Source organism: Prosthecobacter gellanilyticus, assembly GCF_007992435.1.
GTDB lineage: Bacteria > Verrucomicrobiota > Verrucomicrobiia > Verrucomicrobiales > Verrucomicrobiaceae > Prosthecobacter > Prosthecobacter gellanilyticus.
Genome location: NZ_BKAG01000001.1, coordinates 226,869 through 284,539 on the forward strand (window position 1 = coordinate 226,869; position 57,671 = coordinate 284,539).

Here is a 57,671-nt window from a genome sequence, read left to right on the forward strand (position 1 = left end):
AGAAAGAAGCCAGTGACAAGGCCGGAACCGCGAGCAGCCTTTATCTCCGCTTCGAACCGCCCGTGCGCGAACGAATTGACAGTGGCGAAGGAACCTGAACGATACGGCCTACCTCTCGCTGTGACCTTCGTTAGTGCAAGATGGGCCCCCTCATCTGAATATGTCATCCCCTCCGGATCGAACCCTGCCTGATTCCCGGGAAATGTTCCGACGCTACTACGAAACAGTGGCGTTGCCGCTGTCATGGCTGCACGGCTAATAAGAGCGTAATCACGTGGCGTTTTGGGAGAGGTCTGTGACTCTTGCCATCCGCCTTTGGGGATTAGCGCCCATGGTGAATCATCCATGGAAGAGGATCGCGCGCAGTCTGTTGATACGATCGGCTCAACCACTGAGCGGTCGTCGCGAAAAATTCGTAATTTACGCGGGGCACCTATGGGAAATGCATGAATCGGCGGCGCGAGGCCAAGGAGAGAACAAAGTGGTTGCCACAAAACTTCGCTTTCCTCGTCGTCTGGAAGAAATGCGGTTCTAGATAGCGGAATACAACTTAATTCCAGCCTGGGAGGTATAACAGCGTTTGTCTCCAGCACAAACTTTACACCCGGATGCTTAATGGCAGCATGAAATGCGTCCTTCGAAAGCGGAACGTCAACGAGAGCATCGAACGTCTGAAGAAGGACCATCAGCTCGCTTTCCTGGATCACGTCCTCGTCACCATCAAAAACTCGAACACGAAAACCAAGCATAGACAGAGCCATGGGCACACCTTCTTGATCACGACAAGCCGTCCAAGATATGATTGGCCCAGCGACCGCTCGCTCCGGCACCTCAAGAATATTTGCGTCGACTATCCCGGCACGCGCGAGGTATGGCAGAATAGAATAGGAATTATCAGAGCCTCCATCAAGTCGTTGTTTGATCGCGGGCAAAGAGAGTGCAAGGGCACCAAGTTCCTTGAAGCGACGGTTGATCCACATGTCAACGGGTCCGACGACTGGCATTGATCTCAATAGAGTCGAGGCACCTTCACGAGAAAGGACGTAGCCCGAAAGAAACCACAGTCCTCTAATCGGGCGGAACAAAGCTTGGCAAACGTCTGCACGTTCTACTGTTCCACCTGCGTCGGAATAAGAGAGATACAACAAATGCGGCCCTCCACGGTTTGCACAACGTTTGGATGCTGCGCGCCATCCTGCGTCGATCAGCGAGGCCGCTCCGCGTGTGAACCAAACATCATCTTCTAGCACCAAGACATGACCGTGACTTCCCTCAGCAATCATCTTCCATGATTCAATGTGCGACCTTGCAACGGCGACCTCTTGCCGAGTCATTCTAAGTGGCTCGTTGGCACCGAAACACTCCTCTAGTCTTGCGTCTGGCTGAACATAAAGCTGATCACCCAAGAGATATGTCGGATCTACGTCAGCTGTAGCCGCTATGGCTCGACCGTCGCGAGCGTCTATAGCTGCCATGCGCCTTGCAATCGATGTTAGTGGCAAATCTTCGCAGGTATTGAACCGGCTCAGTTCACGTAGCGTTCGCCGCAATCTCTGCGGCTGTCGGTTGAGATTCACTATTAAAATCATTCCGATCTTCCCCTTACGCCTACCGAAAGCCGAGATCCGCCCACCAGGGAATAACGCCCACAGCATTCGCGACGCCCGGAACACAAATCTGCGAAAAAGACTAGAAACGTCATGAAGGTTCATCGTGGTAGCTCCAATGACACCGGGCTTTAACAGCCGTATACGTTACGCCAATTGCGGTCATCACTCCGATATGAGAGATTCCATCGCATTTCTGCGATCGAGTCCCAGTTTCGCAATATCTCAAAATCTAGGGGAAGGCCTGACAGCTCCAACTGACGTGCGTGAGCTGCCAATGCAGCAGTCAAGTTGCCAGGGCCGGTCGTAGATTGTATCTCGAGCGTGCCGTTAGTATTGAGCAGCTTTTCGGTGGCTCGAACTAGCGCGGACCGAAGGATTGGGTGACCCGCCGGCCCAGCGATAGGATCGTTGTTGACATAGAAGATTCGTTTGCCGCTTGGTAGATCCGGTCGCCAGATATCCGCCGCCGCCATCATTCCGCCAATCGTCATGTCATAACACAGCGGCTGCAGCTTGAGCCTCTCATCACGGAACATATACTTCCAACCATCACCAATGAGGACATCATCCGCATCGATATACATGCCTCCTTTCTCGAGTATAAAGCACATACGCAAATAGTCGCAACGCATTGCAGGATGACGACAACGCTCGAATGCGCTGAGCTCACGTTCACCATAGAACTCCGCAATGTACTCTGCCGCGCTGGTATCGTCGAACATGTAAAACTCGAATCCCTCGTCTGCCAGAGAATCCCAACTTTCGAGGCAACCACGAACGTCGTCTGGCAGATTGAGTGGATCATGCCAGTATCTTAGCAGTCGCTTAGGTATAGACGTTTGGCTTGTGTTGAAATCCTCGATCACGTTCCTCGAGCCTTCACATTGTTTGAGAATGATATCTCTAATGAATGCAGATCGAAGGTCATCGCACTCCTCGAAACCGGGCGGGTATAGGTCCATGTGTTTTGAAATGGATATCAATCCAAGGACTTATGACGCGAAGAACTGGTGAGATAAGCCTGATATCGTGGGGACTTTTTTAACAGGTATGCTTGACCATCGACAATAAACCCGTCAAGACCATGCCCTATTGAATATGCCTCGAGATCAGTCATGTTGTTAATGAACCCCTTTCCTTTGAAGTTGAGAGATGTGTTGCAAAGCACCCCATAGCCTGTGCGTTTTTTGAACGCTGAGAGCAGCTCGTGGAGCTCCTTATTGCTTGTGGATGTGACCGTCTGGAGACGGGCTGTTTTATTGACATGGGTGACAGCCGCGAGATCACCAATTCTTGCATGATATGTATATAACATATGCGGGCTATCATGATCACATCCAAAGCATTTCTCAGCATCCTCGTCGAGGCACACAGGGGCGATAGGACGAAATTGCTCACGCTGCTTGATCTCGTTTAGCCGCACTCTAGTCTCGTCTCTAAATGGAGCAGCGAGTATGGACCTATTACCGAGCGCGCGAGGGCCAATTTCATATCTTCCGTGTGCCCACCCCAAGATTAAATCATTCGCCAGCATGTCAGCGACTCTGTCGTTATTCTTCGAATACACGTCATAACTGTTTAGATCGCTGGGAACCCCTGAGCGAAAGCTGAGGCCTGAGTAAACGTTCCAATTGATCTTTGGGTTACCGGTATAGCGAAATTGCGCGTCTATGGCAGTACCTATAGCTGCACCCGAATCGTTCGCCACAGGAGGGACAAATACCTCGGAAAACAATTCCGTCTCTCGCCACTTTGTATTCCAGTCGCAATTAAGACCACACCCACCCGCAATTATTAACGGTAGTCTTTTGTTCAGCTTGGCCCTGGCAACATGGTGAAACCTTTCAAATATTGCGTCACTGTAGATTCCTGCGAAATCGCGAAATTCGGGGTCTTCCAAGCCCGCATCAAGGTAAGGCATGTCCGAAAGCGCCTCGTAATCACTTAGTTTCCGGTATGGACCATCGAGCAGAAAACTGAGCAACTGCCTCTCCTTCTCAGTGGCTGTAGAACGTCGCGAGAAGGAGGCTAGCGCCATCAATTTTCCTGCATCTGACGAGCGGGGATATGGCCCATCTTTGGGGAACGTAGGATCAGCCAAGCCATATAGTAGCCCATATCGATTTCCTGTCTGATTCAGAACATCGGCGATCAGTGTGATGTTGAGTTCGTGGTCTATTTCATAAAATGCACCCATCTCTCCTTCCCATATCAATGCATAACACTCAGTGCCTTGCGGTAGCGCAGACATCCCAAAAGCACAGAGTATGTGTGACCTCTCATGGGAGGAGGAAAAATAGTCGGCACGTCCACGAAAAAGCTTACCTTTGTCTATTATCGCACCTTCGCGTGATAGACCTCGATATCCAGCATTCGTGTGTGAGCCGAATAAAAATTCATGGTGATCCCGCGGCCACCAGCCCCCCATACAGATGATGTCAGGAACAGCACTGAGCTCACCAACAGCATTTAAAACGTCGGTGACTGATACTGCCGAATATCGGTAGTTAGAATCCTTTTCAGCCTCGATCGAAAACTCCAAGCAGGAGTCTTGAAGAAAGGCAATAGCGCCATCGTGACCCGGGTTATAAGATAGTATTCTCACGGCTTTGTTACTTAATTAACGTTGTCGGGTGTAATCCAGGTGTCCCCTGCCGCCCTCACTCAACCCGCCTTGTGTGACTGAAAACGACACGAAATGCCCAAGTTCTACCCTTCGGAGGGTAATTGGGGGGCGCTTTGGGTGCATAAACGCGCTGGCTTTACCCGGGCACTAATTCCGAAAGTTCGTAACGACGCTTCAGGTTGTTACCCACCACACGCATCCAGATGCCGTCGAACTGAAGGCGACCGGCCACAATCCCGCCGGAGATGCCTAGCTTCGTGGCGAGTTCATGCGCTGCGCTGACTGGCATTTTGCCGCCATGATTCTCCCTGACCTTGCGAATTTCCTCTGAGGGGATCAAGAACTCCCGCGCAAACAGGTTGGCATCTGTCTCGAGCGCATCCTCCCGGCCTTCATATTCCACCAGCCATTCACGCTTCAGCTTACCTTGCAAGACGTGGCGGGCTTCGTGAAAGAAAGTGAACCAGAAATGACCGTCATCCCTGTAACGGCCTGTTTGCACAATGAGAGCGGTGCTGTTCATCAGTTGGCTAGCGGCCCCGCTTACGTGAGTTCCTGGAAGCTCCGGTAGAAGAACATAGGCAACCCCACAGGCGTTGCATTCTTTCTGAATGACTGCAACCCACTCCCTCACCGGCAGTGTTGTGGCTTTCTTGAGCCGCTCCAGCGCTTCGAGGAAAGCTGCTTCGTCATAGGGGGCACAGGCCTGCTTGCGGGCTTCCAGCTCCGCCTTACGCAGCCACACGGCCACAGCCTCGGGGTCACTTTGCAGCTTGGGTGATTTACGAAAGGCAGCTACCGGCCCGCCCCAGACTTCTTTCCAGCCCTTCACGTTGGCGCAGCCAAAGAAGTGCAGCACCTCCATCATGGTTTGTTTCATGTCTTTCGTCTTGGAAAGCCACCCCTTTTTCTGCATCACTGCGATTGGAAGACTCTTTAGCCACTCCTCGTCCACCTCCAGACGGTCAGCGGCACGCTGGCGGGCCAGAAGCTCACGATATTGTGTCTCCAGGTTCATCCAAAAGTAGGCTGGCACACCCAGCACGCGTTCGAGTTCCAGGGCCGTGTCCGCAGTGAGAGCGGCTTTGGCCTGGATAATTTCATTTATGGTTTTGATCGGCCTTCCCATGCGCCGGGCCAGTTCGGATTGCGTCAGACCCATCGCATCGAGGGTCTCTGCAAGCGTCTCTCCTGGCGGGGAGGCGTAGTCGGGTTGGAAGTTGGGGCTCATGTGTGTTGGGGGATTTTGTTGCTTGGTGTTTTTTCAGTGGTAGTCCACCACTTCAAAAATCGTTATTTCCGTCACTGCCTCCCAGTCCAGTCCGCCGTCCGCCTTGTGCGGCTCCGGCTCGTGGGCCACTAGGAGGATCAGGCGGTGGGGATGCCGCACGGTGATTGAAATCTGCCCTTGTCGGTCGCCCGTCAGCTCATGGGCGCGCAGTTGCGGCAGCAGACGCAGATGCGCCAGACATCGTGCCGCCCGTAGCTCGGTCACACGACGCATGAGTATCCGCCCTTGCTCCGCCCCGTAGGCCCGGGCCAGCTCCTTTTCAGAGGAGAATTCTTTTTCAATCTTGGTGTTTCGGAAATGAACCAGCATCGGCTGACGGGTGTGAACATCCTGTTAATATCAGGGTGAATGCTGGTGAACAATGCCTTTTTACCCAAAAGGTTAAAATATTTTTGACATAACCTTTTACCCACCACACCTTATCCATCGTGAAGCTCAACTTACAGCAACACGAAAAAGCCGCCTCTGCTGATACAGAGACGGCTCATTCCGGCCACTCCTCGGCACGGATCACTCCGCCCTTTTGGAACGGCTTTCAGTCTGGACGACTGCACGCATTTTCCTGGCAGACAGGCGGCGAGTCAAGCCCCGAGCTTGGAGTGGAGAACTCTCAAAAATAGAAAGGAAACTCCCCCATCATGGCAAAAGATGCACCTGGCATGAAAGGCATTCGGTCCCGCAATGAAAGCGGTCCGCTACGCGCCAAACGCGGCGACACGCTTGTCGGCACGATTGAGAAGCAATACGGCGTCGATCTCGGTGTGCGAAGCGACATGCGCCTCGACACGCTGAAAGAACGCACCGGCATGGACTCCCTCAATGACATCCTACGCGGAGGAAAGGGCAAATAGCCCTCCCTACGAGGCGGCGGCGCGGAAACGTGCCGCCGCTTTTTCATGCTTTCAAATTATTGCCCGTAGCTCCCGCAGCTCAAAACATCCGCCACCAGGTTTGGCATAAATGAGCGCGTGGCAAGTCGGGCAAAGGGGCGAAAAGTTCGCAGGGCGTCTTCCCAGCGCATGATTCGTCCTTCGACGGGAGTCGCATGCACGGGTTCGTGGTGATACGTGTGGACGATGTCGCGATGAAAGCCCTCGCGGGGCCGCGTCCAACGGCAGGCAGCATAAACGATCAGTCCTGCCTCCTCATCCCGAAAATGCTCCTTCAATTGTTCGATGGGCCTTTGGCATCGCTGCCGGGTTTGTTGATGGGTCTCCATCAGCCGCCCTTCGCGAAGTGCTTTGGAACTCATTCCATTCTGCCTCGGTCACTTCCGCCGGCAGGGCAGTGTCTCGGGAAGTTCGACTGGCACCACCCGGAACCGATTCTCTCCCCTTGGCTCAAGGTCAAACAACGGAGGCTCCCCAGCCCGCAAAAAGGAACCGGAATGGGATGCCAAACAAAATACTGCCGTGCATGGAGTGAGAAGTCGCAGAGCAGGCCGCGCTCATCCACGCAAGCCAAAATGAGGCTTTCAGACGACTGAAAGAGGAGCACCGGCGGCGTAGCTCCAATGAGGGCTGGCATAACAATCTTCTCCGCGTCCCGCAGAAGCCTTTGTGCAGCTATCACTCAGATCGCTGCGAGAGAGCATTGATTAAAAAATCGGCGAGGCGTTCTTCGTCATACGCTTTGCCGTGCGTGTGCATCGCTTGGGAGAGTGCGGCGGACCAAGGCGTCGAGACTGGGTTGCCTGTGAGGGGGCGGCTCTCTAGCGGCATGGCTGCTTGGTAGGATTCAAGGTCGAAGAGCCAGGGCTTTGCTCCAAACTCAGTGAAGACACGTTCGGCTATTGCTATTCCCGGCCAGTCGAAATCACCATGATACCAGAGTGCGCAGCCTGCATCACGAAGTCGGCGCATAAGATGGCGGGCGGCGTGGCACGGTTCGCCGTTGACGCATATGATCGGCGGACAACGGAGACCGAGATACGAGGCCGCGAGGGAGATGATGGTAGGGTTTTCACAAACATACACCTCAGGCGGGGAGGTGATTCGACTCCAGTCAGCTGCCCAAAGCATACGTGGGGTGAGATGCACCGGCTGTAGATCCGCGGAGGTCATGGCGATGAGTTGGCAAAGTGATGCTTCGCCTCGGAGGCCGAGATTAAAAGTCAGCACCGGAGCGCTGAGGTCGTCACCGATGACTCCGACGGCGGCCCAGAGATCTCGACGCTCGTCGGAGCGGACGGGCATTGGGCGCTCAAAGCGTAGCGCCAGTCCGCGAAGAACGAGCGTCGAGAGGGGTGTGGCTGCATCCAGGGCGTGGCTACTACCGCAAAACTCGGCAGCGACACTGGTTAGCGGACGCTCTTCAACCAGCGGCAGTGCCTGGAGCAAGCGGGCAGCGGTTAGGAGCATCTTCATGCCTATCTCGGTGTAGCCTTTGCAATGACGACGAAGGCTGCCATCACGCCGCAGTGATTCGAGCCATTCGTCGCAATGCGGAAAAGCGTGAGCACCGATAAGTGGTGTCATCTGCGGCCAGAAATGCTGCCAAGCCAGCCGCTTCTCCAAACTAGCGAGTTTTTCGTCCGGCACGGGGCCATGCAACGCAGTGAGGATTTCATTCCAGTCAGCGGGAAGCTGCGCTAACGAGAGAGCAGCGCCCAGCTTCGCCAAATCATAACGCAATGTGGATGAGTGATGATTCACCGGCTGACGCAGCAGGCGGGCATGGTGAAGCCGCTCCTCGTCAGTGGGACGCGGCAGCGTCACCGCGGTCGGGAAGGGCTTTCCAGCCCCTCGATATGTTTCCAGTTTAGCGATGAAGCGATTCCATCCCTTCGTGTCGAAAATGGCTCGGAGCCGTTGTTGTGGACTGCTCATGCGGAGGGAGACGCTGTGAGCCGAAACTCTGGCGTGTCGGGCACGGGAGCGATCTGGCGGGTTTTTCCATTCCAAACCCAGCGGGTGGCCGCGATAGCATCGGCGCTGGCGACAAGCTGGTAAATGGCAATGCCGGAGATGGTGGCGTGAGCACCCCATTCGCGCTCGCTCGTCATGACGAGATCGAGGTCGAATGCCTCCAGCAGCCCCATGCAACTGCCGCGTGTTGGCTTGTCCATGCCGGCGAATGCCTCGTCGAGCAGGATGAATCTCGGCGCGTGACTGGCGGCGGAGCGGTAGTGCGAGGCGGCGGCCGCCATCTGCGGAATCGTCAAGGTAAGGGCTTTCTCACCCTGAGAAAGCGTGCCGTAGCGCTTCTTGTTCAATCGCTCCCATTTGCCCTGGTGGCGCCGTTCGGCGGTGTAGGCGTGCCATTCACGGTAATCGAGTGCTTGAAGCAACTGCTCGGACGCAGACGCCGTGGGATGATTGATGCGTTCGCTCTGAATGAGCTGATGGAGACAGTCTCCCACGTCCTTGCGTTCTTTCTCTGTCCAGGTGCCGTGATCCACAAGGAGCAATCGTCGCACCGCAGGCAATCCGGGCGGCAATCCCTCGCTCTTCGGCTCCCACTGGAGTCGCAAGGTGACGCCGAGAGTGGTGGCGCAGCGGCCCATCTCCTCATTCATGAGCGCGGTCTGCTTTTGCGCCGCTTCAATGAGGTCTTGCAGCTTGGACGAGACTTCGGAGACGAGATGGCGGTCGATGATGTCACGCTCCTTTTCACCAAGCAGCCGGTCATGTGTGGCACGCTCCGCTTCCACGGCAGCGAGACAGGCAGCAGGTCTCAAGTGATGGCCTTGATAACGGCACACGACGAGGGTCAGCCCGCCACTGAGCACCTGGTGCTCAATCTCGCAGGTCGTGCCGGTGCGGTTGCTCAACTCGGTGATTTGCGTATTGAGCAGGTTGATGCGGTTCGTCCACGCCTCCTCGCTGATATTGGCATCAGGCAGTTCTTTGCCGATCCGGCGGGCGATGGTCGCCGCACGAGTGGGTGCCCAGGAGTCTTTTTCGATGTCGGTCAGATCGGGGTGTGCCTCGGGAAAAAGATCAAACAGCAAAGGTACACGCAATGCCTGGATGGCCTCGTCACGCTCACTACTGGTGCGGTTCACATTTTCTTGAGCGGGCTGGAGTGAAGACTGCACCACAATCAAATGGTGATCCGCTTCGGAAGCTTCTCGATTGGCTTGGTTGAGCCGTTTCTGAGCCGATTCCTTTTCAGACAGTGCCTCTGTCAGCTTTTCCTGATACTCGGTGACGGATGAGCCATGCGATGCGGCGAGCGCTTCGTATGCCTGATTGGCGGAAATGGCGGCGGTTCGGATCGAGGAGGCATCGCTGGTTTCTTTGGCATGTGTTTCGGCCGCCTGACGTTCGCGGCTCTGTGTGACGGCGAGTTGGTTGGAAGCGGTGATCCATGCTTGCACCGTTCCCCAGAGTGTCGCCATCGCCTTGTCATAGGGAGGCCAGGCGGGCCGCAGATCAGCTAGATGATCGAGGTGATCCCGATAGCCGAGGTGTGTCGCTTCCTGTCGGAGTGATTCGGTGGCTTCAGCCGTCTTTTGACGGGCACGATGCGTTCTTTGCACGGCCTCACTGTGAGCTTTGCTGGCCGCATCTTGTTTGATGTGGGCCTCGGTGCGCAGGGTCAGGTGATTGGCGATCAAGAGATCCTTCGGAGCGCTGTTCGACTCCGCCATGACTACCTCCTCACGCTCATTGAGCTGGTTTGATTCCTGCTGAAGGAGGCTTTCGTCTTCACCGAGCCGCAGCAGCGCTTCTGTGACTTCCGCGAGCCGCCTTTGACGTGCGATCTCACGACTGCTGGCTCCGAGGTGCTCCGCCTGTGGTTTGCAACCACGGCCAGCCACCGGCCCGAGCTGCCAACGCCCATCAAGGGCAACCCAATGCTCCGCAGAGCCTGCTCCAGCGCCGATATGCCGCAGGACGCGGCGCAGAGTTTCCTCGGATAAACCGCTTTCGGTGTTCAAATCGGGGATGAGCCAGCTTTCGAGCGTTTCGCCGCGCAGAGCTGATTCATCACGTCCCGTCAAAAATGTATCCTGTGGGAAATCACCCATCAGCGAGCCATCAGGCGTGATCCAGGCATCCAGCAGGCCTGCGGCCTCCAGCGCAGCTTCGAGTCCGGTGCGCTGGGTGTCCGTGAGAGTGGGCTGAAACTCACAAACCTGCCAAAGCGGTGCGCCAGCGCGACCTTGGCGTGCCGCTGTGTCACGTGTGCGTGGCGCGGGTGGTGGCGGTGACTGCTGAGCCAGTGACGCCTGTTCTTGACGAAGTTCTTCACGATCACGATGAAGTTGGTCACGCCTCGTTTTCAGGTCGGCTCTCGCCGTAGCGAGTGTGGTCGCCTCAGCGTTCCTGGCGCTGTATAAACTCGCCGCTAGAACGCGATGCTGTTCCTCCGCTGTCTCCAGCCAGTCTTCAAAAGCAGGCGCAAGCTCCGACCACGCTGGCATCGCCAGCCAGCGCAGGCCATCACGCCAAGCCGCATAGTTCGCCGCCAGTGTCTTCAACGCGGCATCAGCAGCTTCCTCATGTTTCCGCACATCTTCGCGATGAGCTTCGACGGCCGATGAACATTGATCTTCGTGGACTTGAGCCGCGGCTTGTTCAGTCTGTGCCTTTTTGATGACGGCGAGGCCACCTTCGATCTGCTGCAGACGATGCTCATGATCGTCGGCGAGCCTTTTGAAGTCGGCTTTGAGCTTTTCCAGCCGCATCGAGTCTGCGGGCCATGCGTTCGCATCTGGAATGAGTTTTGCATGGTCGCTGCTGAATCCGGCAGCGTGTGAAAGGTGCATTGCGCCTTTCCAATCGTGATCTCGCTGTTGCTGATGCTTTTGTTGCTCATCAAAAGATGCCGACAATAGCTGCTGCTCGTGTTTGTGTTGTTGTGCCGCGTTTTGAGCACGCACTTCAGCCAGGGATGCCTGCTTGGTTTTATCTAGAGCCAGTTCGCGAGCAATTTCGAGCCGCTTGGCATCGCCTGCCGCGGGGCTGGTGCTCAGCGCGGTGTATCTTGCCTCCGCCGCCGTGTAGTGATCGTGCGCCAACTGCATCTGGTCTGTGGTTTCGGATTTACGTGCCTCCGCAGCCTGGATGCTCTCCTCAATGGCGTTCACCTTTCGCTGCGCAGACTCATAAGCGGAATGCGTGGTGCGCACACGCTCTGCGCGGAGCTGAATCGCCATTTGAAGATACGTCTGATAGCCTGACTGAAAGCCCTCCAGCGAATCCCGAAGGCTTTGCAAAGAGGCGAACTGCTGACGTAGGTCATCCAGCTGCTTGAAGGCATCTGCCACCGGCCCCACCACATCTTCTGAGAGCGGCGGCAGCGCATTCGACAGCGCGGTGAAGATGGTTTTTTCATCCAGCTTCTTCGAGAGCTGCGGAGCACGCAGACGAATTAACAGCTCAATGAGCGCAGCATAGCGCCCGCGACCGAGGGAAAAAAGGCGGCGATCAATCTCCGCACGATAATCCTTGGCCGAGACAAAGAAACACGAGTCACCGAGCACCTCGATGAGTCGCTCCTTGCTGTGTGGATAAGCGCCTTCGAGCAACTGAAAGTCCCGCCCCACCCGCTGCTCGGTGATGAAGAACCAGCGTTTCGGCTGATCGTCACCTCCGCGCACACCTCTCATACCGCAGCCGAGCGTGAGATAGTGCTCCACGCCTTGCTCATCACGTCGGCCAAACTCGATCCAGGTGTAGCCCGTGCGCTGTTCGTGCTCATCCATGAGCAGATGCCACACGAGCTGCCGAGCCGGGTCCGCGTCCGGCTCCACGCGATGGGATGCGATCTCTCCATCAAACAAAAACGGAAGCTGCAAGGCGAGCACGCGAGATTTGCCGGTGCCGTTGTTGCCTCGGACGAGCAGGCGGCCTCGCTCATACCAAAACTCCTGGTTCTCGTATTTGAAAAGGTTGATCAACCCGCTGCGCAGCGGCTGGAAGCGTGTCATTTCAGGTGAGGGAAGCATGGGAGTCAAGATTCGGTGACACGCGGTTTTAATTCATGCCGGTAACGATGGATGGCAGCCATGACGATCACTCCGCCCTGCACGTGCCGCACGAGATCAAGGCTGGCAAGGCGGCGAAGCACCTCGCGGGCTAGAGCCTCCTCGGCGCCCTGAGCAGCGGTTTCTTTTCGCCAGAAGCCTTTGTTTTTCGCCGCCTGCTCAGCCAGGAATCGCTCCACCATGCTGATGGGCACTATTTCTCCTGGCTCGGTGAGACGCAGGTCACCGAGAAACTCCGCCGTGAGCAGCGTGGCATGGCCATCTGTGCCCTCCTCTGGCAATCCGAGGTCCGTGCAGTCACCTGTTCTGTCGGATAAGGCGATGCCGTCTTTTCTATCCTCCGGTTCCAGCCCCGTTGCATCGACGAGCGCTTTGATGAGATGCGGGCGTTGCTTCAGCAGGTAGTCGAGTGTGTCCGGCGGCAGATCTCCAGGTGTGTAAAGCACGGGATCATCCAGCAGGCGACGATTGAGGTGATGGCGGATACGTTGATTTCGCTGATCTGCCTCATCAATGACCGGCTCGGCCACCAATGGGGCGAGCCGGGCGCTCCAGTCTTTTTCCAGGATGGAGCTGGGAGACCTACGTGCGGCCAGCAGTCGATAAAGGATGAGGTGATGCACATCATAGAGCACCTCTTGCTCTCGCTGGCGGAGGAACCGTTCCTCATCCCCATCCACCTGCGTAAGAGCACGCAGCTCCATGAGCAGCCGCAGCGCCGCCACCAGATCACGCCGGGAATCCGCCGCATCCAGATCAAAGGTCAGCGTGGCAAAGGCAGGCTCATCTTTCCACAGCTCGATGATCCCGCGTGCCAGTTCGCCGAGCGTCGTCTGCCGCTCACCACGCACCAGCACGGCCAGCGCCAGACACAGCAGCACATAGCGTCGGCGTGAGAAAGGCGGCTCATCCTTTTTCGAGAGCCGGGCCGGATGCGTTGCATCCGCCCATCTGGCAGGAACCTTGTAGAGCCTGGCGCTCTCGGATGTCACATCCAGTGTCCAGCCCGTGTGCCGAGACAACCACTGCCGCAGCGGTTCGGCCTGACGTCGGACCTTGGCAAAGTCCTCGCGATGATCCACATGCTCTGCCACGAGCAGAGGACGCCGCAGCAAGGCACGCAGCGCCTCCTGCCGCTCCTGCTCTGAGGCGCGGTGAAAGTCGGATGCATCTTGGGAGGTCGTCTTCATCACGCTTCATACTCTGTGAGTCGTAGGGTGATGCGCAGATCCGGCCCGCGGAGCACGCCCTCCGCCGTGTGCAGCCTCGCCAACTCTGCACGAGGTGCGGGCAGGTGGATTTGCACGCTCATGCCACCATCGGCCGTCACTGCCTCTCCTTGCTGATCCTCCAGGCCGATCATGGCAAATGCCTCACCAATGGCATCCAGCAACACCTCAAAACCCACGTCGTCCAATTCAGGCAACTCCGAGAGCGCACAGGGCGTGCGAGCTGCCAACACGGACCGCGCGGCATGCAGCGCCCGACTTTCAGCATCCGCACGCTCACGCAGGGCAGCGCGGGCAGCAGCGCGGTCAATGATACCCGGCGGCCTGCCTCGCGGGGCCACACGACCACGTGTCCATTGTGCGATGGTGATGATGTAGGGAGGGCAATCCTCCCATGAAGGGCGCTCATCGTCATCCAGAGCCGCCCAAGCTTGCAGCGTCGTCTCATTCACCCGCAGATGACGGCAGGAGTTCAAGGCAAAGGCAGCCCGCCAAAGCCGGTGCATGTCTTCATCCTCCGGAGCCTCCGCGAACCAGCGTGCCAAAGCGAGGAAGTCCGTGGAGCGGTCCGCGCGATTCGCCCGCTGGTCATGCATGCGCCTCACCCGCTCCAGTAGCGCCGGGATCGCCGCCGTGGCCCGTGAGCGCAGGCTCTCCGCATGCGCCGTGTGATGACCACTGCTGATGAACCACCCTCGCAGGCCCGACCAGTGGTGCTGCCAGCGGCGCAACGTCTGCGCCCTCCGTGCTTCCGGCGGAGCCAGCTCGTCGGCCAGTTCAGCGTAAGCAGCCGCCTCCAGGGCTGGCTCCATGCCTCTCGCGTCGAGCTTTTCGAGAGAGTTGCGGATGCGATAACTCGCGCTCGTCAGCTCTTTCACAAAGCGGTCCAGATAGCTCAGGAGTTCCTCTTTTAGTGCGATGAAGGCCGACTCTTCCGCAACCGGCTTGTCCATCTCTCGCTGCAAACCACCGATGAACATCTGCGCCCGCGTCACCAGCGTATCGAAGCGCGAGGACAGGTCATTCAGCGCCCTCACCGCCTTGGCTTCATCCAACACCTCCGCTGCCATGAGCCTCAACAGTTCATCCAGCGTATCCGCAATATCCCTCAGCGCCGTGGTCGAAAGCTCGCCGGGACGCATCAGCTCTTTGTCAAAGAACGCCAATGCCCGCTCCCCCATGTCGCCAGCATGAGTGAGCTGAAACAACCGCTTGGGATGCAGATACTCCTCGATCGTGCGGGCTGAAACCATGTCCCGGGTCGCGTCCAAATTCCCCCACAAACAGAGCTGATCGAGACAGGCAATGATCTCATCTTCGCCACCGAGACCCGCGTGACGACGCTCCGCCTCCTCGATCCGGCTCAATATCTCCCCAGGTCGCAGAGCAATCTCAAAACCCTCTTTCGCTGCCACAAACACCCGCAAAATAGCCCGATACGCCTGCACCTTTTGGGCATTCAAATGGAAGAACACACTGCGCATCTCCTCACCTTCTCGCAACTCAGAAACGAGATCACTTGCCGCAGGGAGTTGTTGCTGTGCATCCACGTCACGGATCATGGAAAGTGAGTCCAAAGTTCGCAAGATCATTCGTTAGCGGCGAACTTCTACTTGGGCAGCAGAGCCTTGTGCGCGGCCTTAGGGACTTTGTTCTCTGCCTTTTCTACAGCCTCATCGCCAGATTCATGCGTTGGATGGGCGATCCAGCGGCCCTCAGGCTCCACGGACAACATGTCTTCTTCCCGGACTTCGTCTTTCGCCATGAAGGTGGGAAAACGGTCTTCGCCGAAACTGTTGGCTACTGGACCCCGCAATACCTCGCTGAGAAGCGTGTTACATTGGAGCGATTTAAAGACCGGAGCTTACTTCTCATTGTGCGTGCATCGGCGACCGAGCACTTTGCCGATATGTCGTTGGCGACTGCCACCTACAAAACGGCGGTAAAGACTGAACCCGTCATCGAAGCCTTGAACGGGATGTCGTTGTCTTGAGGAGAGTTGGCCTCGACCCTTGGGGGCTGATGGAGTGCCTCAACTGGCGACACGATGGCCACCGAACGTCAAGTGCTCATTGACGAGTATCATGATGAGTTTAGCGAGGACCTCACACGCTAAAATGATTGACCGACTCTTGAGTGCATTACCTCACTCTCGAGAAAGGCTATAACCAATTCATCTTATAGCATCTTCTAACAATGGAACGGGTGGCATACGGATTGGCAGGCACTTGGCAGCTAGTCTGCCAGGGTCGAACTGGCGCCCAGCTAGGCCCGAAAATGATACATCATGCCCCAGCGGCTGCGGCAAGTCTGCGCACCGTTGCGAGACCCACGCCAGATTCACGCGCTACTTGGCGTTTAGGCATGCCCGAGGCAAGTAGCTCGCTTGCTTTAACTTTACGAGAGTCCACAGGCTGCTGGGACTGTGGTTTCGCAGTGTTGGTCTGACCGATCTTCTTGGACGCCTTACGTTTGATGGAAGGCACAAGAGTCGTGAGCGACGAGTGCTGACCGCCCAGGCTGCTGTTGATCTGACGCATAAGGCTTTCGAACGAGAGAAACAGCAGCACAGGCGGGGTTGCCCCAATAAGGGCCGGCATAAAACCACCGGGAGCGTGAGCGATGTTGAAGAGAATCGAGGCCCCTGTCGAGACGATCACAAGCCACATCGACCACCGCGTATCCTCTCCCATGATGGAGCAGCGGAGAGCAGAGATTGAGAACACGATGATCGAGCCGTCCACCATGATCGGGAACAGCCAAGCATGACCAGGATTTAAGGCCCCGGACTCAGAAGCGAAGTGCTGTAGGGCTTCGAACGATAAAACAAAGGAGCAGACGCCCAAGATGGCTACCAGCGTCACTGTTAAGCCTGAGATAACCCGTATGAAGGTCGCGGGGTTTGAGGCGGTGGCTACAGGTGCAGCTTCGTTTGTGAGGATAGCAGGGGGAGGTTTAGTGGCGACCATCCAGAAAAAAAACACGCACGAAATTCGTGTCAATTTACCTGCTCCGCACTCCAGTCATACGAACTGATGCGGCGGAAGTAGCGGTAAAGCGTCCGGCGTCGAGTTCATGAACAGCGCTCACCTGCTCCAGCGCTCAAGACATGTCTCAAGCAGACTTTGACCCTGAGGATCACCGCTCTCACCGGGGTCTCTTCCAGCGGCTCTGAGGTGGCGTATTGCATCCGCGGGCTGTAGTCCTCGTAGCACCACCAGAAACGCAAGCAGCACGAAGCCGGTTCGCCCGACCCCGGCGGAACAATGGACCACGGTCTTTCTCCCGTCTGTAATCGATTGCTTCAGGAATGGGAGGACTTTGCCAACCAACAAATCAGCCGAGGGTAGGGTGTAGTCGGCCACAGGAGCGTGAAGGACGTTGTCTGCACCAAAACAGTCCCGGTAGCACTTCAGCAGACCATCGTAGTAGCGGATCTGCTCGCCCTCTAGAAGACAGACCACACGACCTATCCCCTGCCCCTCCATGAAGGCGATCCATCGGTCCACATCTTCAGTACCGACCCGACTGGAAGCATATCCAGGCCGACAAGCGCCATAGACGATCTGTTCATCGGAGGATGCTGGCGCAAAGTGATGGGTGTTCATAAAAGGCGCTTGGACTGCTAGCCGCCAAACAAAGCATCGCTACAGCCTTCCCGCAATACCCCCGCCCGCCAGCTCACTCGCCGTCCGTGCGAAAATTGCGTGAATTGGACGCCGTGCTTTTTTGCCGTCCTATGACAACCAACCACGGTATAAAGACACAAACCTGCTCTTGTGGATGCGGCGGCACTACAAGGGGCGGCCGATACCTCCCCGGTCATGACGCGAAGCATAAGTCCACCTTAACTAGGGCAGCATTGGCCGGCAGTAAGCGAGCAACCAAGAAACTCGGCGAGCTAGGCTGGACCAAGGTCTTGCCTGCCTCGTCGGCACCGTCTTCAAGAAGGCGGCCCAACGTTTTGAAGAAGGTGGCACATGAGCAGGCACAAAAAAGCAAAACCGGAGGCAAGCGATGAGCAAGGATATCATCTTCTATCAGTTCAGCCGATCAGCGGTTCGAGAGGGCGATTTCACAGACTTCCTTAGCCGCTTTGAGCTGAGCGCACTACCGCGAGGGAGACAGCTCGCTGACATGATGAACGGCCTGGCCACATTCGTGAACGGCTACGACGCTGACGTGAGGGAACTTTATGCCATCCCTGAAGTTCGAGCCTTCTACTCACGCCTTGTGGATGCATGGCCCTACTGGTTATACTTCGGCAACCTGGACACAGAGGCGCTTATGATGGTCGTTCTTTGTTGCCTGAAATCGCTCGATGCTAAGACCGTCGTGGGCCGATCACACTCCCAAGTCATTTGCGATCCGCAGGAGCTTCTGGGGTTTGTCTCACGTCACTTGGAGCCTATGAACGTGATGTGTGAACGGGCGGACTTGTCTGACCAGGCCATCCTTAACCGAACCTGCAAAGTCTTCGCATACTTTTCACTTCCTCTCTCTACGTCCTGATTGGCGCGAACCGGCAGTCCATGGAGTGTTAGTGAGAATGAAAACTTGGAAAGCGTGTAGTCGGCAACATGAGCGTGAAGAACGTTTTATCCTCCAAAATGAGCCCGGTAGCAATTCAGGAGACCATTGTAGAATCGCAGCTGCTCTCCCTCCAAAAGACACACGGCTCGGCCGATTCCTTGTTCGTTTCATGAAGGCAATCCACCTTATCACCTCGTCGTCCTCGACACGGCGGGAAGTATACTCGGGTCTGCATGCACCATAGACAACCTGTTCCTCGGGCGATGCTGGCGCGAAGTGATTGTTCATGGATGTGACTTGCCCCCGCCCAGCAAAGCACAGGCTCGCGAAGCACGCAATTCGGCCGCGGCACACTCTTTAGACCACCTGTCCGACAGCTTCAAAATTCCTTCTTTGGCAACACCGTCTTAAGTCTCAGGGGTGCGGGGTTGTCAAAAACACAAAACTACCGAATGTTCACGCTTTTATGGAACCAAAGAAGGATGAAATCATTAAGCTTTGCATGTGCGGCTGCAACAAGCGTGTCCCAAGGTGGAGGAGATACCGGAGACGGCACGAGGCAGCTTTTCAAGATCGCACCTATACGCAGTTAGGTGATCCAGGAAACCCTCCTGTGGTTAAGGCTATCGCAGAGCAAATTGTTGAGATAATGGGATGGAAGGATATTCCGCGCTTCAAACAGTTCTTTGAGTCCTAATTGGCTCGTTACTGGATGAATGGACGTTTGCCCAGTAACGAAGCTTGACTAACGCAGATCGGGGAATTTCGCTGTCTAATCAACGCCATTGCACGTCGTTGGTCAGATAAATGAACGCACGCCGTTTCTCGATTTGGAGACCCATTTTTTGCAGCACCGGCCCTGCAAGCGCTCATCAATTCAAAGATGAGCACGTCGTCAAACCGGCAATCAATCTGTGCAACTCCAGGCTCATGAAATCTACACAAACGCCATTGGATAGCAGGTGAAGCCATTGCGTTGGAAGCTTCGCGGATAATAGTCGGCGTTGCACACTATCCTATTGCGGCACTCATTTTGAGAACGGGAAACGATCACCGCGCTCGAGGGTTACCGCGTGATTAGCATCTATCTTATATTCAAGACGACCATCACGCGTGATCACTATGTGCTGATAAAATTCTAAGCTCTTGGGTGCTAGCTCATAATAGCGGTTTCCGGTGTTGTTATACTTGCCTGTCTTGATTGTCCAAGTTGTCTTGTCGCCTTCACCCCAGTTGTCGTGTTGCGGACGGGCCCTAAACATCTGCATCGTGCCATCCGCGTTGACGACCCATTTGAGCCACCCGTTTACCTTGGCCAGCCCCAAGGGCTCATTGACAAAAAACTGATAGTCGGTGGCAGTATAAGTCCAAGTGCCTACCACGTAGCTTTTCGCTTCGTTCATAGCTTCCTCCACCGGTAGGTCGTGCAGTTTTGACGCGAAGTCCATGGGCGACTCCACGAATGACACGAGAACAAGGAGGAAGCAGATACTGGCTGCAAGGGGCTTAGCCCATGACCGGCTTAGATAGCGACCTTTGAGATCACTATTGATGTGATGGATCTGGGGCCTAGCTCCAATGAAATACCAAGCTCCCAGGAAGAGCAAATTCAGCGGAATCGTCATCGCTGGAAAACTCTCCGAGAAAATGTTCCACCATGTCAGCGAGGACACGATGATGGCAGCGTCGAGCCAGCCCATAGCGGTTTTGGCCTTGGCTTTGTCACCCAACGATACCCAATTTGCGTAGTGAATCATGGTTCCAAACATGGGTCCAAACAATAGACTCCAATTCACCGCAGCGGTGGGATTCCAGAGGGATGGTGGTGGCTCCTGGGATGTTGGTGACATCAGTTGCTCTGGGTTCACGAAAGGGGCCGGCCGCGCTGGCATCGTAAACGGAGCTGAACAAAGCGGACAATTTACTCCCTGTCCCTCCCAACCAGGGTTGACCGTGAGTACGCGTGAACAAGTTGGGCAAATGATTGAGTATTGTGTCATCGTAAATCGCTGATAGACAACAATTTAAATTTGATCTGCACTACACGCAATCCCTTCACGTCGGAGAGTTGTTTTCAACGAGAACATCTGGTTCACAAGTTCCGAAATTCCCCCCACTGCCATGAACGTAGCGCGAGGAAGCATAACAGCGCTCCTCGAATGTCCTTTTACGCCAAGGCTATTGGCTCGGGTGTGTCTTGCTGGCCTGCATGCCGGAAGCGCCAAGGGCTCTCCGTTGTGGTTCCCAAACCACGAGTAGCGAACTCCTGTCAGATCACGGGCGCATGTCATGAGGACAACGCATCCGCTCGGCTTATTGCACAAGGTAGTGTTAACTCTCACATATGCTCCTTCTGTAATTGAGCTCTTTAATTGGATATGCCTTGTGAGACGTCTCCACTCGATCACTAGGTCATACCCATTGTCGTCAACTTCCGAATGACTGATCTCTGGGAGCGACTCCGTGGGACTGCTGCTCCAAATGTGAAGCAGGAACTGACTGATGAAGTGATGCTCGAGGATCATTTCCCTGTAGCTCGAGGCATGCGTGTGTCGATCAGGTAGCCCGACTGATTCTGGGGGCGGAAGTTCAGATGGCTGAGGAAGACCGGCATGAGGACTCATACGCATCTACGCTACCTGGACACATAAGATCACGTCAACAGATTTTACGCCCCATTGGGGCGTGTTCATTTTAACGGGTCTCGCCTCTGCTGATGCGTGCCCTTAAACTCGGAAGAGCAAGCTTCTCTCAGGAAATTCGGTGCTGCTGTCAGGCGGCTTCGAACACTGAAGTGCATGACTCAAGAGGAATTGGCTGACCTCACTGACTTGCATACCCGTTCACTACAGAAAATCGAAGCGGGGGATAAGAACATCCTGATCACCACCGTGAGGCGCATACAGAAAAGCTTAGATTGCTCGTGGGACGATCTGATGAGTTAGATTGGTGCAGTGATTTAACAGTGTCTATCAGCTGCTTACCACCCAGACGTCCGCACTTGGTTTACCATCAGGAGCACGATAACCCGAACGCAGGAGCGTTGCTTTAATATAGCAAGCGAGTGCAAACGTGCCAATTCTGGTTACGCAGGACGGACACTGGCGAAACTTACGCCCCTAGCCGTCTTGGCCGGAGGAAACATCCATGCTCGGTGGCAATTCCTTGAGAAATGACTCGTCATTGGTGACATGGTTACCAAAAGATTCATCTCGGCGCGGCCTCTTCTCGCGGCGAGTGCCGCAGATTCTATCATATTGCGCGTACGCCTCTTCACGCGAAACGGGTCGACGTCGTGCTTTGATTCTTTCTATAAACTCTGGGGAGGCGATATGGTGTGGGAGTATATTCATGCGGAGTTCAGTTGGCGAGTTGGAGTCGGTTGGTGGGGGATGGATGTAATCTCACGAGATGGTCAAGCATGTGCAGACGCTTAAGCGTCCGATAGGTGTTGGGAAGGTGCCATGAACCTCCTCCGGGTCCGGGAACGTGTTCCGCGTTAAGACCGTCCCGGAATCCGGCGGTAGTCCGCACACCTTGATGCGCCAGTCTTTGAAAGTAGGGCCGGAACCGCTCCGCCAAGTCAGCGGCCTGTTGCTTATGCTGCTGCGCGAGCACACTTCCCGTTGCGCCAATCACAACGCCCCTTCGCTTGGCAGCCGCAAGGGCCTCCCGTGTGCGCAGCGATATCCTACGTGCCTCCTCTTCCGCAAAAGCAGCTTGGACATGCATCATAAACCGGTCCTTGGTAGGCTGGTCAACGGCCACAAATGAAACGTTAGCTTCCAGCAAGCCCGAGATAAAGTGAACGTTGCGAGCGAGCCTATCCAACTTTGCAATAAGCAAAGTCGCACGTTGCTTGCGGCAGAGATCCAAAGCAGCCATCAAAGCAGGTCTGTTACTGGCCTTCTTTCCTGATTCAGCCTCTGTGAACTCACTGAGGACATTACCTGGGTGACCCGCCACATACCGAGCTACTGCCATGCGTTGGGCATCGAGGCCTAACCCGCTCTCGCCCTGCTTTTGAGTGCTGACACGGAAGTATAAGCAATACCGTGGCAGCGAATGTTCGATTGCTTGAGGTTGCATGAGCGCAAATAAAACATGCCAATTAAATTCTGTCAAATCGGGGTCAACTGCGACAAGACCAGCAACTATTCTCGCATACATTGTTAGGTGTGGGTTTACCACGGTTGATATGATTAAATCATTATAATAACTACCCGGGTGGCGGCTGACTGGCCAGGTGGTTGGCGATCTATATGCCAGGTGACCACAAGACAGAAACGAACGCGCTCTTGCCTGGACTCGTGTCGATTGAGATGAGCCCTGCCCTCTGCAAGGCCTTCAAGCCTGCGGCCTTTTGCTTCCGATCAATACTAAACTTCTCGGCCTGTATGTTGCTGACTGAGAATGACTTTTGTTTTGTTACCGAACTTAAAAACCAGACCAGCGGTGCTACTTTTGCGGCAGTGGGCTCGGCACAAGAGTTGGCAAGAGCAAACCACCTGACGGGGGCGCAAACAAAGGGCGCTGGTCGGCCCACCTCAACAGGTATGCCGGGATCGTAGTCGTCGTTGTTCATGAGTTACCTTCAATTGAGTCGTGAAATGATTCTTCTCAGCATGGGTGGGGTGTCGATTTGGCAAGGGTCTGACCCGCCTACTGTGACCGTGGCGCTTACCCTGCAACCCACGCCACCCAAGACGACCTCACTCGCCTCCACCATGATTTGAGAGGCACAAGCCTTGACGGCTTCCACTTCGTCGAGATCACATTCTACAATGGCGGCGTCATGTGCGGCGGCGACTATATTGTGGCCATTTTCAACGAGTGAGATCAACGCAATCCTGAGGATGTCTCCCGCCGCAGACTGGATAGGCCAATTCCCAACACTGCGAGGATTTAGATCGTCATCCGCCACTGGCCCCCGCGATATTGTCCAGCCAAAGGGCGTTGTCAGCGCCCCCCCCAAAAGCAGGCGGTCTAGCTGATCTGCATGCCATCGATGATATGAAGGATAAAGCGTCCTGTGGCTGGCGATGAGATCTCGGGCATGAGCTTTCCCGCCCACCTGAAAGGCCAGTCCGTGTTCGGTAATGTCGTACAACATCCCGATGGAAACAGTTTTATATAACTCACGGATCCTCGATCGTTCGTGAGGAGTGGTGCCCACGGAAATCGCCCGAGCCGACAGCGCCATTTGGAGATAGGGATCGCCGCTGCTGTAAGCTGACATCATGACCTCGTCTTTCGATAAGGCTGCAGCCACACAAAATTCCTGCTGATCGTAGTCGATAGTGATCAAGGCGCGTCCAGTCGGAGGACGAATGAGCGCGCGCATCCACCTTGGCCACGCATAAGGGTATTTGCTGGTGCTCGGCAGGTTGCGTCCCGTCCTTGCAGCAAATGGCATTAAAGCCGTCCGGACCCGTCCATCCACACCGATTGATGGCGACCAGCAGCGAAGCGCTGCAATGGTCTTCCGACACTCATGAAGAGGGGAGAGGATTGGATACGCCACAGCCATTGCTTTCCAGGTATCGTCTTTCATATCGAGTGTACCCCCGACAGACCGAGGCCATGAAATACCCTGCCTAGCCAAATAACTTGCCAGCCGAACCTCGATCAGCCTGCCATTGTCGTAGACGCCATATTGTTGATTGACGTCAATGGTCAGGTCTCGTATGACGCGGTCCTTCGCGACAACAAGCTGTTTTACCTGTAAGCTATCCACCGGAACGCCAGCACGCTCGATCGCTGACAAGGCACCCATCGTATAGCGGCCCATGAGCAGTGCATGATGTAGCGTTATGTCTTTCAGCAAGAGAGGTAACAGGCGTCGGAGAGCTTCGACATGGGCATGACAGGACGCTAGAAGCTGTTTTATCTCGCTACCTGTGAAAGGTGGCCCATGATGAACTAAAGCTTTAACTTCTTCCCTCTCAACGGCGGTCCAACCATCGAGCTGGAAAAACGATAAGGCATCAACAAGACGCCTTCCTGTCCTGGCGCCGAAGTGGTTTGAGGATCGCCTAAATAGAGACAATAAGTCCAAGCATTGTGCAGGCAGCGGCCATTCCAGTTCGAGTAGGCACTGTCCTACAGCTTCGCCTGCATAGACAACCACCAAATCATTGGTGCCATAGCCGTAAACTGCAGAGTCAGTCTCCGGTGACGTGTGCATCCATCGTGAGGTTACCCCAGTTAGGAGATTCTTGCTTACAGCACACAATGGTTCAGGAACTTCCCCGGGTATATGGCGAAACTCAAAATGGAGTAGCCAGATCTGATCAAACTGCGAAAGCATAGAACCAGGAGTGTTAAAACAAGTCGCGCACAGCGGGATGATCGAGGGTCAAAATCCATTTATCTGCTAGGGCCCTCTCTAAAAGTGCATCAAGCTCCTCTTGATACACCGGTTCCGGGTCGGGTTTAGGACGAGAAGGCCTAAGACTTTCGTAGCGGCCGCGCGTAAGGCTTGCCGTCATTCTTCTCCATTCAAGTCTAGCAGCGCCTGCAATCTCTCTTGCACTATCATTCCAACTATTGAATCTGCCGGACTCAGTGATGGGCCAGAATCGTATCAGCGACTGCAAAGTAATGTATGGCACCAATCGTTTCGTCCGAACAATGGATCCAAGTTGATCGACAATATCTGGACTAACAAAATAAATAGAATCGGACTCGCCCTGTGGCGTGAAGGTATGGAACAAATGCCAATGTTGCTCCTCACCCAGACATCGAAACCATACTTGGGCATTTGGCTTGCAAATATCAGCGGTTCGTACGGGGATTCCCGCATCTGTTGCGGCTTCTTGGATCCGCATATCTGCAAGCCGACAGGGCTGCAATGGCCTAGGAGGAATTCGCGGCGATTCATCGGCGCCCATTTTGGCCAAAAGTCCCTGGGCTTTATTGGCACGCTCCCAGTGGGAAGTGTCAAGTGGTCGACGGGTCTCCGGAGGTGAGATAGGGGTCGGTGCTTTGTTCGAAACGTCATCGATGTAGGTGTTGCTCGAGTCCATGTAGTAGTTAGTGTGGACGCATTCTGCGGCCTTGTTTGGACATAGATCTTTGAGGTGAGACGTCCTGAACGCCATCGGGCTAAGCGCTAAAACCGGGCTATTCCCGGCTGTCGCAAGACCCGTGTAGGGTTTCATAATCTTGACCTCTCGCTCGGAGCATAGGTCACGTATGTCGCATCATAATGTCAACGTCTGACAGTGGCCTTCAAGATCCCCGCATCCATGATATAGAGGGGCGAAAGTTAATTGCAAATTGAGGCGCCCCTACTTCCTGCCGGCGGTGAGCTATCTCTGCCTAACGCACGACAACCAAACCACAGGGGTAGCCGTCATAGGGCCGACCTGCCTAGAGTGGCAGGCTCCCCAACATAAAGCGGCCCCTGCCATAAAGTGGCAGGGCCTGCCATTTTATGGCCGGTCTTGCCACTTTATGGCAGGGCCCAGCACGGGTTACTTACACCTTACAGCAGCCTCAATTTTACGGCTATGCCGTTGGTTTTAAGGCTATTGGAAACGCAATTACAATTGAGGAGCACCAGCGGTTGCCGCGCGAGTGCACTAAGCTCCCCCCAGAGAGGCACAGGGCTTCACCTGTCATGATTTTGGAAAAGGTCCATGAAGGACCAAACCCCAAATCACCTCGCTACTGCTGCCTCTAAAATTAACCCAACGTTTATTTTACAGAGCAAATGCTGGGGCTTTCAACTGAACATCATTGAGAGACTCTACGAGGGAGTCCAGAACATCAAAGCGTTTAAGGCTAAAGTAGCCGAGGCTGCGCTGAGTGACACTCCTGCAGAAGAGGTGCTAGAAGGGTGGCGGAGGAAAATTGTTGCTGTATGCGATGAAGCTTCCAAGACGGATTATCTTAGTGTGGAACTAAAGGCGTCACTGGGATCAAGGGCCACTTCCACAAGGGTTGAGCTAGGGTTTTTGATCATGCAACTTTCGCTGATTTGCTTGCAGCGCTGTAAGGTAACGTGCGATCAAGCCCTTGATGAGCTGATCCAAACTTCCTGTCGTAGCTTTGGTGGGGCCGAACTTTTAGCGCGCATCGAGCACGACGGAGCAAAATCGATGGCTAGCGATTTCATGGAATGCGTTGCCGCTGCTAAATCTGGAAGACTCGGTCCCAGCCACCCAATTATACTCCAACTGTTCGGAGGTGCATTTTACTCCGTCTCGCAACATAAGGGTTCGGGAGTGAAAGAATGGCTGGGGGCTGCGATGCCCACTGCGGTACGAGAGTTAAATGATGTCAGGCACTCCAGCACTTACGAGGCCCGTCGTAACTTCGTGAAATTGATCGAGCGAGTTTTCACTGAATCGGATTAAGACGTCAAAGATTTGATCGCCCTACTGAAGATGCGGTGTGATCCGGCAAGGTGGCCTCATGCCGCTGGTCTCATCGCACTCCACTCTATCCCCACTCTTCACCGCTCTGACCGAGTCGGTAAAAGCCGAGGAAGAGGTGATTGAACAACTGATTACTCGCGTCCGCCAGAATGATCAAGGCGAGATCATCTCCGCCGCACGACGGCTAGCTGATATTCGCCAGGGAGTCCAGAGGCAAGATCTGAGCTCTTCCGATCCCTCATCATGACCTAACAATCTTTGACACCCATATTCTCACCAGGAGATGAAGGGGTGCCGAAAAACAAACAAGAACCTAAACAAACTAAAGATGAAAAAGACGAAACCTAATATCGATGACCTGAGCTTTGAAGTTCATGACGCCATGGTGAATCTGGAATTTGGCAAACTGCTGCCTCTCAATGAACAGCTTTTTGAAGAAGGAAGTGTCGAGGCTGGGCTCCTCCTCAACGAGCTGTGGGAAACTTTCATTCGGACCGGCGAAATGAGGAGAACCATAGGTGTCGAACGACTTGTAGGCCGGCCCCACGGGCTCCGGAGTTCCGCCTACATGGGCCTGCAAACACCTTATGGCACAGACCCGGGATACGACCTTGACCCTCAATGCTGGCCATCGCACATGCTCATGCTACCGCCGGGTGATCCAGAGTATAAATTTGAATGGGCACAAGCCTTGAAATCAGGGCCACTCACCCCTCGCGAAGGCCCTCCACGCATTGTGATCCAGATCGGTGATAAACAAGAGGTAAAAGTGTTTACCAGTGAACCCGCAGAGTTCAAAGTCATCAGACGGCCAATAGTGCCCACCAAGAAAGCGGCACGTGATGCATTAGTTCAGCGCATCAGAAAGTTCACAAAGGACGAAATCTGTGAGCTTCTTCGCGATGCTGGCCGCTTGGGCCGAGCCTTCAATCCATAGTGAGGACCCGACGTCTCATGGGTGGCGGCCATCCATGAGACGTTCTGCCTTACCTTCATAAGGCGCAATCTTGCGCAGCTAGGTTAGCTAATTTTTATTACCTCAGTGGCTGGAAGTGCAATCTCTGCTATAATCCAACAGGATGGAACTCCTGTGGTGGGAATCGTGCGTGTGTCGACAGAAATGCAAGCTGGGGAAACGCGTGCAGGCTTAGCACGTCAGCGTGAGGTGATTCGACTGGCGGTGGGTGCCAAAGGGCTCCATTGCCTGGAAGTGGTTGAACTTCATGTTTCAGGAACTGTTGCCGCCAGCCACCCGGACATGCTGAGGATCTACAGCATGATTTCGAGTGGGATGATTAAAGGAGTAGTGGTGGCCGACTTGGACCGCCTTTTCCGTCCAGATGAGCCACAGTCCTTCGCAGCCTTGCAAATATTTCGCGACATGGGCGCGAAGATCTACGCTGGCGATACCGAGTATGATCTGACAACCGCCAACGGGCTGCTCTATTCGTCTATTAGAAGTGCAATCGCCGGGTTTGAGCTGAGTCTGATAAAGGAGCGCATGCAAGGCGCGAAAGAGGCTAAGCGTCGTGCAGGCAAATGTCCGAGCAGCGCGGTAACCATGCCATTAGGGATTGGGTATGATCGTAAAGAAGAGAAGTGGCATTACACACCTGACATCAGCAGTGTAAAGCTTCTGTTCGAGAGATTCGATGCTGGAGGAGTTCGAAACTACAGTCAGTTAGGCCGTGAGGTCGGACTATGCTCAGCATCAGTAAAGTGCATCCTTCGCAATCCCATTTACACTGGGTGGCGGGTGATCGACAAAAAGCGAGGTGCGAAACGAAAGAGCGTGAGTGGCAAGCTCTACCGTGTCAAAGTTGCCCGGGCTGAGTCGGAAGTCATCAGACTTAAAGTCCTCGACGGAATCATTTCTGAGGAATGCTTTCAACGAGTGCAGGCCGAGATGGCGATTACAAAATTTAACTTCATCAATGAGTTTAGATCCAACGACACCGTTAACATTGGCACGGGCATCGCCTTCTGTGGATGCTGTGGACGTCCTTTGTACTGCGTCAGTGGCAAGTGCAATGAGGTCAGAAAAAAGGCGGGCTACTATCAGTGCAAGGCACAGCATTACTCATACAAGGCTCAGCTGGGCGGCTGTAAGCAGCGCAACTTAAATCGTGACGATCTGGATGAAGCCATCATCAAGCTAGCTTCCACCATCCTCCGCAGCGAAGAGCATCTGACATCTTTGCTTGCGGAAAGCTTCCAGCGGTCATCGGAAGTGGTCACTCCCTTTGCGCAAGTTGCCCCTCCGTCCGCTCAACTTGACGAGCTCTCCAAAAGGGATAAGCGCCTGTTAGAAGCCTATGAAGCAGGCGCGATTTCGGTGGACGAGCTGCGGCAAAAGCGTGAAGCCATCCGACAGAAGCGGGCGGCCGTAGAGCAGGCAACCCGCTCGTCGAGCTCCAAAGACAAAGATGAATTGAAAGCCATGGCACGGCTCGTGATCAAAGGGGCTCGGCGATTCAAAGCCCTCGATGACAAAGGCCAGAAGAAGAAAATCATTCATGAGCTCTTTTCCGAAATCCACGTGCGCCACAATCAACTCGTGAGTTTCCGTTTTCGCCCCGTAGCCCTGACCGCTGCCAGTCCCGAATCAGCAGCTTCCACGACCATTCTGCTTCCGAAGCCTATTCAAGTTGGTAAGGAGCAGGCGACACTACCACCAGGTCAGCGGCGCTGTATCACGTGCGACGAAGTCAAAGCCCAACAGGAGTTCTACCGGAACCTGAATCGGTGCAACCCGTGCCGTTCGAAACAGGAGCGGATGCGACACGAAAAGCGGAGAGCCAAGGCGAAAAGTAAACAAGCCAGCCCAAACCAATCCACCGAGAGCCAGTGAACGATGATTCGATCATTATCACGCTAGACTGGTCGAAAGCTCGAAAGCTGCTTGGAAGCTAAGACGCCACGAGCCTTGGCTTTCCAGAGGGGTGCTAATTTTTATCTACCAACACCAAATCATGCCCAATTCGTTCAGCTTTCAGAACGAGGTCACAAATGACAACACGAAGGGTGAAGCATTGATTGGCGGGTCATTGCAATCAGATGAGATACGGTTTCGTCCGGCTCTCCTGCGCCTCGCTGATTCCAGAAGGCGAGCCTGCATAAACGATGCGTCCCCCTTCATCGCCTGCGCCGGGCCCCATGTCGATAACCCAATCCGAGGCGGCTGCAACCTGCATGTCGTGCTCCACAACGATGACTGTGTTGCCTGCCTCCACGAGGCTCTGGAGCTGGGTCATAAGCTTTTCGACATCTGAAGGGTGCAACCCTGTGGTGGGCTCATCCAGAATGTAGAGAGTAGTGCCTCGTGCAATGCGCTGAAGTTCCGTGGCAAGTTTGATGCGCTGGGCTTCACCACCGGAAAGTTCGGTGGCAGGCTGGCCCAATCGCAAGTACCCAAGACCCACTTGACGCAGCACGTCCAAAGAACGTGAAAGCTGTGGATCGTCCATGAAGAAGTGCCATGCGGCCTCTACCGTGAGGCCAAGTACTTCGGCAATGTTTTTGCCGCGATATTGAATCTCCAGGGTCTTGGCGTTGTATCGGGCCCCGTGGCATGCGGGGCATGGGGTATAAACGCTGGGCAGGAAGAGCAGCTCCACAAAAACAAAGCCTTCGCCGCTACAGTTCTCACAACGACCTTTGGCCACATTGAAGGAAAACCGGCCAGCATTATAACGACGCGCCTTCGCAGTTTTAGTATCGGCGAAGAGTCGACGCACATGATCAAACAGGCCGGTGTAGGTAGCGAGGTTGGATCGGGGTGTGCGGCCAATAGCTTTCTGATCCACTCTTACCAGGCGCTTCACGGTTGCCATGCCACTGACGATCACGCCGCCCGTGGGGGCTGACGCAGTGCGTTCCAGCTCTTCCCCTTCCTCTTCATCAACCGGCACTTCATGGCCGAGATATTCGGCGACCAATTCTACCAGAGCTTGGCTTACCAGACTGGATTTCCCTGAACCGGAAACACCGGTGACCGTCGTGAAAACACCCAAAGGAAACTCAGCGTGGAGTTGATTCAGATTATTGCGTGTCACTCCCTCAAGTCGCAACCAGTCCCGGGGTGCGCGCGGTATCTTTTCGTGCGAACTCGAGGCCTGAAAAAGATGTTTTCTGGTTTCGGAAGCGGCCACATCCTCAAGGCCCGCAAGTGGCCCGCTATAAAGAATTTCACCGCCTTTCTCACCTGCTGCTGGACCAACATCAATGATCCAGTCGGCTTTGCGAATGACATCGAGTTCGTGTTCGACCACAAACAGCGAGTTGCCAGCCGCCTTTAGTTTGTGAAGCGCAGTCAGCAGTGCTTCGGTATCGGCAGGATGCAGACCTGCGGATGGCTCATCGAGGACGTAAACGACACCGAACAAATTGGATCGTACCTGCGTGGCCAACCGCAGCCGCTGCAGTTCTCCCGGCGAAAGTGTGGGTGTGCTGCGATCTAGCGCCAGATACCCTAGTCCGAGATCCAACATGACCTCAATCCTTGCCGCGAGATCCCGGGCAATGCGTTGGGTGACCACTGTTTTCTCCGGATGAGACTTAGCCAGCTTATTCCATCCTTTCACCGTCCCTTCGCCATAAGGCTGGATCACAGCCGCCACGCGTTTCAGTGGTAGGTTTGAGATCTCCGAGATATCCAGGCCGGCAAACTTCACGGATAGGGATTCTTTGCGCAGCCGCCTCCCGTCGCACAAGGGACAATCATTGCTGATCATGTAGCGAGCGACACGCTTTTTCATTGAGGCGCTTTCCGTCTTGGCAAAAGTCTCCATGACGTAGCGTCTGGCTCCGGTGAAGGTGCCCATATAGCTGGGCGGTTCTTTGCGTTTGATCGCTTCGACAATCGTTTCGTGATCCCAGCCGGCATAGACTGGCACGGTGGGCTGATCATCAGTGAAAAGAAGCCAATCTCGGTCTTTTCTGGACAGCTCTCGCCAAGGCCTGTCGATGTCATAGCCAAGAGTTGTGATGATATCGCGAAGGTTTTGGCCGTGCCATGCCGGAGGCCAGGCGGCGATGGCGCGTTCGCGAATAGTCAGCGAATCATCCGGCACCATCGAATGTTCGGTGGCTTCATACACACGGCCCAGACCATGACATTTCGGGCATGCGCCTTCCGGCGTGTTGGGTGAGAATGATTCAGCGTAGAGCAGAGGTTGATCGGAAGGGTAATCGCCAGCCCGCGAATAAAGCATGCGCAACAGATTGGACAGGGTGGTCACGCTGCCCACCGAAGAGCGGGTAGTGGGTGAACCACGTTGCTGTTGCAAGGCCACGGCGGGCGGCAGCCCATCAATCTCATCCACCTGTGGCACATTCATTTGATGAAAGAGTCGTCGCGCGTACGGGGCTACGGACTCCAGGTAGCGGCGTTGCGCTTCTGCGTAGAGCGTGCCAAACGCCAGAGAGGATTTTCCCGATCCTGAGACGCCCGTGAAAACCACAAGGGCATCGCGGGGCACATCAACATCCACGCTTTTTAGATTATGTTCTCTTGCACCACGGACACGAACGAATCCACTGCTGCCTGGAAGCGGCGTTGGTGGTTTGAGCTTATGGACATCGGATTTCATGGTCACAGTTCATGCTCGCAACGGATGGTGCTACCCAAGGTGCTTCTGGAATCGGTTGCTATGCGGTTTCCACGCTTGCTCTTGTGATTTTTCCTTCGGTGCAGGGAGCATATAGGCGCAAATTAAAGAACTGGCGACTTTGCTGTGTTTCTGGTCCTTGTGTCAGCGCAAAGGGCAGAATGCTCCAATTTCTTCCCTCTTCTGCTTAAAGCGAAAGCTTTCACCTCAGGACGACGGGAGCGAAACTTGGCAAAGATCAGTCATGCTGAGAAAGGTGATCGAACCAGGGGAAGGAGACGAGAAGCGGAATAAAGGATGCCGGCGCGTGTAGTCTTGAAAAGTTCCTGCTAACAAACTTGATGGCAGGCGATATCGCACTGGGTCAATCTTTGCAGTGTTGCTCAGGGAATGAGGAATGCTTCGGGTGCAGCATTGTCTCCACGTCGTGGGTCTTGCACTAAATCTCCCCGAATTAGCTATTGCAGCTCTTCAACGAAATGACTGGTGGAGGGAATGCGTATGAAGGCTGCCAAAGACGCCTTTGTGAATTGAGGATCTGCGATCGCAAAACAAGTGAACGCCTTAGCATGGCAAGGAATGCTGGGCACAGATGGTTGCTATCGATGGCAGTTGACGCCAGCCTAGCCATATTGGTTAGTTACTACCTATGGCAAAGAACACCGTGTACTCGTTGGAACAGCTCAAGCGGGCTGTTGAAATTCATGAACAAATTGAAAAACTCCAAGTCGAGCTGGATACTCTGTTAGGACAAGGGGGAGGAGCGAGACGCGGGCGCAAGCCGGGAGCAAAGGCTTCTACTAATGGCAGTGATGCAGTCAAAAGTAGAGCTGCAAAGAAGAAGGTGAAGCGAGCTATGTCCCCGGAAGCTCGAGAGAAGATTGCACAGGCGCAAAAGAAGCGTTGGGCGAAGACAAAGAAAGTCGCGTCTTGATTGTTCAAGTGGGGGGAGGGGGCGCGAATTAGTGTCGTCTCCCCCGTTGGCTTACAGCCGGGCTCTAAATAGATCTTGGGGGAGGAAAACGAACTTCAACCCATTTGAACCTCTGCCATCGAAGGAAACGCCGTCTTGCAGGTCATAAATACCTCATGGGTGGGGAAGTTGTTCGACCTGCAGGCCGGCTTTTTGCATACATCCGACTTGCCAGCTAGACACTTTTTGGACTGAGTTGAGATCCCCCAGAACGAAGAACTTATGGCAGGGTCACACCAGGAGGCCCGCTTTACTGGATTCAGAGGCCACTTCCATCGTTAAGATCTATCAAACGGGTTTCAAGGGCGATTCGGCAGGGCCGGCCATCACTTTTCCGTGAGTTGTAAATCGTGATCCATGACAAGGGCAGTCCCAGGTGCCGTCTGCCTGGTTCCAGGCCACCACGCAGCCGAGGTGCGGGCAGATGGCGCTGAGCACGGTGAGCTTTCCTTCCTGGTCACGCGAGGCGGCGACTTTCTTGCCTTGATGCTTGAGCACGGCTCCCTCGCCCTTCGCGAGCTCATCAGGCTGGCGCTTCTCTCCGGCGAACATACTTTTGGCTAGGTAAAAGGGATAGTCTTTGTTCTCCTTCAGATAGTCCCAGGTGCTGGAGAGTTCTTTGCGATCAATGCGGAAGAGATCCGTCCAGGGATTCGCGACTCCCTGCACATGATCGGCAAACATCATGGCGGCGAGTGTACCAAAAGTCATGCCTGTGCCAGAGTAACCGGTGGCCACAAACTGCTCCGCATACTCGCCGATGTAGGGCAGGCCGTCCACGGTCTCGATGACCTGGCCGGACCAGCGCTGTGTGAGCTGGGCGGAGGGGAATGCATGGAGGATCTGCGCGGTCAGAGCGGCGTAGCATTTTTCGGTGTCCTCCATCTGGCCTGTCTTGTGATCCTGACCTCCGGCGATGATTTGAAGACCTGTCTCGGTCTTGTCCACGCGGAAGTAAAAGTAGGGATCTGAAGTGTCCCACCAGAGAGCTTCAGGAGCTGAGTCCGGGGGCAGTGTGGCGTGCATGGCATAGGTGGAGTAGCCGGCCAGCTTCGTCTGCAGCAGCATGGCGCCCAGCGTGCCGGCGCCGCCCTGGAGCGGCACATGCGTAGCGATGAAGATGTGCTCATAAGTGATCTCATGGCCGTTGCAGCGGACGAGCCGTTTCTCGGGATCAAAATCCGTGGCCTCGCTCTCCTCACAGATCTGCGTACCCATGCCCGCAGCAGCCTGGGCCAGGGCTGTGGTGTAGCGCGTGGGGTGAAACTTCATGAGATTTGAAAAGCGCACCGCAGGCCGCCTTGTCACCGGGCAGTGCTCCTCATACGTGGCGTCGAAACCCATGTGCTGGGCCAGCTCAGCGTCCTCTTTGAGGTGCTTGGTCTCGTCCTCGGTGTTAGCATCCTCAGCCGTGTAGAGATAACCGGGCACATGCCGGAGATCACAGTCGATCTCCTGCTGGCAGATGTTTCGCCGGATCTGCTCTGCAGATGCCTGGCACGCATCCCAAATGGCTTCGGCATGATTGTGGCCGAACTTTTTCACCAGATCTTTGAGTCGTGCATCGGTGGGATAACTGATGTGGGCCGTCGTAAACTGCGTTTCGCCTGCGTTTAGCGCGCCTTTCTCCAGCAGCAGCACGGATTTCCCCGCCTTTGCTAGAAGGTAGGCGGCAGTGACGCCTGTAATGCCTCCACCGATGATGAGGGCCTGCGTGTGCACATCATGCCTCAAAGGCTGGAACGCAGAGGGTTCAGGAAGCTTCCAGATGGTTTCGTGTTTCATGAGCTGATTCTGGGTCAAAGCGGATGTTGACGAGGGAGATCCGTCCCTGTGAAAGGCAGCCGTGTCTCATCTTTATGTTCAACGTTCTTTACGCTATGCTACGTCGCCATCACCGCAGCCCCGATACGCTGATGCTAGAAAAACACTATACATCGGGGGCGTTGCCAAATGGGGACCTTGTGAAGGCCGCCCCGTCATCACTGTCGCTCGCAGATGATGGGAAGCTGAAGACACCCACACAGACCTGCCGAGACGAATCGTGGTGTGTCACACGAACTTCCATTCTCTCGGAACAGCCATCTGCGCATCTACCGTGTGCTAGTGATTGACGGGCATCCACGAGAGGACAGTTTTTGCCGAGCACTAGCAGAAGCCGTGGTGGAGGGAGCGACTTCGGCCTCCCATGAAGTGAGAATGCTCACATTACGTGACCTCGATTTTGATCTAAATGAAAAGGGGCAGGAGCTGGAACCCACCCTCGTGCAAGCACAGCAACATATCTTGTGGGCCGAGCATCTTGTCATCATCCATCCAGTCTGGTGGGCCACCATGCCAGCATTGTTGAAGGGGTGGATAGACCGCGTTATGAGATGTGGCTTTGCGTTTCAGGAACGTGATGACGGAGAGTATGAGGGCCTGCTCCAGGGACGTTCGGCCACCATGATTTCCACACTCGACACCCCTTTGTGGGTCTATCGCTGGATCCTGGGCGCGCCTAGCGTTCGTGCATTACGAGATGGCACGCTGGGCTTCTGCGGCATCCGCCCGGTGAAGGTGCGGCTGCTTTCTATTTTGCGAGATTCTACGCCAGAAATGAGGCGGCGATGGCTGCAAGGGGCACGGCAGGTTGGCGCTGAGCTAGACCGAACCCTTCGCAGTGGCTGGAGGCCACGTATGCGCGTCTGGCTGCAGGCGCTGCGCCCGCAGTTCTACCTCTTTCCCTGGATGGCGCTGACGGCAGGTGCTGTGAGCGGTTCGGCGGCGAGTGGCCGGACATTCTACTGGCGTGCTTATCTGCTGGGCTGGGCCGGCGCTTGGCTGGTGGAAGGCATGTCTGTGATCACCAACGAGATTCATGATGCGAAGACGGATGCTGCGAACCGAAACAGCGGACCTTTCACCGGAGGTTCGCGTGTGCTGGCCGAGGGAGCCTTGAGTGAGTGCCAGCTTCGGTCCGGAAGGAAAGTGGCGGCGTGGGGACTCTGCATCGTCGTCCTTTTAGCAGTGCTCATTCCGGGAGCCAACCTGGCGGGTGTCTTCACGCTGCTACCCGTGGCCCTGCTGCTCGGCCTTGGCTACTCCGCGCCTCCGCTGAAGCTGGCATATCGCACCTGCGGAGAGGTGGTGGTGGCATTCACCCATAGCGTCTTGCTGGTGATGCTGGGTCATGTGTCTCAAGGAGGCGGCCTCGCTTTGCAGCCGTGGCTGATCTCAGCGCCAATGTTCTTTGCCATCCTGCCCTCCATCACGCTGGCAGGCTTCCCTGACCTAGAGGCGGACTCTGCTTGCGGCAAGCAAACATTGGTTGCTCGTTTCGGTCGACGCACGGCCGTGAAGTTCGCCTTGGCGACCACGGTCGTGGCAGCGGCCATGTCCATGATTTTGGCCCCCCATCCCGTGTGGCTTATGATCGCGCAGTGTATGCATGGCAGCGTGCTCCTGGTAGCGCTGTCCATGTTCCATCAGAACCCGCGTGCTGGCCGCATCGATGGGCTTCTCATGATAGCCCTAACCTACATGTTCTGGTTTGCATGGCCTCATTAACTGGTGTCGAAATTGACCCATTCAGGCTGAGAGCGCCTTGAGGCATCCGCACTGTCCGGGCGGGTTCCGCGCCTTGTCCAAGGATGACAGGTTAGCACCCTAAAGTTTAATCAGGGACGGTCAAAGTGAGCTTTCTCGCAAGACCACTCCCGAAAGCCTTTCGAATTAACTCAGCAAATCCAACTAACCCTGCTGATACTTATGAAACTGAAAAATCTCCATGATCTTTTGGTGCATGAACTTACGGATCTCTACAGCGCGGAAAGACAATTGGCGAAGGCTCTGCCCAGCATGGTCAGGGCTGCCTCCGATGAGGAGCTGCGCGAGTGTTTTGAGGCTCATTTAGCGGAGACCATGAACCATGTGGCGCGCTTAGAAATGATCGCGCAGTCCTGCGACATCAAATTTGGTCGGCATAAATGCAAAGGCATGGAAGGCCTGATCCGAGAGGGCAAGGAGCTGATCAGCGAGGATGCAGACGATCATGTCCGGGACGCAGGCCTTATTGGTGCTGCACAACGCCTGGAGCACTATGAAATCGCGGGCTATGGCACCGCACGCGCCCTGGCGAAATGTCTGGGGTATGACGAAGCAGTGAAGCTGTTATCAGAAACACTAGAGGAAGAAAAAGCAGCGGACAAACTATTAACCACAATTGCTGAAACAGCCGTTAACACGAAAGCTGATGCCGCATTGGTAGATGCGTAGCAACCGGCAGGCTCCGGAGATCGATGGCTCCGGTGTCTGCTGCGTTGCTGCGCGACCTCCTTCATTCAATCAATACCTAGCCATTCTGGGCGATACGTCGACCATAGGTACGGGTGAAGGTGCTTTCTTGGAGACAGCGGCGGCGCTTCCGGGATCACCCCTGCGCTCTTTTGGCTGTTGTTTTCTTCTTGGCCTTTTTGGCAGTTGTTTTCTTGGTGGGGAGTTTCTTGCGTTTGGTCGAAGCGAACTCCTCAAGCTGTGCCTCGCTCATCGATTCGGCCATTTGGCGTGAAGCTCCACGCAGAGAGGATTTGGAGCTTTCGCCACGTTTCGCCGAGAGAGCGGCACCTGCGGCCATCTGTTGCTTCTTGGATTTGGCTGGCATACTCGCATTTCGTGGCGTCTCACGCCTCCGGATGCACGGAATGTCACATGATGCAGCGTCGGTCGTTCAAGAGGCTGCGGTAACGCCGATGTTACTAACGAAGAATATGAAGGCATCAGCCCGTCCGAAGGCGTTTCGGTGTGAGTGCACGGGATTGCCGGGTGTCCGCACGCAGAAAGCGCTGCATTTGCTGGCAAGCATAGCGGTGAGCTGCGGAGGTTTCCGCGGCCACACAGTCGGCGGGCACGATCAGTTGGTAATCGCGCATGTAAGCGTCGTTAGCTGTGAACAGTACGCAAATATCTGCCGCAAATCCAACCAGAATCAGCCTTTCCGCGCCCAGTGAGGAAAGTAAAGGGTCCAGCGAGGTGCAGTAAAAGCCAGAGTGCTTGGGCTTGAGCACAAAATAATCGTTTTCAGTCGGCATGAGCATTTTTGCGATGGGGGCGCCCAAGCATTCCCCTCGAAGGCAATGTTCAACCTGATGTTTAAAGTCGGAGCGCCAACGTCCAAAATTGTCGTTTACGTAGATCGATGGGATTCCAGAAGCACCGAGGCGGCGCTTGAGAGCGGCGATTCGCTTCGCAGCTGGCAATGCATAGCGCAGAAGCTGACGGGCTTCAGGAAACTCAAAATCATTGATCACATCAATCAACAAGAGAACGCAGCCACTCCGGTCGGGGGCCACATTGCCAGCACGGTGCCGTTTTGAAGCCATGGTCGTTTGAATCGCACGTCGTCAGGTTTGCGCCTGCACGCTTACGCACCGCAGCACTAATCCATACCACCCACTAAAACTCCCAAAGATGCACTCATGCCGCAGTGTGTGTTAGTTGCCTTGCTCTGCCAATGCAGCTTTACGGCGGCGGATGTCCAGCTCCTCATACACGGGGCAGTGGCCGGTCCAAGCGCGGCCGAGGAGGGCAGTGCCGGTGCCGAGCATGAGGAGGCGCAGGCTGCCCCGGGACTGAATGCAGCCGAGGCCGAGGAGGGCGAGGCCTGAGAGGGCGGAGAGGGTTTGCTCCGGAGGCGAGACGTTTTTGTGCAGGCTTTTGCCGATTTCATCAAGCTTCGGGATGTGGTCAAAGGGCTGGAAGGTGAGGGACATGGCTGGTTTGGGCTGAGTTGGGTTGGGATTATCCAAATGTTTGTTATCCGACATCGGTGCGCCTCACTCTGATTCGTCAGAAGTGTGCCGGCTGGCCGTGATGTCGCATGCCAAGATGTGTGGCCTCAGGCGGGAATAGGTCCCGGGCCTGAGTCGGCTTCGCCAAATGAAGTGGGAGCGAGGCGCTCACCCCTCTCCCACGATGCGCTGGAGGACATGGAAGGCGGCGACCTGTTTGCCCTGCTTGAGAGCGGTGATGGCGCGCTTGATCTGGGTCTTCATGGCGGCGACTTCCGGTGGGTCTTTGTGCTTGGGCGGTTCTTCGGCCTTCTTGGTCTTCTCTTGCTTGAAGGGGAGGATCTTTTCTTTCGCCGGTGGCTCATGAGCGGCTGCGCGGGCGGGCTTCTCTTTGGCGGCTTTTTTGTTAGGCCTTGGCGGCTTCGGTGGATGTGGCCGGGTGGCGGTTCGGGTTTTCTTCTTCACGGGCCTCACGGCGGGAGGCGGCCTGACGGGCTCCTCGCTGAAGAGATCGTAGTGAATGCCGACGACATCGCGATCCTGAAAAGGCTTCAGGGACTTGGGGAAGATGAGGTATTGCCGGCTGGGGCCGGGATCAAAGCCCACGATGCCGCGGTCAGCCTGGGTGCCCTTGAGGTTCTGCCGCAGGGTCATGACCTTGTGAGCCTTCACGGCGGCCTGCAGTGCGCGGTCTTTCTTCGGATCCACGAGCACGAGATGCAGGTCGGGCTTCCCGCACCTGGCGATGATCTGCGAAAGGCGCGCGGTCTTCATCTTCACACAGATCTATTCGCGGCAGCGAGGTGCGGCGGATTGGGTGAAGGATGAAGAGGTGGCAGCGCGGTGGCCTTGGCGTCGATGGTCAGGCAGGGTGATGAGCTTTTCATCAGGCATGGAAGGGCTCCAGCCACGGGGTGTGGCTGCTGCGAACATGAAGCATGAATCTGAAAGCCATGATGAAGAATCGCTGGTTAGGTCTGGCATCCCAGACGGTGAAGGAATGGTCTGAGGACGGAGCTTTGCGCCTGAGCGCGGCGCTAGCGTATTACTCGGTCTTTTCCATCGCTCCGCTGCTGGTGATCTGCATCAGCATCGCGGGGCTGGCGCTGGGTCCGGAGGCGGTGCGGGGCCAGCTGGATGAGCAGCTCAGCGGCTATGTGGGCAAGCAAGCGGCGGTCGGTGTGCAGACTCTGGTGCAGGGTGCGGCGAAGCCCACGCAGGGCTGGATCGGAGCGGTGACGGGCTTTGTGGTGCTGCTGATGGGGGCCTCGGGTGTGTTTGGCCAGCTGAAGGACGCGCTGAACACAATCTGGGATGTGAAGGTGACGAAGAAGAGCGGTGTGGCGGGCTTTGTGCGGGAGCGGCTGCTCTCTTTCAGCATGGTGCTGGTGATGGGCTTCCTGCTGCTGGTCTCGCTACTGCTGAGCACAGCCATCGCGGCACTGAACGAGTATATGAACTCCTTTCTGGGCCTGCCTGCGGAGGTGTGGGGTGTGGCGGCCACGCTGGTGTCCATGGCGGTGCTGGCGGTGCTCTTTGCCACGATCTTCAAGGTGCTGCCGGACCTGCAGGTGCAGTGGCGAGAGGTGTGGGTGGGCGCGGCGGTGACGGCGGTGCTGTTTGAGATCGGCAAATTTGGTCTGGGCTTTTATCTGGGGCGCGAGAGCACGGCCTCCACGTATGGCGCGGCGGCTTCTGTGGTGCTGCTGCTGCTGTGGGTGTATTATGCGTCCTGCATCCTGCTGTTTGGGGCGGAGTTTACCCAGGTGTATGCGCGGGCTTCCGAGCGTGAGATCCAGCCCAGACGCGGCGCGGAGCTGATCTCCGAGGAGAGCTCGGGGAAGAAGCCGATGACGGTGGACGGCACGCCGGCGAAACCGCAGGATGGCGAGGATGATGCGGAAGCAACGACGCGGACATCCGCACCGATGCCGGCCATCCGCGTGATCGAGGTGGCGGCCCATGAGCCGGGGAAGATGCTGACGCCTGCCGGTGCTTTCCTGGGGACGCTGGCGATGTCTTTTGTCATCGGGCTGACGATCCGGCGTGCGATCGAGCCAGGGTGGAAGCACTGATGTGATGGCGGGCGCTACATTACTAAAACGCGTGAACAAAAGCGCTGCGAAAGGGTCTGAAAAAGGGAGGTGGAAACCTTTGCTCTAAAGAGGCTTCACGAAGCCAACTGGGTTTTGACAGTTCGTATGTGGATGACGTGAGCGAGACTTTGTTTGTGATCCTCCTAGAGCAACTTTATGTGCCTGCCGTATGAGGTCTCAAAATAACGGAACCCGATGATCCCGGGCGCATTTTTGCCACGCTTTTTGTTAGCCATTGATCCCCCGAGATGCCCTTACGGACGCGGACCTGGCGCTGAGGCGCGGGAGTTTTTCTCCAAATGCTCACGCACCATCTTGAGCACGACGGGTTTGCCGAGATCCAGGGCGACCTTGCCGAGGAGGCCGACGACGATGGTGGTGATGGAGCGGGACTGCTTTTTCTTCTCGTGAAGGGCTTCGTCTTCCCAGGCTTCGGCGCGCTTGAGGGCGCTCTTCTCACGCCGTGAGCGGGTGCCCGCCGGGATGAGGGAGAGCAGTGCGCCGAGGACGATGGCGCTGCCGAAAAAGAGGCCGGCGTGATCATGGAAGGAGCGCTGGAGGCGGTCCGTGACATTCGCCGCACGGCTCATGCCGAGACGATGGGCGGAGAGCTCCTGACGGTTGAGCGCGATCTCAGCGATCAGATCTTCCTGGCTTCGGGCTGGTGGTGGGTTTTCGACCATAGTTTGTCCTTTTTGAACTCCTGCCTCGTTTTTTCAAACACGCCTTCCTTCAGCCGTGACTTCGCCCACAGGGCGAGCGCGATGGCGAGGAGGATGTGGAGGGTGGTGGCGCCGCCCATGATTTTGATCCAGACGTGTTCGCCATCCATCCATTCCGCGAGCGCGAAGACGACGGTGAGGATCAAGAACACATAGGCAAAGAGGAGCACGACGAGGGCTGCGACGAAGAGGCCCGCGATGAGGCCGTAGTGTGATCCGGTCTCCTTTGCCTCGGCCAGGGCAAGCTCTGTGCGGAGTTGGAGGTAGTGCAGCACGGCCTCAAACCAACCCCAGAGGTGATAGAGCATGCCAGAAGAATGATGCGGCGCTGGCGCTGGTGCTGATGCCGCCGGAGGATGTGCCTGCGGGGCCGGGGACTCTGCTGGATGTGACGCCGCGGGCTCCGGAGGTGCGTAAGGGGAGGCGTTATCTAGGCTCATGCGGCGTGTGGTTGGGGCGGTCTTAAGATCTAGTTCGCCCACAGCGGCATGGCTGGACGTGAGGATGTGTCCCCTGTCTGCAGGTCGGGCGCATCCTTTCGCGTTTTTGGTTGGGCACGGCCGTTCTCCATCGCAGATGGCTGATGAGGGCATCGTGGTCGGAGGGCTCTCCGGGCACAACGACGCTGCCGAGGGTCCGGAAATGAAAGTCGTGAAAGATGAAGTCGATGCGTCGTCCGAAATGAATGCCCAGGAGGTGAAAGTGCAGCGTGAAGGTCGTGTCAGGGTTTGCATCTGTCTCGGCGAAGCTGTCCACAAATCCACGCGCTTTGAGCTGGTCGATGGCATGGTCTCCGACACGGTTGAAGTCGCCGATGAGAATCGTGGGCTTGCCGGTCTGAATATTTTTAAGAGCCTGCGCCAGCTCATCCCGCTGGATGTGACGTTGACGACGAAACTGAAACGGCAGAGTGGCCAGATCAGCAAGCGTCCAGAGATGAAGCGGGTCCAGATGCAGGTTGGCAATCTGCACCTGGCGGTCATGATGGAGAGCCTCTGCAAACATGAATCCATTGATGCCACGCAGAGATCGCTCGAAACGTGCGCCTTTCAAAGGCAGCCGGGACATCAGCCCCAGGCCCGTGGAGAAATAGCGGTAAGGATAGTCGTGTGAAAAGGCGTCGGCCAGAAAGGCCGCGCTCTCGGGGACCACTTCCTGCAGTGCGACGATGTCCGCATTCATTTCCCGGATGACGGATGCGGTTTGCTGCAGATCGCGGCTGCCCACATAGATGTTATAACTTGCCACGCTGATATCCTGGAGGGTGCGGGCACGAGTAGAGGAGTGCGGGACACCGTTTCGTGCCGGCTGTGCACAATTTGCGAGCGTAGATGCAAGGAGCAGAATGACAAATCGGGCTCTCACTCCCGGTTATCGGAATGTCCGCTTCCGATGGTTGTGTGCGTCAGAGCCGCTGCATGGGCAGCGCCCTGATCATGATGTCCTTCCGGCCACATCTTCTTGCAGGGAACGGTTAACGATCAGGAACGCTGATGAACGATTTATCAGGGTTGTCTCGCGCCACATCCGTGGGGACGCGCTGTTGCGAAACAGTAGGCATGAAACTGGAAACACTCACCGACTTGTATGTTCACTCGCTCAAAGACCTTTACAGTGCGGAGAAGCAGCTGGTGAAGGCTCTACCGAAGATGGCGAAGGCTGCTACCAATGAAAAGCTGAAGGCCGGTTTCACCCAGCATCTGGAAGAAACCAAGGAACATGTAGCCCGCTTGGAAGCGTTGCTTTCCAGCCACAAGCAAACGACTCGCGGGCCGAAGTGCAAAGCCATGGAAGGCTTGATTGAAGAAGGCAGCGAGCTGATTGAGGAAGAAGCGGATCCGGAGGTGCTGGACGTAGGCCTGATCGGTGCCGCGCAGAAGGTGGAGCACTATGAGATCGCGGCATATGGCACGGCCCGGGCGATGGCCGAGCTGCTAGGAGACAAAAAGGGCCAAAAGCTGCTCCAGCAAACGCTTGATGAGGAAGGTGCTACGGACAAGAAGCTGACTGAACTGGCGCTTTCGGAGGTCAATGTATCGGCGGACGCGTAAAGGCCTGTTTGCGGGTCCACCAGACGCAAAGGCGGCGCGGGTCAGAGCTGCTCTTTTGAGCGCCCGGCGGGCGCGACCAAGTCACCATGGGTAGCTTCCATGTGATCCATAAACGCTAACCTAGCCAGCCCGATCCCGGATTTTTGGCTGTCCCGCGCCGCAATTTCAAAGGTGTAGTCACAAAAGGGACATCTCCAGCCCGCGCCGCCAGTCTGTCCCTTGCCCGCCTGGATCTGAACATGATCTCCCCATTGGCCAAGAGTTTTTCTCTTCATGGATTATTAATGCTTATGATGTCATAGAGTTGTCAACCGCATACGCACATTTTCTAACTCAACGTTATTCGATCGACATCCTCGCTTTAGCCACTTCGTTGAGATGCTCAATGCACTTGCGTAGAGCGTCCCGTAGTTTGGCGCAATGCTCCACCAACTTCTCCGGATCTTCACCTAAAGCTGCTCCTTGCTCGCAGATGGACTGCTTTAATAGGTGGATGCTGTGAAAATCCAGTTCGTTCACCCTGACCTCGCAAGCGTGGACCAAGCGCAACATATGCTCCGCGTCAGGTTTAGAAAACGCTCCCGCTTCAATGAGCGCGTCATGCAACATGAACGATGTCTTCGCAGCATGAATGCTGCATCTGTTAAGCATGATTTCCTTGTCAAAAAGGACAGACATATGTCAGTGGTGAGATAATGAGTGGAGCTCATCTGGAGCGACGCAGCCATGCCTGGTTCACGGTGACTATCTCATATCCTAAGATCTAAGGATGATGTGAGACATAAGGAGATGTTTTGAAGGCGAAGATTGGTCGAGGACCCTGACTTGATCGCGTGGCATCTTGAGGAAGGATGTGTCCGGCTGCACATCTGGACTGATGGACGTGGACGATGAAGGGTCATGAAACGGATCTTGAAGGAAAATGGCCTGTCCCTGGTGCTGCTCGCCATGTTCCTGATCACGTGGATTTTCGGACAGGAGGTGACGGGGCACCGTGAATCCAACGAGGACCGCGAGGAGCACGGGTTGGCTGCGGAGACGCTTTGGCCAATACATAACAGGCGCTCATTTTCTTGAGGCGACAGCGGAACTGGGAGTCTGAATTTCTACAGATGGGGGTGTATGTGGCCTTAACGATCTTTCTTTTTCAAAAGGGTTCCTCGGAATCAAAGGGTGGAGGGGCCGGAGCCTGTGGACAGGGATCCACGACTGGCTTCGGAGCGGCGGAATGCACCCTTGCCGGTGAGACGGGGCGGCTGGGTGCTGGTGCTTTATGAGCACTCACTCACCCTGGCCTTCCTGGGGCTCTTCCTCATCTCCTTCACTGTGCATGTGATCAGCGGCTGCGAGAACTACAATGAAGAACGGGCGATGCATGGCGAGTCGCTGGTGGACTGCGCGCAGTATCTGCAAAGCAGCCGCTTATGGCTTGAGTGCCTGCAGAACTGGCAGAGCGAGTTCCTAGCCATCCTGAGCATGGTGGTGCTGAGCATCTTCCTGCGCCAGCGGGGGTCTCCGGAGTCAAAGCCCGTGGATGCGCCGAATTCTGAGACAGGCGAGTGAGGTGCAGCAGCCGCCAGCCAGGGACCATCCCCCGCTGGTGTATCGGCAATCGTTCCAGTGAAAAAATCTTGCGCCAGCTCTGCGGCTGTCTTCATTTTCACCACAGGAAGCCGTTCGCGCTCATACCTGTTCGACTGATACCTTCTGCCTGGACCGCACAAGCCATCACTTTGAACACTTACCCGCACAGATTCTGTCATGACCAAAAGGACTCTCTCTGAATGGAGCCATGAAATCAAAATCATTACAGCCTCTTCCGCACCTGTCTCTGCGTGCTGGACATGCCCTCACTGCACGCATTTTTTTGAGCTGACTGTCCGGGACACCGAGGAAGCTGCCGGTGGACTGGCCCGCCTGGCGTTCATGGATCACATGGAAAAACGTCATCATGACCATCTTCGCGGTGAATCGAAGCCCTATCCTTTCCGGACTCGATCTAATCGCCAAAGCACCTTGGCGATTTCCTCCTGAGATCAAGTTCGAGCACGGCTGTATCACAGCCACGCGAAGAGGCACGTGGGAACAGCTTCGTGCCTCTTCGCATCCATTTTCGAAGCTTGTGATTCGTTGTGAATGGGGGGTTTTCGCTTTCACTGACAAGAGGGGAGACCTGGCTTGCTAGCAAGGCCGGTCCCATTCTCTAAGGAGTATTGCGGACCGCGTCATGAGGTTTCAATCAAGGTAAGACCCGAAGGTGGCAGAGGCGCGAATAAATCCAAAACAAACCAGGCTATGAATACCGGTGCGGAATATCATCTGAGGTATGATGAGACGAGTGTTAAATGGATCTTAAACAGCCCAGGATCGGAGTTTTGGACTGAAAGCTATGGCTCGACCTCCAAAGCGCGGATGCTGGAGCTGGCGGCCAGCCATCTGGAAGGGACAGGATCATCGTTGCATGTGCATAGGTCGAACGGTCAGCTCGAAGAAGTCCTGATATTTCCTCAGCTCGGAGAAGAGAAGACCGGGAGGTGAGGTGGCCTAACCATCAAAAGCTGACGTCCGTCTAGCGATATAGGCCCAGACACGCAGACAATAAAGTCAAGCCCGTCCTAGTGTGCGCCGGCTCTTGGCATGTCCCATTCACGTTGCTGGGTGTGCGGCCTTTAACGTGGCGATGGCGAAGCGACTCCGGTAATTTGGCTGGGTGCGTTCCTCGACACGCTTCAGTATCTCCGCGTTGAGGTGAATCTGTTCACTTGTGTTTTGCCCTTTCGACCAAACTGGAAACCATCGTCAAAAGCTCCAGACTGTCAGCCGGCTTAGAAAGATGCATCTGAAAGCCGGCATTGATGGCTTTGATACGATCTTCAGTTCTTGTGTAAGCGCTGAGGGCAATAGCGGGAACCGACCGGCCTTTATCTTCTGGCAAAGCGCGAATCTTTTGAATTAACGTGTAACCATCTTCCTCCGGCATACCGATATCGCTGATGAGGATGTCAGGCACCACCTCATTCCATTGGTCTAGAGCTTGCCTCACCGAACCTGCTGTTCTTACCTTCGCCCCAGCTTTTGAGAGAACCACTAGCAAAAGGTTTCGGGCGTCCTCCTCATCATCAACAACAAGGACGGTGATGGAGTCGAGCGGTGGAAGGGGCGACACGAGACTTCCGGCACCCGGCACCCCAGGATGCCTCCGTTCGCCCTGATAAGGTTCGGGATGAAGAATAGCAAGAGGCAGCATTACGGTGAAAGTCGTGCCCAGATTCACTCCGGGGCTTTTGGCCCTGACAGTGCCGCCGTGAAGTTCTGCCAAGTGCTTCACAATCGCTAGACCCAGCCCTAAGCCACCATGCTTTCGTGTCGTGGTAGCATCCGCCTGACGGAAACGTTCGAAGACATGTGGCAAGAAGTCCGCGCTAATGCCTGCGCCATTATCAGTGACACTGACTTCAAGATGCGAGTTTACCCGCTCCAATACAATCTGAACCTTTCCGCCGACGGGTGTGAACTTGATCGAATTACTCAACAGGTTCCAGAAGACCTGCTGCAAGCGGTTCGGATCGCCGGAGACAGGCTGAGCTAGCGGGTCCAGCACAGCCTCCAATTTGATGTTCTTAGCTTGTGCCGCAGGCCTCACTGTCTCGACGGCGGCTTCGATCAGCCCTGCAAGCTCAATGCGTTGCACATCCAACCGCACCTTGCCTGACAGGATTCGGCTCATGTCGAGCAAGTCCTCAATGATTCGTGTCTGGGCGTTGGCATTACGGTCGATAACCTCAATGCCTTGTTTAACTTCGCTCGCGTCACATTCCCCAGAAAGCAGGAGCTGTGTCCAACCGAGGATGGATTGCAAGGGCGTGCGAAGTTCGTGCGACAGGGTAGCCAGAAACTCATCCTTCATGCGGCTCTGCTTTTGAGCTTCCTCAGCGGCAGCACGTGCATTCTCTGCACTCCTACGCTGTTCGGAGATGTCGCGAGACGTGGAGGTAAGCCGGGTTACGATATTTTGGTCATCACGCAAAGGGCTTATGATCACGTCCCACCATTTCGCTACACCTTTGGCGGTGGGGCATTCACCCTCAAACCGGCCTATTTCGCCTCGAGCCGCGGCTTGGATGGCAGTCCGAAGCGCCTTTCGCATCTCAGCGGGCCATAGATCTTCCCAAGGCTTGCCTTTTAGCGGCCCAAAATCTTCAATATCGAAAAGGGCAAGCCCCGGCGGATTCATGGATATAATGTTTCCTTCCAGGTCCATCACAAGAATGCAATCGCCACTGCTGTTGAGGATGTTGGAGCTCATCTCTTCGCTCGCACGCAAAGCTGTTTCCATTACGTGCTGTTGCTCCAACTTGCCCTGCAGGTCGGCGTATAGCCTGGCGTTATCCATGGCTACGGCTGCGTATCCGGCGAGGGCATTCACCATTACCTCTGCTTTTTCAGTGAACCTGTCCGGCATTGGGTGCCCGTAGAACAAGCCGCCAATGACCTCACCGGACATTGAGACCACGGAGGTAGCCAGATAGCTCGTGACAGGGAGATGGCCTGGCGGCATGCCATGATGGGGGGCCATTTGCCCGTAGCGGGGATCGTCCCGCACATTGCCAATTCTAACGCTCCCTTTCCCTTCAAATGTAGGGGCAAATATGGGTGTGTTACGCGGCATGCCGAATTTCTCGAATGCCTCACGGGGCGCGCCGGAAAGAGTATAAAGCATGAATGCCTCCTGCTCGGGACGTTTGACCGTGTAAAAGAATGCTCCGAAAGCGGCACCACTCATTTCTCGGCCCGCGTCGGTGACTAGTTGAACCAGTTTTTCCAGGTCATGCTCCGCGGTCAGAGCGCTACCAAGTCTGTTTAGCATTTCGAGGCTGGCACGATAGTCCTGCATTTCCTGCTCCCACATTTTGCGGCCGGAGATATCCCTGGCGACCTTTGACGCCCCCACGATAGCGCCATCGTTGTTGCGCACTGGTGAGATTGTCAGTGACACATCAATCCGTGTGCCATCTTTGCGAAGGCGCTGGGTGTCGAAGTGTTCCACACGCTCACCTCTGTGTAGCTTTTGAAGGATCTGGGGCTCCTCATCTTGCCGGTCAGGGGGAATCAGCTTGGTGACTGACTGTCCCACAATTTCGTCGGCAGAATAACCAAAAAGTCTTTCCGCACCTTTGTTCCAGCTGGTGATGATACCTTCTAGATTCTTACTGACTATAGCATCATCGGAGGAATCAATAATAGCCGAAAGAAGGTGTTCGGGGGAAATGAACATGGTGCCCGCAGGCGTAGGTGGAAGCGAACCCATATGTTGTTTTATGGTCTGCGGGCAATAGTATCAACGTCAATTGCTATCGGAAAACTACCTGATCCGCACGTCAGCAAGTGCACTCCTTATGCTTTTGACGCCGTCGAGTTGAAAATCCTTCACCTTGCTTACACTTAGCGCCATGGCTTGTGCATGTGTTCGGTCCATCAACTGCCCGTTTGCATGGCCATCTGAAGACGCCATTATCCCTCCTGAGGTTGCCCAACAAACGCATCAAGGGTGGGCGCACAGCTTTTCCATGCGTAATACCCCACATCGAGCGGCACACATCAAGGCCAAGCGTCGACCACATCGGCATTGAGCTCTGTGCTTCACAGTTTACCCGGGTTCGCCCAAGTCATCCAGCGCTTTGCAGTTTTCACGTCCATAGTCGCAGCATTGACCGTCGCCAATAGCCCGCGTCAGAGCAGCACTAAATCCCGGACGACTACGCGCTTCGACAACGGCGGTTAAACGCCGCGCCCAGAGTGCGAGGGCATGCTCGGGATCTTTTCTCAGTTCCTTCGCGAGCGTATCCACATCATAGGACTCGCTGTAAACAGGAAGGCCCCCGACCTCTACGGAATATCGAACAATGACGGGGGTTGATTTGGGAACAGGCTTTGTGGCAGTGAAGAGGCCGACGTCAGGCATATGCGTGGTGGTTGGGAATGATTGGATGGAAGGTGGCTCAGCCGCGTGGACGGACAGCAGGCTCACGCCCCCAGATGCGACCGTTTTTAGCAGCCTGGATAAAGTCCCCAGTTTCTTGTCCGACTTCGATGGTTCCTTCGTCAGCTTTGACACCTGCAGCATCGAGCAGCGGCCTGGCGTCCGGGGAATAGCCGAGGACTTTGCAGTGGCTGAAAGCATCACTCACCCAGTCCACCGCCGTTTTATCGGCGGCGAGCTGATCGCTGCTTTCCTTGGAAGAGAGGATCACGACAGCGTCAAACAGCACGGAGGGGGCGCCAGAAAGGGCCATGTCTGCTTGCACCACCTTCTCCTCGCCATCCTTGGCACCACCGACCTTCGGTGAGATGACGGCGAGCACGGCCTTTTCCGCTGCGGCACTCTTCCGGAGGGCGGCGAGGGCTGCGGCATTAAAGCCATCTGCCACCAGCACGCCGATTTTTCTGCCCGCCAGGATCTTGGGGGCCTTGCCCAGAATGCTAAGCGAGGGAGACGGGGGCAGATCATGGGCAGGAACAGCCGGCTTGAGGGTCTCACTAGTCTCCTTCATGCCGAGCCCTGCGGCCACTCCGGAATGCAGCGTGGCGTCCACCTGTGCGAGGTGGGCCAGCATGCGGACACGGACCTCCTTGGATTGCACCTTGGACAATTCAAACGTGAAGGCATTGATGATGTGCCGCTGCTCTGTCTCATTCTGGGAGCGGAAGAACAGGCGTGCCTGCGAGTAGTGATCCCCAAAGGTTTCCGAGCGCTTGCGCACCTTGGGTCCCGTCATCTCCTCAGGCGCAGAAATGAATCCTTGGGCGGGATTTTCGCGGGGGCCTTTGCCGCCATCTAGCGAGTTGGGTTCATAGGCTACGCGGCCTTTGGGCACCATGGTCTGATGCATGCCATCGCGCTGGAAGTTGGTGCCGAAGCCCATGGGACAGCCTTTAGGCTGGTTGATGGGCAACTGATGAAAATTAGGTCCGCCCAGCCGCGAAAGCTGCGTGTCCTGATACGAGAAGAGCCGACCTTGCAGGAGGGGATCATTGGTGAACTCGATGCCGGGCACCAGATTTGTCGGCAGGAAGGCGATCTGTTCAGTCTCGGCGAAGAAGTTGTCGGGATTCCGATTGAGCACCAGCTTCCCGACGATGCGCAGCGGCACGATCTCCTCTGGCACCAGTTTCGTGGGATCCAGCAGATCAAATTCCAGCTTGGCTGCCGTCGCGTCGTCGATCACCTGCAAACCGAGTTCATATTCAGGGAAATCCCCGCGCTCGATAGCCTCCCAAAGATCTTTACGGTGAAAGTCGGGGTCCTTGCCATTGATCTTCGTGGCCTCATCCCAGAGGACGGATTGCACGCCGAGCTTCGGCCGCCAGTGAAACTTAACAAAGGACGCCACCCCTTTGGCATTGATGAGGCGGAAGGTATGCACCCCAAAGCCCTCCATCATGCGGTAGGAGCGCGGCAGCGCGCGGTCACTCATCACCCACATCAGCATGTGGTTGATCTCCGGCATGAGGGACGCGAAGTCCCAGAAGGTGTCATGGGCGGAGGCCGCCTGCGGGATGCCGTTGTGCGGCTCCGGCTTCACGGCATGCACCAGGTCTGGGAACTTCATCGCGTCCTGGATGAAGAAGACGGGGATGTTGTTCCCCACGAGATCGTAGTTTCCCTCCTTGGTGTAGAACTTCACCGCGAACCCGCGAACATCGCGAGCCAGATCGGCAGAGCCGCGCTCACCCGCCACCGTGGAAAAGCGCACGAAGACTTCTGTCTTCTTCGCGGGGTCCTGCAAAAAGGCAGCCTTGGTGATGTCTGCCTGAGACTCGTAGCACTGGAAATATCCGTGCGCCCCTGAGCCGCGTGCATGCACTATGCGCTCCGGGATGCGCTCATGGTCGAAGTGCTGCATCTTCTCGCGGAAAATGAAGTCCTCCAGCAGCACCGGTCCCCGAACGCCTGCCTTGAGCTGGTTTTGATTGTCCGCGACGGGCAGGCCATGATTGGTCGTTAGGGTTCCTTCTTCCTTGGCTTCCGCCGTCCGCTTTTCAGACTTGGGTTTCGTCGTGGCCGTGGCTTGTGCCTGGGCGTGAACCTGGTGACTCAGGCCGAGGCATAGGACGGACAGGAGGGCAGTGGAGAAAAGAGAGTTCATGGTGACTCCCTTTCGCGCCTCGTGACCCTTCGCGTGTGTCTATTCAGTCGCGCTGATGATGACTAGGCTTGAATGAGTCCGAGGCCTGATGGGAAGGGGTAGTTTAAAGGGTAAAGTCAAGATCTTCCCGCACTATGAATAACAAGACGTAGGTTACGGAAGAAGGGCTAGAAATTGTCTCGCGCGTCCCGCAGTGAATTTGGAATGGGGTTTGTAACCTATCAGGTGATCCCCGATTCGCCGAAAAGGGTGGTCTAAGGTTGAGGGCGTTTTCGGTAACATTAACGATTCTCTTACTATGAACACCACCTGCCCGTCTTCAGCTGCTCTGGAATCGTCCGCCGGTTTAATGCCAAGTGACGAGGAGTTGTTGTGTGCTATTCAGGAACGCGACGAACTAGCGATGCAAGTGCTCTTGAGACGCCATCAAACATTGTTGAAAAGCGTAATCTCAAGAATCGTCGGCAGTGATGCTGCAACAGACGACGCCCTCCAGGATACATTGTTGGACATCTGGCGCTCTTCGCACCATTATTCGATGAACAAGGGGAAGGCGGTGGCTTGGATCACAACCCTCGCTAAACGGCGTGCCATTGACTACGTGCGCCGAACTGCCACCTATAACTCTCTCAAAGATCGCGCGAAGGTGGAAACCAAGATACATTTAACTGCTTCCAATGTCGGTAGCGACTGTGAAGATGTGGATCTGAGCCAAGCCCTTCAACAGAACATTCGTTTGTTACCAGCGGCACAGCAGGAAGTCATCCATTTGGCTTTCCTCCAGGGAATGAGCCAGCGTGAAGTGGCGGCAGCGATACATCTTCCGTTGGGAACGGTAAAGACACGCATCGAACTTGGCCTCAAGAAACTTCGTTCGGCCTTCCGCACCAGACATGCAATGCACACTCTTCAGGCGGCGTGATTAGAGGCAGGGCTGCTGCCGGAGCAGAGAGCGCGAAACATTGCGGTGCGATGAGCCGTCAGACACTCCTGTCCTTGGGTGTTGAGTTTGAAAAAGGGTAGGCATGTCATCAAAATATCTTCGCTAGTTCGCCCATGTCTATTAAACGAACGTGTGGATATGGTGGACTCGCTGCCAGTGTGTTCCATGATGCTAGATAGGGATGTGTTATATGTGTTGTCTAAAGACGCAATATAGGGAGTGCTCTAACCATGATGTCCTTTTGCTGGAAGTGCGACATCAGAACAATTCGATACTGAGCCCACCATGCTGGATCGAGCTCATCTACTACTGCTTCATACATCACCATCTCATCACGCGTTTCGTCGCCTGCATCCTTCCAACGTCCTTCTGCTGGAGCTTGAACATAAGCTGTCACGCCGCCAAACTCATGAGTCAGTTTCGCTTTAACCTGCTCATGCAGTTCTCCCGGTAGCGGCTCATGTTGATTGTCGAACAGCGGTAGGAGGATCTGAACAAGATGGTGGGACATACGGCAACAACGTGGAGAAACATCCCAGATTGTTAAGGTGAAAGGATGTCTTTATCATCGGGAGACAGCCCAGGGAGCACCATGGAAGTCGGCAGAATCGATAAACAGGCACTATGAAAGCCGCCGTTTACCACCGTCCTGGGAAGATCAGCATCGACAACGTGGAGGATCCGAAGATCGAGGATGTCCAGGATGCCATCGTCCGTGTCACTGCCACTGCCATTTGTGGATCTGATCTGCATATCTACAATGGATTCACCCCGCAGCTGAAGCCGCTGGTGATGGGGCATGAATTCATGGGGATCGTGGAGGATGTGGGTAGTGGAGTCACGAAGTTGAAGCGCGGGGACCGTGTGATCGTGCCCTTCCCGATCGCCTGCGGCGGTTGCTTCTTCTGCAATCACAACCTGCCGGGAGCCTGCGAGCACTCCAACCCTGGCAAATACGGCCCGGAAGGTGGACTTCTGAAAGAGAAGGGCGGCGGCATGTTTGGTTATACCGATCTCTATGGCGGCTATGATGGCGGCCAGGCGGAGTATGTGCGGGTGCCGTATGCGAACTTTGGCCCGAGGCTGGCACCTTCCGGCTTCTCAGATGACGAGGTGCTTTTCCTGACAGATATTTTCCCCACGGGCTTCAGCGCGGTGGAGTGGGGCGGTGTGAAGGGCGGCGAGACGGTGGCGGTCTTTGGCTGCGGGCCGGTGGGCCTGATGGCGCAGAAGGTGGCCTGGGCGCGCGGGGCGAAGCGCGTGATCGGCGTGGACCTGGAAAACTATCGCCTGCAAATGGCGCGTGAAGCCTGCGGGTCCGAGACGATCAACCTGCATGATGTGGATCCGGTGGAGGCCATCCGTGACATGACGGAGGGCCGCGGCGCGGATGTGTGCATCGATGCAGTGGGCCAGGAGGCAGAGCGTAGCATCTGGCAGCGCATTGCCAACATCGTGCACATGGAGGTGGGAAGCCTGAATGCCTTCCGTATGTGTCTGAGCGCGGTGCGCCGCGGCGGGGTGGTAAGCGTCGTCGGCGTGTATGCAGTCCCATATGACAACTTTCCGTTAGGCCAGATTTTTGACAAGGGCATCACTCTGCGCTTCGGCCAGGCCCCCGTGCATGCGTGCATCGACGACCTGCTGCAGTGGGTGGAGAACAAGCGCATCCGGCTGGATGACATTATCACCCACAAGCTGACGCTGGATGAGGCTCCGCATGCCTATGACATCTTCAACCGCAAGCAGGACGGCTGCGTGAAGGTGGTCATGTATCCGGGCCAGAGCAAGGCCGCCGCCGCTGAGATCTGAACTTCCGACGCCTGCGTCTGATCTCTCATCCGTCCTTGATCCTCAATCCCCCCCCTATCCCTCACTCCTCCTTTCATATCCTTCATCACCTGCTTCCTATGAACACTGAAACAACTGCCCTCATTACCGGTGCCTCAAGCGGCATCGGCCTGCACCTTGCGTATGAATTTGCCAGACATGGGCATCCGCTCATCCTGGTGGCACCCAACCAGATCGAGCTGGATGCGGTGGCGGAGGACATCCGTTTGACGCATGAGGTGGCGGTGTATGGCATCGCTGCGGATCTGGAGGTGTTTGACTCGGCGCAGATGGTTTTTGACAAGATCAAAGAGCGCGGCGTAAAGATCGAGATTCTGGTCAACAACGCGGGACATGGCTACCGTGGAAAGTTCTGGGAGATCCCGATCGAGAAGGATCTCTCAATGATCCGGCTAAACATTGAGGCGGTGCTGCGGATGACGAAGCTCTTCCTGCCGTCGATGCTGGAGCGCGGTCATGGACGGATCCTAAACACGGCTTCGGTGGCAGGTTTTGAGCCGGGCCCATGGCTCAGTGTTTATCATGCCAGCAAGGCCTTCGTACTCTCCTGGAGTGAGGCATTGGCGACAGAGCTGAAGGACACGGGTGTGAAGGTGACGGCACTCTGCCCTGGCCCGACGGACACGGACTTTTTCCCGAAGGCCGGGATGGAGAATGTGCGCGGCTTCCAGAAGGCTGATGTGATGGCTCCGCAGGATGTGGCCAAGGCGGGTTATGAAGGCTTCATGAAGGAAGATCTCTTCGTGGTGCCCGGCATGATGAACAAGGCGCTGGTGGCCGCCCGCCGCGTGCTTTCAGAGTCCGCGCAGGCGAGCATGAACGAGAAGTTTTACGAGGAAGTGCCGCCGGAGGAGAGGAAGCGCAAGCGCGGGGACATCGAGTCCAAGGCTGCGCAGGAGTATGCCGCTGAGAGGCGATAACGAACTGAAGATTCACTGACCAACTATTTAACTCGAACCCATTCATTCTCATGAACTCAGAAAAACACGATTCCGGACCGCATGCCTCCCAGACGGCGAATCCAAGACGCCGTGGTTTCATGGGAGGACTGACCACCGGGGTCATGACTGCTCTTGGATCCCAGGCATTCGGCAAGGACGCTGCTCCAGCGGCAGCCAACGCACCCACTCAAACTGTCATGAAAGATCCTCTCAAACAATATCCAAAGCCCCCTTTCGAAAAGCAGCTCCAAGAGTGGCCAGGCCTTGCCTCCAAAATGACGCCTCGTCCCGATCACGGTGAGCAATCCTATGAGGGACGTGGACGTCTTTTGGGAAGGAAGGTGCTGATCACTGGAGGGGACTCAGGCATTGGCCGCGCTGTCGCCATCGCCTTTGCACGAGAAGGTGCGGATGTGGCCATCAACTATTTTCCGACCGAGGAGCCTGACGCGAAGGAGGTGGTGGATCTCATTCAGGCTGCAGGCCGCAAAGCTGTGGCCCTGCCGGGAGATCTGCGTGAGGAGGCGTTCTGCAAAAAACTCGTTGCGGATGCAGTCAGCAAACTCGGAGGACTGGACATTCTGGTGAACAACGCCGGCAGGCAGCAGTCGTGCGACTCGATCCTCGACCTAACCACCGAGGCCTTTGATGCCACCTACAAAACCAATTGTTATGCTCCGTTCTGGCTCACGAAGGCAGCGGTTCCACACCTTGCTCCTGGTTCCAGCATCATCTTCACAGCCTCGGAACAGGCGGACGAGCCCTCGCCCAACCTGTTTGATTATGCGTCTACCAAGGCGGTCAATTCCAACTTCACCAAGTCCCTTTCCAAGCAACTCGCTGAGAGAGGCATCCGCGTGAACGCCGTGGCACCCGGGCCGGTCTGGACCCCTCTTCAGATCAGCGGCGGACAGCCGCAGGAGAAGCTTCCGACCTTTGGCGAGAAAACAGCCCTCAAACGAGCTGGCCAGCCTGCCGAGCTTGCGCCCGCCTACGTGCTCCTGGCCTCTCAAGAATCCAGCTTTGTGACCGGGCATATCTATGATGTTCAAGGCGGTAAAGCTGGCTAATGTTGCATGCTGAAATTAGAACTCGCTGCCTCGGTTCAGCTTTGAGCCCTAACCAAAGCTGCAACTGAGGCGATGAGTTCAGATGGATCGACCGGTTTTGAGATATGCATCTGAAATCCAGCATCCAGGGCTTTCACCCGGTCGATTGAGCGGGCGTACGCCGTTAACGCGATTGCTGCGAGCTTGCCACCGGCAGCGGAGGGCAATGCTCGCACTTTACGCATGAGGGAATAGCCGTCTTCAACCGGCATGCCAATATCGCTAACCAGAACATCAGGGGATTTTGTCTGAATTAGCGTGAGAGCGTCGGTGGCAGAGCACGCAATACGGACTCTTGCGCCTGCCGCTGTTAACAGGCGTTGCACAAATGCAACAGCATCGGCCTCATCATCCACCACGACCACATCAATCCCCTGCAAAGGATGATCGTCAGAACGGTCTGAGATGCCCAGCTCTTCATGGCCTGAAGGCTGGCTTGCGACTTCCAATTGTTCTCTTCCATCGCTGACCTGTGAATGAGTCGGCAGGCTGATGATAAAGGATGCTCCGAGTCCTTTGCCAGGGCTGAGCACACGAACCGTTCCTCCGTGCATTTCGACAATCTGCCGCACAATGGATAATCCTAGCCCGAGCCCTCCATGAACCCGCGTAGTGCTCGCGTCGGCCTGGCGGAAACGGTTAAACACGTATGGTAGAAACTCAGGCGCGATACCCTGACCGTTGTCGGTGACACAGACCTCAATGTTGCCTCCCATTGTTCGGACGCCTACGTGCACTTTACCACCTTTCGGTGTGAATTTGACGGCATTGGAGAGCAGGTTCCAAAATACCTGCTGGAGACGATTTGGGTCGCCGGGGAAAGACTCAGTGACCTTCGCTGCTTCAAAATG

50 protein-coding genes and 1 pseudogene (2 of these 51 cut by a window edge) are annotated in these 57,671 nt (G+C 55.7%); 18 read left to right on the forward strand and 33 right to left on the reverse strand.

The features are described from left to right. From BGE01nite_RS00920 to BGE01nite_RS00940, 6 genes and pseudogenes are all read right to left on the reverse strand, one after another. On the reverse strand, positions 1-980 hold the 5' portion of the coding sequence (locus tag BGE01nite_RS00920; protein WP_218032859.1) for a family 16 glycosylhydrolase. Its footprint begins 406 nt before the window's first position; 980 of the gene's 1,386 nt are visible here — the first part of the coding sequence; its start codon is at positions 978-980; its stop codon lies beyond the left edge, outside the window. Positions 981-989: 9 nt separating this feature from the next. Further along, a pseudogene (locus BGE01nite_RS29765) lies at positions 990-1,712 on the reverse strand (glycosyltransferase family 25 protein); the annotation flags it as partial. A gap of 26 nt (positions 1,713-1,738) precedes the next feature. Continuing rightward, entirely contained in the window at positions 1,739-2,572 is an 834-nt protein-coding gene (locus BGE01nite_RS00925; protein WP_146848372.1) for a glycosyltransferase family 32 protein, read from the reverse strand. A gap of 17 nt (positions 2,573-2,589) precedes the next feature. After that, positions 2,590-4,215 carry a carbamoyltransferase C-terminal domain-containing protein gene (locus BGE01nite_RS00930; RefSeq protein ID WP_146848373.1) on the reverse strand — a complete coding sequence of 542 codons (1,626 nt, stop codon included), beginning with the start codon at positions 4,213-4,215 and terminating at the stop codon, positions 2,590-2,592. Positions 4,216-4,372: 157 nt separating this feature from the next. After that, positions 4,373-5,467 carry a HigA family addiction module antitoxin gene (locus tag BGE01nite_RS00935; RefSeq protein WP_146848374.1) on the reverse strand — a complete coding sequence of 365 codons (1,095 nt, stop codon included), beginning with the start codon at positions 5,465-5,467 and terminating at the stop codon, positions 4,373-4,375. A gap of 33 nt (positions 5,468-5,500) precedes the next feature. Then, positions 5,501-5,836 (reverse strand): type II toxin-antitoxin system RelE/ParE family toxin, encoded by a 336-nt coding sequence (locus tag BGE01nite_RS00940; RefSeq protein ID WP_146848375.1) that lies wholly within the window; start codon positions 5,834-5,836, stop codon positions 5,501-5,503. 350 nt (positions 5,837-6,186) lie between these two features. Here BGE01nite_RS00940 and BGE01nite_RS00945 point away from each other — a divergent pair, with 350 nt between their 5' ends. After that, positions 6,187-6,378 carry a hypothetical protein gene (locus BGE01nite_RS00945; RefSeq protein WP_218032860.1) on the forward strand — a complete coding sequence of 64 codons (192 nt, stop codon included), beginning with the start codon at positions 6,187-6,189 and terminating at the stop codon, positions 6,376-6,378. Positions 6,379-6,434: 56 nt separating this feature from the next. Here BGE01nite_RS00945 and BGE01nite_RS00950 read toward each other — a convergent pair whose 3' ends face one another. The 5 genes from BGE01nite_RS00950 to BGE01nite_RS00970 form a co-directional block, all read right to left on the reverse strand. Further along, a complete protein-coding gene (locus tag BGE01nite_RS00950; RefSeq protein WP_146848376.1) occupies positions 6,435-6,779 on the reverse strand; it encodes a hypothetical protein in 345 nt (114 codons plus the stop codon). Positions 6,780-7,095: 316 nt separating this feature from the next. Next, the gene (locus BGE01nite_RS00955) at positions 7,096-8,355 is read right to left on the reverse strand and encodes a TIGR02679 family protein (protein ID WP_170266505.1); all 1,260 of its coding nucleotides are present in this window, start codon (positions 8,353-8,355) and stop codon (positions 7,096-7,098) included. Beyond that, a complete protein-coding gene (locus BGE01nite_RS00960; RefSeq protein WP_146848378.1) occupies positions 8,352-12,425 on the reverse strand; it encodes a TIGR02680 family protein in 4,074 nt (1,357 codons plus the stop codon). The genes BGE01nite_RS00955 and BGE01nite_RS00960 overlap by 4 nt, the downstream gene beginning before the upstream one ends. Positions 12,426-12,430: 5 nt before the next feature. After that, positions 12,431-13,654, reverse strand: coding sequence for a TIGR02678 family protein (locus BGE01nite_RS00965; RefSeq protein WP_146848379.1), 1,224 nt, complete (start codon positions 13,652-13,654; stop codon positions 12,431-12,433). Continuing rightward, entirely contained in the window at positions 13,654-15,270 is a 1,617-nt protein-coding gene (locus BGE01nite_RS00970; protein ID WP_170266506.1) for a TIGR02677 family protein, read from the reverse strand. Before BGE01nite_RS00970 ends, BGE01nite_RS00965 begins: the two co-directional genes overlap by 1 nt. A 110-nt stretch (positions 15,271-15,380) precedes the next feature. Here BGE01nite_RS00970 and BGE01nite_RS00975 point away from each other — a divergent pair, with 110 nt between their 5' ends. Then, entirely contained in the window at positions 15,381-15,686 is a 306-nt protein-coding gene (locus BGE01nite_RS00975; RefSeq protein WP_146848381.1) for a DUF790 family protein, read from the forward strand. 292 nt (positions 15,687-15,978) lie between these two features. Here BGE01nite_RS00975 and BGE01nite_RS00980 read toward each other — a convergent pair whose 3' ends face one another. Together BGE01nite_RS00980 and BGE01nite_RS29865 are read right to left on the reverse strand one after the other, a co-directional pair. Continuing rightward, positions 15,979-16,677 carry a DUF2637 domain-containing protein gene (locus tag BGE01nite_RS00980; RefSeq protein ID WP_146848382.1) on the reverse strand — a complete coding sequence of 233 codons (699 nt, stop codon included), beginning with the start codon at positions 16,675-16,677 and terminating at the stop codon, positions 15,979-15,981. Positions 16,678-16,779: 102 nt separating this feature from the next. Continuing rightward, the gene (locus BGE01nite_RS29865) at positions 16,780-17,301 is read right to left on the reverse strand and encodes a protein-tyrosine phosphatase family protein (RefSeq protein ID WP_146848383.1); all 522 of its coding nucleotides are present in this window, start codon (positions 17,299-17,301) and stop codon (positions 16,780-16,782) included. Positions 17,302-17,710: 409 nt separating this feature from the next. Between BGE01nite_RS29865 and BGE01nite_RS29315 the strand changes: the two genes are divergently transcribed. Beyond that, a complete protein-coding gene (locus BGE01nite_RS29315) occupies positions 17,711-18,205 on the forward strand; it encodes a hypothetical protein (RefSeq protein ID WP_218032861.1) in 495 nt (164 codons plus the stop codon). Positions 18,206-19,254: 1,049 nt separating this feature from the next. Here the strand turns inward: BGE01nite_RS29315 and BGE01nite_RS00990 are convergent. Next, the gene (locus BGE01nite_RS00990) at positions 19,255-19,983 is read right to left on the reverse strand and encodes a hypothetical protein (protein ID WP_146848384.1); all 729 of its coding nucleotides are present in this window, start codon (positions 19,981-19,983) and stop codon (positions 19,255-19,257) included. Positions 19,984-20,946: 963 nt separating this feature from the next. Here BGE01nite_RS00990 and BGE01nite_RS29770 point away from each other — a divergent pair. Continuing rightward, entirely contained in the window at positions 20,947-21,171 is a 225-nt protein-coding gene (locus BGE01nite_RS29770; RefSeq protein WP_343203730.1) for a helix-turn-helix domain-containing protein, read from the forward strand. Between the two features lie 415 nt (positions 21,172-21,586). On the opposite strand, the gene BGE01nite_RS01000 is transcribed toward BGE01nite_RS29770, so the two are convergent. From BGE01nite_RS01000 to BGE01nite_RS01015, 4 genes are all read right to left on the reverse strand, one after another. Beyond that, a complete protein-coding gene (locus BGE01nite_RS01000; protein ID WP_246145631.1) occupies positions 21,587-22,351 on the reverse strand; it encodes a recombinase family protein in 765 nt (254 codons plus the stop codon). A 133-nt stretch (positions 22,352-22,484) separates the two neighbouring features. Continuing rightward, on the reverse strand, positions 22,485-22,811 hold the full coding sequence (locus tag BGE01nite_RS01005; protein WP_146848386.1) for a hypothetical protein: 327 nt from the start codon (positions 22,809-22,811) through the stop codon (positions 22,485-22,487). A 9-nt stretch (positions 22,812-22,820) separates the two neighbouring features. Next, entirely contained in the window at positions 22,821-24,413 is a 1,593-nt protein-coding gene (locus tag BGE01nite_RS01010) for a DNA polymerase (RefSeq protein ID WP_170266507.1), read from the reverse strand. A 136-nt stretch (positions 24,414-24,549) separates the two neighbouring features. Next, entirely contained in the window at positions 24,550-25,389 is an 840-nt protein-coding gene (locus tag BGE01nite_RS01015; RefSeq protein WP_170266508.1) for a hypothetical protein, read from the reverse strand. A 480-nt stretch (positions 25,390-25,869) separates the two neighbouring features. Here BGE01nite_RS01015 and BGE01nite_RS01020 point away from each other — a divergent pair, with 480 nt between their 5' ends. The 3 genes from BGE01nite_RS01020 to BGE01nite_RS01030 all read left to right on the forward strand — a co-directional run bounded on the left by BGE01nite_RS01020 (position 25,870) and on the right by BGE01nite_RS01030 (position 29,461). Next, positions 25,870-26,589 carry a hypothetical protein gene (locus tag BGE01nite_RS01020; RefSeq protein ID WP_146848389.1) on the forward strand — a complete coding sequence of 240 codons (720 nt, stop codon included), beginning with the start codon at positions 25,870-25,872 and terminating at the stop codon, positions 26,587-26,589. A gap of 349 nt (positions 26,590-26,938) precedes the next feature. Continuing rightward, the gene (locus BGE01nite_RS01025; protein WP_146848390.1) at positions 26,939-27,547 is read left to right on the forward strand and encodes a hypothetical protein; all 609 of its coding nucleotides are present in this window, start codon (positions 26,939-26,941) and stop codon (positions 27,545-27,547) included. Positions 27,548-27,712: 165 nt separating this feature from the next. Next, entirely contained in the window at positions 27,713-29,461 is a 1,749-nt protein-coding gene (locus BGE01nite_RS01030; RefSeq protein WP_146848391.1) for a recombinase family protein, read from the forward strand. Positions 29,462-29,663: 202 nt separating this feature from the next. On the opposite strand, the gene BGE01nite_RS01035 is transcribed toward BGE01nite_RS01030, so the two are convergent. Next, positions 29,664-32,201 carry an excinuclease ABC subunit UvrA gene (locus BGE01nite_RS01035; RefSeq protein ID WP_146848392.1) on the reverse strand — a complete coding sequence of 846 codons (2,538 nt, stop codon included), beginning with the start codon at positions 32,199-32,201 and terminating at the stop codon, positions 29,664-29,666. A 667-nt stretch (positions 32,202-32,868) separates the two neighbouring features. Between BGE01nite_RS01035 and BGE01nite_RS01040 the strand changes: the two genes are divergently transcribed. Next, complete coding sequence (locus BGE01nite_RS01040) at positions 32,869-33,153, forward strand: hypothetical protein (protein WP_146848393.1); 285 nt, start codon at positions 32,869-32,871, stop codon at positions 33,151-33,153. 327 nt (positions 33,154-33,480) lie between these two features. Here BGE01nite_RS01040 and BGE01nite_RS01045 read toward each other — a convergent pair whose 3' ends face one another. Continuing rightward, a complete protein-coding gene (locus tag BGE01nite_RS01045; protein WP_146848394.1) occupies positions 33,481-34,977 on the reverse strand; it encodes an FAD-dependent oxidoreductase in 1,497 nt (498 codons plus the stop codon). 321 nt (positions 34,978-35,298) lie between these two features. Here BGE01nite_RS01045 and BGE01nite_RS01050 point away from each other — a divergent pair, with 321 nt between their 5' ends. Both BGE01nite_RS01050 and BGE01nite_RS01055 read left to right on the forward strand, forming a co-directional pair. Beyond that, positions 35,299-36,741 carry an NAD(P)H-dependent oxidoreductase gene (locus BGE01nite_RS01050; RefSeq protein WP_246145642.1) on the forward strand — a complete coding sequence of 481 codons (1,443 nt, stop codon included), beginning with the start codon at positions 35,299-35,301 and terminating at the stop codon, positions 36,739-36,741. Between the two features lie 201 nt (positions 36,742-36,942). Then, positions 36,943-37,449, forward strand: coding sequence for a YciE/YciF ferroxidase family protein (locus BGE01nite_RS01055; RefSeq protein ID WP_146848396.1), 507 nt, complete (start codon positions 36,943-36,945; stop codon positions 37,447-37,449). A 154-nt stretch (positions 37,450-37,603) separates the two neighbouring features. On the opposite strand, the gene BGE01nite_RS01060 is transcribed toward BGE01nite_RS01055, so the two are convergent. From BGE01nite_RS01060 to BGE01nite_RS01075, 4 genes are all read right to left on the reverse strand, one after another. Next, positions 37,604-37,834, reverse strand: coding sequence for a DUF3008 family protein (locus BGE01nite_RS01060; RefSeq protein ID WP_146848397.1), 231 nt, complete (start codon positions 37,832-37,834; stop codon positions 37,604-37,606). Between the two features lie 115 nt (positions 37,835-37,949). After that, positions 37,950-38,552, reverse strand: a complete 603-nt coding sequence (locus tag BGE01nite_RS01065; RefSeq protein ID WP_146848398.1) for a cysteine hydrolase family protein — start codon at positions 38,550-38,552, stop codon at positions 37,950-37,952. Positions 38,553-38,663: 111 nt separating this feature from the next. After that, positions 38,664-38,942: a YgaP-like transmembrane domain gene (locus BGE01nite_RS01070; protein ID WP_170266509.1), complete on the reverse strand. Its 279-nt coding sequence runs from the start codon at positions 38,940-38,942 to the stop codon at positions 38,664-38,666. A 186-nt stretch (positions 38,943-39,128) separates the two neighbouring features. After that, positions 39,129-39,734: a hypothetical protein gene (locus tag BGE01nite_RS01075; RefSeq protein ID WP_146848400.1), complete on the reverse strand. Its 606-nt coding sequence runs from the start codon at positions 39,732-39,734 to the stop codon at positions 39,129-39,131. 164 nt (positions 39,735-39,898) lie between these two features. On the opposite strand from BGE01nite_RS01075, the gene BGE01nite_RS01080 reads away from it, so the two are divergent. Continuing rightward, positions 39,899-41,035 (forward strand): YihY/virulence factor BrkB family protein, encoded by a 1,137-nt coding sequence (locus BGE01nite_RS01080; protein ID WP_218032862.1) that lies wholly within the window; start codon positions 39,899-39,901, stop codon positions 41,033-41,035. Positions 41,036-41,310: 275 nt separating this feature from the next. On the opposite strand, the gene BGE01nite_RS01085 is transcribed toward BGE01nite_RS01080, so the two are convergent. The 3 genes from BGE01nite_RS01085 to BGE01nite_RS29870 all read right to left on the reverse strand — a co-directional run bounded on the left by BGE01nite_RS01085 (position 41,311) and on the right by BGE01nite_RS29870 (position 43,143). Continuing rightward, complete coding sequence (locus BGE01nite_RS01085; protein WP_146848401.1) at positions 41,311-41,739, reverse strand: hypothetical protein; 429 nt, start codon at positions 41,737-41,739, stop codon at positions 41,311-41,313. Then, entirely contained in the window at positions 41,697-42,086 is a 390-nt protein-coding gene (locus BGE01nite_RS01090; protein WP_170266510.1) for a phage holin family protein, read from the reverse strand. Before BGE01nite_RS01090 ends, BGE01nite_RS01085 begins: the two co-directional genes overlap by 43 nt. Before the next feature lie 154 nt (positions 42,087-42,240). Continuing rightward, entirely contained in the window at positions 42,241-43,143 is a 903-nt protein-coding gene (locus BGE01nite_RS29870; RefSeq protein WP_146848403.1) for an endonuclease/exonuclease/phosphatase family protein, read from the reverse strand. Positions 43,144-43,337: 194 nt separating this feature from the next. On the opposite strand from BGE01nite_RS29870, the gene BGE01nite_RS01100 reads away from it, so the two are divergent. Continuing rightward, positions 43,338-43,829 (forward strand): YciE/YciF ferroxidase family protein, encoded by a 492-nt coding sequence (locus BGE01nite_RS01100; protein ID WP_146848404.1) that lies wholly within the window; start codon positions 43,338-43,340, stop codon positions 43,827-43,829. A 41-nt stretch (positions 43,830-43,870) separates the two neighbouring features. Here BGE01nite_RS01100 and BGE01nite_RS01105 read toward each other — a convergent pair whose 3' ends face one another. Together BGE01nite_RS01105 and BGE01nite_RS01110 are read right to left on the reverse strand one after the other, a co-directional pair. Next, entirely contained in the window at positions 43,871-44,104 is a 234-nt protein-coding gene (locus BGE01nite_RS01105) for a hypothetical protein (protein ID WP_146848405.1), read from the reverse strand. 64 nt (positions 44,105-44,168) lie between these two features. Beyond that, positions 44,169-44,507: a hypothetical protein gene (locus BGE01nite_RS01110; protein ID WP_146848406.1), complete on the reverse strand. Its 339-nt coding sequence runs from the start codon at positions 44,505-44,507 to the stop codon at positions 44,169-44,171. A gap of 222 nt (positions 44,508-44,729) precedes the next feature. On the opposite strand from BGE01nite_RS01110, the gene BGE01nite_RS29320 reads away from it, so the two are divergent. Further along, positions 44,730-44,906, forward strand: coding sequence for a DUF6766 family protein (locus BGE01nite_RS29320; RefSeq protein WP_218032863.1), 177 nt, complete (start codon positions 44,730-44,732; stop codon positions 44,904-44,906). Positions 44,907-45,020: 114 nt separating this feature from the next. Continuing rightward, the gene (locus BGE01nite_RS29325; protein WP_308741211.1) at positions 45,021-45,392 is read left to right on the forward strand and encodes a DUF6766 family protein; all 372 of its coding nucleotides are present in this window, start codon (positions 45,021-45,023) and stop codon (positions 45,390-45,392) included. A gap of 1,195 nt (positions 45,393-46,587) precedes the next feature. Here BGE01nite_RS29325 and BGE01nite_RS01120 read toward each other — a convergent pair. Continuing rightward, on the reverse strand, positions 46,588-49,104 hold the full coding sequence (locus BGE01nite_RS01120; protein WP_218032865.1) for a PAS domain S-box protein: 2,517 nt from the start codon (positions 49,102-49,104) through the stop codon (positions 46,588-46,590). A gap of 724 nt (positions 49,105-49,828) precedes the next feature. Next, positions 49,829-51,976, reverse strand: a complete 2,148-nt coding sequence (locus BGE01nite_RS01125) for a catalase (RefSeq protein WP_146848408.1) — start codon at positions 51,974-51,976, stop codon at positions 49,829-49,831. 298 nt (positions 51,977-52,274) lie between these two features. Between BGE01nite_RS01125 and BGE01nite_RS01130 the strand changes: the two genes are divergently transcribed. Then, a complete protein-coding gene (locus BGE01nite_RS01130; protein WP_146848409.1) occupies positions 52,275-52,898 on the forward strand; it encodes an RNA polymerase sigma factor in 624 nt (207 codons plus the stop codon). A gap of 220 nt (positions 52,899-53,118) precedes the next feature. Here the strand turns inward: BGE01nite_RS01130 and BGE01nite_RS01135 are convergent, their stop codons facing one another. Continuing rightward, complete coding sequence (locus BGE01nite_RS01135; protein ID WP_146848410.1) at positions 53,119-53,430, reverse strand: hypothetical protein; 312 nt, start codon at positions 53,428-53,430, stop codon at positions 53,119-53,121. 113 nt (positions 53,431-53,543) lie between these two features. Between BGE01nite_RS01135 and BGE01nite_RS01140 the strand changes: the two genes are divergently transcribed. The 3 genes from BGE01nite_RS01140 to BGE01nite_RS01150 all read left to right on the forward strand — a co-directional run bounded on the left by BGE01nite_RS01140 (position 53,544) and on the right by BGE01nite_RS01150 (position 56,781). Then, positions 53,544-54,731, forward strand: a complete 1,188-nt coding sequence (locus BGE01nite_RS01140) for a zinc-dependent alcohol dehydrogenase (protein WP_146848411.1) — start codon at positions 53,544-53,546, stop codon at positions 54,729-54,731. Positions 54,732-54,829: 98 nt separating this feature from the next. Then, positions 54,830-55,690, forward strand: coding sequence for an SDR family NAD(P)-dependent oxidoreductase (locus BGE01nite_RS01145; RefSeq protein WP_146848412.1), 861 nt, complete (start codon positions 54,830-54,832; stop codon positions 55,688-55,690). Positions 55,691-55,740: 50 nt separating this feature from the next. Then, positions 55,741-56,781, forward strand: a complete 1,041-nt coding sequence (locus BGE01nite_RS01150) for an SDR family oxidoreductase (protein WP_425485682.1) — start codon at positions 55,741-55,743, stop codon at positions 56,779-56,781. Between the two features lie 35 nt (positions 56,782-56,816). On the opposite strand, the gene BGE01nite_RS01155 is transcribed toward BGE01nite_RS01150, so the two are convergent. After that, a protein-coding gene (locus tag BGE01nite_RS01155) for a PAS domain-containing protein (protein ID WP_146848414.1) crosses the window boundary here: on the reverse strand, positions 56,817-57,671 show its 3' end. Its footprint extends 2,931 nt past the window's final position; only the last 855 of its 3,786 coding nucleotides appear in the window; the start codon falls outside the window, past its right edge; it ends in the stop codon at positions 56,817-56,819.

Excerpts from the sequence above, each read along its gene's own strand:
- BGE01nite_RS00925 (WP_146848372.1), bottom strand. The coding sequence starts at position 2,572 with ATGGACCTATACCCGCCCGGTTTCGAGGAGTGCGATGACCTTCGATCT.
- BGE01nite_RS00935 (WP_146848374.1), bottom strand. The coding sequence starts at position 5,467 with ATGAGCCCCAACTTCCAACCCGACTACGCCTCCCCGCCAGGAGAGACG.
- BGE01nite_RS00940 (WP_146848375.1), bottom strand. The coding sequence starts at position 5,836 with ATGCTGGTTCATTTCCGAAACACCAAGATTGAAAAAGAATTCTCCTCT.
- BGE01nite_RS00945 (WP_218032860.1), top strand. The coding sequence starts at position 6,187 with ATGAAAGGCATTCGGTCCCGCAATGAAAGCGGTCCGCTACGCGCCAAA.
- BGE01nite_RS00950 (WP_146848376.1), bottom strand. The coding sequence starts at position 6,779 with ATGAGTTCCAAAGCACTTCGCGAAGGGCGGCTGATGGAGACCCATCAA.
- BGE01nite_RS00955 (WP_170266505.1), bottom strand. The coding sequence starts at position 8,355 with ATGAGCAGTCCACAACAACGGCTCCGAGCCATTTTCGACACGAAGGGA.
- BGE01nite_RS00960 (WP_146848378.1), bottom strand. The coding sequence starts at position 12,425 with ATGCTTCCCTCACCTGAAATGACACGCTTCCAGCCGCTGCGCAGCGGG.
- BGE01nite_RS00965 (WP_146848379.1), bottom strand. The coding sequence starts at position 13,654 with ATGAAGACGACCTCCCAAGATGCATCCGACTTTCACCGCGCCTCAGAG.
- BGE01nite_RS00975 (WP_146848381.1), top strand. The coding sequence starts at position 15,381 with ATGCGTTGGATGGGCGATCCAGCGGCCCTCAGGCTCCACGGACAACAT.
- BGE01nite_RS29865 (WP_146848383.1), bottom strand. The coding sequence starts at position 17,301 with ATGAACACCCATCACTTTGCGCCAGCATCCTCCGATGAACAGATCGTC.
- BGE01nite_RS29315 (WP_218032861.1), top strand. The coding sequence starts at position 17,711 with ATGAGCAAGGATATCATCTTCTATCAGTTCAGCCGATCAGCGGTTCGA.
- BGE01nite_RS00990 (WP_146848384.1), bottom strand. The coding sequence starts at position 19,983 with ATGATTCACTACGCAAATTGGGTATCGTTGGGTGACAAAGCCAAGGCC.
- BGE01nite_RS01005 (WP_146848386.1), bottom strand. The coding sequence starts at position 22,811 with ATGAACAACGACGACTACGATCCCGGCATACCTGTTGAGGTGGGCCGA.
- BGE01nite_RS01010 (WP_170266507.1), bottom strand. The coding sequence starts at position 24,413 with ATGCACACGTCACCGGAGACTGACTCTGCAGTTTACGGCTATGGCACC.
- BGE01nite_RS01015 (WP_170266508.1), bottom strand. The coding sequence starts at position 25,389 with ATGAAACCCTACACGGGTCTTGCGACAGCCGGGAATAGCCCGGTTTTA.
- BGE01nite_RS01020 (WP_146848389.1), top strand. The coding sequence starts at position 25,870 with ATGAAGGACCAAACCCCAAATCACCTCGCTACTGCTGCCTCTAAAATT.
- BGE01nite_RS01025 (WP_146848390.1), top strand. The coding sequence starts at position 26,939 with ATGAAAAAGACGAAACCTAATATCGATGACCTGAGCTTTGAAGTTCAT.
- BGE01nite_RS01035 (WP_146848392.1), bottom strand. The coding sequence starts at position 32,201 with ATGAAATCCGATGTCCATAAGCTCAAACCACCAACGCCGCTTCCAGGC.
- BGE01nite_RS01040 (WP_146848393.1), top strand. The coding sequence starts at position 32,869 with ATGGCAAAGAACACCGTGTACTCGTTGGAACAGCTCAAGCGGGCTGTT.
- BGE01nite_RS01045 (WP_146848394.1), bottom strand. The coding sequence starts at position 34,977 with ATGAAACACGAAACCATCTGGAAGCTTCCTGAACCCTCTGCGTTCCAG.
- BGE01nite_RS01055 (WP_146848396.1), top strand. The coding sequence starts at position 36,943 with ATGAAACTGAAAAATCTCCATGATCTTTTGGTGCATGAACTTACGGAT.
- BGE01nite_RS01060 (WP_146848397.1), bottom strand. The coding sequence starts at position 37,834 with ATGCCAGCCAAATCCAAGAAGCAACAGATGGCCGCAGGTGCCGCTCTC.
- BGE01nite_RS01065 (WP_146848398.1), bottom strand. The coding sequence starts at position 38,552 with ATGGCTTCAAAACGGCACCGTGCTGGCAATGTGGCCCCCGACCGGAGT.
- BGE01nite_RS01070 (WP_170266509.1), bottom strand. The coding sequence starts at position 38,942 with ATGTCCCTCACCTTCCAGCCCTTTGACCACATCCCGAAGCTTGATGAA.
- BGE01nite_RS01075 (WP_146848400.1), bottom strand. The coding sequence starts at position 39,734 with ATGAAGACCGCGCGCCTTTCGCAGATCATCGCCAGGTGCGGGAAGCCC.
- BGE01nite_RS01080 (WP_218032862.1), top strand. The coding sequence starts at position 39,899 with ATGAATCTGAAAGCCATGATGAAGAATCGCTGGTTAGGTCTGGCATCC.
- BGE01nite_RS01085 (WP_146848401.1), bottom strand. The coding sequence starts at position 41,739 with ATGGTCGAAAACCCACCACCAGCCCGAAGCCAGGAAGATCTGATCGCT.
- BGE01nite_RS01090 (WP_170266510.1), bottom strand. The coding sequence starts at position 42,086 with ATGCTCTATCACCTCTGGGGTTGGTTTGAGGCCGTGCTGCACTACCTC.
- BGE01nite_RS01100 (WP_146848404.1), top strand. The coding sequence starts at position 43,338 with ATGAAACTGGAAACACTCACCGACTTGTATGTTCACTCGCTCAAAGAC.
- BGE01nite_RS01105 (WP_146848405.1), bottom strand. The coding sequence starts at position 44,104 with ATGAAGAGAAAAACTCTTGGCCAATGGGGAGATCATGTTCAGATCCAG.
- BGE01nite_RS01110 (WP_146848406.1), bottom strand. The coding sequence starts at position 44,507 with ATGTCTGTCCTTTTTGACAAGGAAATCATGCTTAACAGATGCAGCATT.
- BGE01nite_RS29320 (WP_218032863.1), top strand. The coding sequence starts at position 44,730 with ATGAAACGGATCTTGAAGGAAAATGGCCTGTCCCTGGTGCTGCTCGCC.
- BGE01nite_RS01120 (WP_218032865.1), bottom strand. The coding sequence starts at position 49,104 with ATGTTCATTTCCCCCGAACACCTTCTTTCGGCTATTATTGATTCCTCC.
- BGE01nite_RS01125 (WP_146848408.1), bottom strand. The coding sequence starts at position 51,976 with ATGAACTCTCTTTTCTCCACTGCCCTCCTGTCCGTCCTATGCCTCGGC.
- BGE01nite_RS01130 (WP_146848409.1), top strand. The coding sequence starts at position 52,275 with ATGAACACCACCTGCCCGTCTTCAGCTGCTCTGGAATCGTCCGCCGGT.
- BGE01nite_RS01135 (WP_146848410.1), bottom strand. The coding sequence starts at position 53,430 with ATGTCCCACCATCTTGTTCAGATCCTCCTACCGCTGTTCGACAATCAA.
- BGE01nite_RS01140 (WP_146848411.1), top strand. The coding sequence starts at position 53,544 with ATGAAAGCCGCCGTTTACCACCGTCCTGGGAAGATCAGCATCGACAAC.
- BGE01nite_RS01145 (WP_146848412.1), top strand. The coding sequence starts at position 54,830 with ATGAACACTGAAACAACTGCCCTCATTACCGGTGCCTCAAGCGGCATC.
- BGE01nite_RS01150 (WP_425485682.1), top strand. The coding sequence starts at position 55,741 with ATGAACTCAGAAAAACACGATTCCGGACCGCATGCCTCCCAGACGGCG.